This is a genomic window from Bradyrhizobium sp. SOJA106 (assembly GCF_059448745.1).
Window position 1 is genome coordinate 3,361,708 of record NZ_CM182549.1, and the last position, 57,671, is coordinate 3,419,378.

The window sequence follows — 57,671 nt, forward strand, 5'->3', positions numbered from 1 at the left end:
ATTGCGCGGCCATCGCGATGATCCAGAACCCGATCAGAAACCATAGCGATTGGCGTAGAGCACCTTCGGGTTTCATCGTCGCCGCAACCAGACAGGTGACGGCCGCCACCAGGAGATATGCGAAGATGTCGTGCAGGACGAGCTCGGGATCGACGATTTCCGGACGCAGCAACGCAAGGAATGCCCCGAAGCTCTGAATACAGACAAAGCAGGCCCAGAATGCGAGAAGCCAGAGCAGAGCTGTAGCGTTGCAGACTTTCGGAATGCTCAGGAGATGCAGGCATGCGAAACCGAGCCAGAGGACAAGGCAGATCTCACCGATCCCCAGGGGTACGCCAGGCAGGCGCAGCTGCGATGCTGTCCCAAGCACGAGGCCAAGCGCAAGAAGGGCACTGCCAATCATTGTATTCCACTGCTGCTGTAGGCCGCCACCCCTTCGTCATATGAGTGGCTGAGAGAAAGAAGGTGGCTGTAGAGCTCCGCGTAGCGATCGGCCACGACGTTCAGATCAAACTCCCGCCGCACCACGTTGATCGAGCGTTGACCCATGATCTTGGCGCGAGATGAATCCTGGAGCAGATCGAGGATTGCTGCCGCGAGCGCGGGTGGGTCGCGCGGCGGGACAAGGTGGCCGTTCCAATCCTCGACGACGACATCGTCGCAGCCAGGCATGCGGGAGGCGACGATCGGTACGCCGGCCAGCCCAGCTTCCAGTAGAACGCGAGGAATGCCTTCGCGATATTCGGTTGGAAAGGCAAAGAGGTCGGCGAGGCCCAGAAGCGCGGGAATATCGGATCGGGCACCGGTCGCAATCACATATGGTGCATGCCGTTCAATCAGGTCTTGGTCTATCGCGAACGGGCCCTCACTTTCGCGCGGACCGACCAGCAGGAAGCGAGCTTTTGGCCGGACCTGATGAACGATTTTCGCCGCTTCGAGAAGCGTCGCGATGCCCTTCTGTACGGTAAGTCGACTTACGGTAAGGACGATCTCGGCATCGTGAAGCCCGAGTGCGGCCCGCAGCACTGCAGGCGAAGTCATCCGCGCTCGTGCCGTCTCGAAGGCGGCGCTATCGATTCCCGAGCTGCCGATGACCGTTGACAGGCTTTTTCCAAGCAAATGGTATCGCTGGAAGAAGCTCTTGTCGGCCTTGTTCTGGAATACCGTTGCGGCGGTCCAGCAAGCGGCCAGGCGTTGCATGGCAAGATAGAACGGGCGAAAGGCCAGAGCTCTCGGTTGGGTCGAGGAAAAGACCCATCCCATTCCGTTGATCGTGCGCACAACGGGCACGGAGCCACGAAGCGCCAAGGGCGCGAACAGGTTTGGCTTGGTGTCAAACGTCTGGATCACGTCGGGACAAGCGCGCCTTACAACCTGCGCCAGTTGCCCCATCGAAGCGCTGTCGGAAAGACCCACGCCAAATCTGTCGAACTGATATTGATGATAGGAGATGCCATGCTCTGCGAATGCACCTGCTGCACCGGTTCCCGCCGCGCTCACCCGCAGGCCGCGTTTCTGAAGAGCCAGCAGGAAAGGGATTCTCAGGGCGTGATCCTCGCCTCCCACGCAGAGCAAGTGCGGCGCCATATTGGTTCCCTTCGGCTTCACAAGCTCGACAATGTTTTAGTTTGCACGAACAACATCTGCGTCCCGGAAAGGAGGCCGAGAATAGCTTAGGAGGCGTTTGAGGGTTGTCTTCATTCGTTCGAATGAGTGACAGGGATAGCGCTGCGCTCGTGCTCGAGCAGAACGTTCAGAGGGGGAGTGACGCGGGCGCAATAGCTAGCGACCGCGGCACAACATTCGAGGCGATGAGTGCCCGTGCGTGTTCCTGCCTAAGGCAAAACGGCGAGACGCCCCAACAGCGCGATGAGGTCGGCCTGCCGGCGTGTCTGCGTTTTCGCAAACAGAGAGGCAAGCTGCGAGCGCACTGTCGTTCGACTTAGTCGTCGCGTACGAGCAATATCGATCAGGTTGTTGCCTCTCGCCAATTCGATCGCGAGCTGAGTTTCCGCGGCAGTGAATCCGAACAGCCGCTGCAGAGTTCGTGGCGAGGGCTCCGGATGCGCGTCGAGATCCAGCAGGATCAGCGCAATGGTCTCGTCGGACCATGCGTTCGCGACCTGGTTGATCAGGGCGGTGAACCCTTCCTTGGTCGATGTCGCCAGCCAGGATGTCGAGCCTGCTGGAAATTGTGCCCCTGCGCGGTTGACCAGCTCCTTGACAGCGCCATAGAGCGTGTCCTGGGTCGCATTGATACGGGATTCACGCTCCAATATCGCGCGGCCGGCTGGACTGAGTTCGACGACTCGTCCGCGCCTGAGCAAGACCTGTCCGCAACCGATCCGCGCGAGCACTCCGCGCAGGCCGTCTTGTCTTTGGTTGTTGGCTCCAGAATGAACGGACGCAATGGGATTCGTAGAATTGAATATCGCTTCCGATGAATGACTTTGCAACGCAATGGTCCTTGGCAATGCTTGGCTCAAGTTGAACATTTTTATCCCCCCAGCCATGGAGTGAATGTGGCGCAGAGATTCCAAACTCTGCGGAGCGTGTAAACGCTGAATGGGGAGTACCCCACTGCGGCCTGAGAGGCCGACAGCCACCGACGGGCAGGGCATCCACCCTAACCCTGATCAAGTAAGGGGTAACGAGGCAGACATACGCTTCCCGCGTGCAGCCGGGGCGTAATCGCTAGCTACTCCCGAAGGAGGGCGTGGAGCTGACCTATTGAGGTACCCCTTTCGCGGTCAGTTGGAGAGTCTCGCGGCTGGGCGTAATGTGACTTCGATCACGTCACCGGGCTCTACGTCAAAATCCACCGACGCGGGAATCCTGGTCCATTTCTGAGCTTGCCGCCGCACGACGACCACGTCGGGATTGAGTTCACCTGAATTGACCGGGATGGCGCCCGAGCCGCCGATCGGTTGCAGTTTTTGACTGAGGGCCTGCATTCTTACGCGCAGGTCCGCCAATCGAACATTCGAATCTTTCTGCTCCCTGAGCAGGTTGATCGTGCGCTGACTGGTCACGCGTTCGGTCTGGCGCAGGAAGTCCTCGCGTTGGCGCTGGAGCCGCATGAGTTCGACGCTCGTCTGCAGACGCCGGGTCGAGGACAGCAACAACGCGCGCCGGCTTTCGCTGACGCGAGGGCTGGCCAGCAGTCCCGAGCCGAATGCCTTCATGACCCGTTCGAGCTCTTCTTCGTCTGCCTGCACTCCCTTCTCTTCACCTTCCTGCTGCTTCTTGAGGGTCGCGAATTGCGCGTCGGTTTGTTTTACGGCGTCATCGAGGAAGCGTCGTTCCGTGCGGTAGTCGCTTTGGGAGGTCTTCAGAGAATCGCTTTCGGCTTGAACGACCGAACTGATCACGCTCGCAGGCAGCGAAATGTCGTTGGGAGGCGCCGCATCGAATGTATCGCGGCCGTCAAGCTCCGCAACAGTTCGGACGATGTGAAAGTATTCCTTGGTGTATTCGGTGGCGAGAGACTGGTAGTCTCGCACGAGATCCGCGGGGTCGGCGGCGCCGGGTTGCACGCCGCGCGATCGCAGCAGGCTGAAGCCCCCGGCGACTGCCACTGCCTGGCGCACGGTCATCGAAGCCCGATAGGCCTGCTGTCCAGGCGTGAGGACATCGCCGGAAACGTAGACCGGCCGGTATTCCGCTACGGTTACCATGACGTCGCCCGGCTTGACCACGAATGCCTGGTCGCGTCCGTCGGTCAGTCGCTGACGCAGTATTCTTGCTTGCAGCAGCGTCTCGATGCGGCTCTGCATCTGGGCGGGCGTCAAGCCCGCAACTTCAACCGATCCGCCTCCCGGAAGGGGGATGGTTCCGTCCATCTGGATTTGTGTGCGGCTGCGTTGGTCCGCGAGGCCGCCGATCGAAATCTCGATAGTATCGCCGGGTTCGAGCTTATAGGGCGCGGCAACGGACTGCCCGCTTGTCGCGATGAGCAGAATTGCCGCGCACGGACCTAGCAGGAGGCCGGCAGAGCACTTGCTCCGCTTTTTGCACTTCATGGATGAACTCCCAATGCAACCAGCCTTTATTGCTTCGCAACCTGGAGACAGACCCGCGGTCCTTCTCAGACTGCCCTCTTCAGGTCTGCGAGGGCGGTTGGAAGAAAAATCTTGTAGTTTCCGAAGAAGTGTCGCTGCTCTTCGACGTTGTCGAACAGGCCCTGGCTCAAGGCCGCGAGAATTTCGCTGATGCCTTGCTGCACACTGATTTCAGGACTGAAGTTCAACACCCGCCGGATTTTGTCGAAATTCACCCGGTAGTTCCGGGGGTCTGCGCCGCGTTCCTGATAGGTCACTTTCGCTCGCGGGATGTGCCTCATGATCTCTTCGACCACCATCAGCTTGGTAAAGTTGTTCTCCTCGCAGCCGACGTTGAAGACCTCGAAAGCAACTTTGCCGGCGGGCGCGCGCAGGACTTGTTCGATCGCGCGGGCGAAATCACGAACGTGGCAGTATGGGCGCCAGGTCTTTGGGTCGAACACCAGGAGTTCGTTTCCCAAATGGAGTTCGCGTACAAATTCGTTCACCGTGAGATCAAATCGCATTCGCGAGGAAAGACCGAAAGCGGTCGCAAAGCGCAGGACCGTTGGATGAAAGCCGGCCTTTCCCTTGAGGCCCAGAATCTTCTGCTCCATCTCGACCTTGTGCTTGGCGTAGAGGGAAAGCGGCGCGAGCGGGTAATTCTCGTCGACGGCGGTGTCCTCCTCGACAAGGCCATAATTCGAGCAGGTGGACACAAAGACGAGTCGGTCGACAGGGTGATGTTGAACGGCGTCGACGAAGGACCCGACCCCGTTTCGATTGATGGAGTGACTCTCGTCAGGATACTTGCTCGTGATGGGATCGCCGACGAGGCCTGCGAGCAGAACCACATCGTCGACGTTCTTCAAGGCCTGAGCGGCGATGCGCGAATCGCGAATATCCCCGTGTAGGAATTCGTATTGCGGATCGCTCAAATAAGGCCAGACACAGCTCTCGTTCCTGTAGATGAGCTGATCGAGGCAGCGAACGTGCCAACCGCTCCTAAGCAGATGACCGGTGATCACTGAGCCCACGTAACCCGCCCCACCCACGAGCAGCGCAGTTCGCCTTTCATTCGTCATTTGAACACCCATCGGCTTTTGAAACGAGCGTGGCACCGAGAAATCGAGATGTTGGCTCTATGCCACGAGGGTCTGGCCGGTCTCTTCGTACGCAGCGGAGAAGCGGCTCTCCCGTAATGACCCAGGCGGCTTGAAAGACCCACCAGAGATCGGAGATGACGGTTCGATTGGAATAGTATGCCAAGTCGATCTTCGCCTTGGCCGGAAACAAGACCTTCCGATAGAAATCCGCAACGTCGCCATCCTGAGGGAACAGCGTGTTTTCGTGTCGGAACAGAATTTGGCACGGTCCGATAAGGCCTGGCCTGTGCTCGAGGATTCTTTCAAACCCGTTTCTGAAACAATCCGCAAAGACCAGCGTTTCCGGCCTTGGACCGACAATTGACATGTCGCCGCGTAGGATATTCCAGAGCTGCGGTAACTCGTCCAGCTTGAATGCAGCCAGCACTCTGCCGATCGTTGTCATGCGACCGTCGTTCACCACCGTCAGTGGACTTCCGCGGTCATCGCAATCGGCTCGAAACTTCCGGAACTTGTACATGCGGAACGGCGATCCGTTCAGCCCGAGACGCATCTGGGAATACAGGATCGGTCGCCCGCCTTCGGTCCAGATTGCGAGCGCAGTCAGCAAGAAGACCGGCAGCAACAGCACCATCGCCGTTCCGGCACAGAGGACGTCGACAAGGCGCTGCAAGCGCAGTGCCGGAGCCGCCGTCCCCGTATTCGCCAGTTCGCTCATGCCTGTACGACCTCCGCGGGACAGCTGGCACGAAGTCCATCCGCGAGGCTGTCGGCCACCAGATCGACGTCGGCTGGGGTCATTGCAGGATGGAGCGGCAAAGTGAGCTCACGCCCGCAAAAATCCTCGGTGTTGGGCAGGCTGATGCCGGGGCACAGATCCTGATAAAACGTCAGTCGGTGCACCGGCGGATAGTGAATGGTCGTCTGAACGCCGCGTTTGCTCAACTGCTCGATCAGCGGCTGTCGAGCGCTTGCCGCCGGAAGCACGACCGGCAGCAAATGGTGAGACGACACCCACGATGGCTTGAATGGTACGAGGACCGATGGACAGCGCTCGGCAAGACGCCGCCGATAGTGCAACGACAGGCGGCGCCTGGTGTCGTTCCAGCCCGGCAACTTCCGCAGTTGCACCAGACCGACTGCGGCACGCAATTCGTCCATGCGGTAGTTGAACCCAAGAAGTGTCACATCGTATTCGGGGCTGCGGCTGACGAGACGTTGGCGCGTGTTGCTGGTCATCCCGTGCGACCTGGCACGTTTGATCATGTCGTTCAGGATCCGGTGACGTGTTATGATTGCGCCGCCTTCGGCGGTCGTCATGTTCTTGTTGCCGTAGAACGAGAATGCGGCTGCATCGCCAAACGTGCCGACGCCCTTCGCGCCGGGCGCATGTGCGGCGTCCTCGATCAAGAGCAGGCCCTTGTCGCGAACGAAGGCTTGCCACTCCTCACGGTCGGCGAGGTAGCCGGCAAAGTGCATCAGGATCACGGCTTTCGTTCGCGACGTGCATTTTCGCTGCGCATCGGCCACGGACATCAGGGGGACTGCCCCGGACTCGATGTCGACGAACACAGGCCGTGCTCCGACGTAGAGCACGGCATTGGCGGTGGCAACGAACGTGAGAGACGGAACGAGCACCTCGTCGCCCGGCCCGATCCCAAGTGCATGCAAGATCAGGTGAAGCGCGGCCGTGCACGAGCCGACGGCAATTGCTTCATCCGCACCATGCATGGATGCAAACGCTTGCTCGAATTCGCGCACCCGATCACCCATGGTGATCCAGCCGCTATCGATTGCCGCCGCAAGAGCTTCCTTTTCGTCAGGTCCAAGGGTCGGTTCTGATACCAACAGCATGTGTTCCTCTTCCCGTTATTTCCTCGTGCGGGCGACGCCCGCATCACGCAGCCGCGGTTGCGAATGCCGCGGACTGCTCGTCCCACGCAATGTCCTGGGCTTTCAGGAAGTCGTCGACCCGGCCGATGTCGAGCCAAAGGCCAGTGTGCTTGAAGACGTTGACGCGGGCCTCGTCCTCGAGCATCTGGAACATCAAGTCATCGAATCCGAACGGGACGCCCGAGGGTATGCGTTCGAGAACGTCGGGATTCATGCAGTAGATCCCCATGCTGACGAGGTTCGTCAGCTCTGGCTTCTCACGAAACCCGGTCACATGCCCGTCCGTTTCATCAATCACGCCGAAGTCCATCTTCGTGCTTCGAACGGAGGTGGCGATGGTGATGTTGGCGTCGGACCTTCGGTGATTGTGGATGAGCTGGTTCAGGTTCAGGTCAGTCAGTACGTCGCCGTTGAGGACCAGGAACGGCTCGTCGAGCTGTTCTCGGAGCAACGACAATGGACCGATCGTGCCGAGCGGCTCGAGCTCCTGCGTGTAGGTGATCCGCATATTCCACTGGTTGCCGTCGCCACAGACGCTGCGGATCAGATGGCCCAGATAGCCGGTCGTGACGTAAACGTCGGCGATCCCGTTTCGCCTCAGCCATTTGAGAACGAGTTCGAGGACCGGACGCGCGCCGATCGGCATGAGAGGTTTTGGTAGAATGGACGTATGCGGGCGAAGTCGGGTTCCTTTGCCGCCGCACTGAACTACCGCTTTCATCTTCACCTCCCTGTACTCGATACTGTCCAGAATGACTGAGGCATCGTCGCCAGGAAAAGCTAGAAGCAAACCCGTGCCTGCGTCTTCGTGCGTTTGAATGAGAACCTCGCGCTCGTGCTACAAGACGCGGGAAGGTTGTTGGTGCCGCGGCGCGGCCTAGGCGTACCTCTTTTCGACAAAAACGTTTTGTCCTCGCCACGGGCGGACTGCGAGGGATCGTCTCCGAACAACAAAATGGTGCTACGCTCGACGCCTCGGTGGAGGCCGCGTGTCGAGCTGGTATCGAGCCACCGGGTCGCTCGCCTCTTGGATTCGCGGGCTGGTCACGTATCGACGGTGGATTTGATCTTGCCGTCGATGTAGTGGGCCATGCCCTGTATCGTATCGAGGTTCTCAGGCAGGATTTCGCTATCGTCAACGGCGATGCCGAAGGTCGTCTCGATGAACCCGACCACCTCGAGCACGCCCGTCGAGTCGATGATACCCTGGTCCAGCAGGGAAGCATCGTCCTTCAATGCGGCGACGTCGCTGATGTAGAAATTGGCGGTCAGGAAGGCGCGAATTTGCTTCTTTAGGGGTTCCAGTGGCAAGGCAAGTGTCATTACTTCATGCTCCATCTGAAGATCGTGGTTCAGTCGTTTTGCAGACTATCCCGTGATGAGTTCTCTCTTGTTGATCTTGCCTGCGTTCGTCCGCGCCAATTCCGGAACGATAGCGATGTATTTGGGGACCATGAAGCTCTCGAGGCGCTTCTGGCACTCTTGCTTGATCTGCTTCTCGCTCATAGGTAGCCCCCGGTCGACGACCACAAACGCCTTGACGGCGTGGCCGAGCAGTTCGTCGGGAACGCCCACGACCGCTGCCTCCCGTATTCCGGGAATGTCCAGCAGCGCGCTCTCCACCTCCTTGGGCGCGACCTTCTCACCTCGCGATTTGATGATCTCGTCGCTGCGGCTGATGAAGTAAAGATATCCCTCCGCGTCCATTTCGCAGTAATCGCCGGTGTACAGCACCTGCTCGCCGGGGAGCGGTCCAGGTTTGAGCCGCCTCGCGGTCGCCTCGGGCTTCCGCCAGTAGCCTTTCATGACCGTCGCGCCGCGAATGACGAGCTGCCCGGCGACGCCCGGTCCCACTCGCTGGCCGTGCTCGTCGACGATCCACATTTCCGTGTTTGGGATCGCAATTCCGACGCTCGACGGTTTTCGGTCGAGATCTTCGGGCGGAAGATAGGTGCAGCGCTTGCATTCGGTAAGGCCGTACATGGAGTAGATGCGTGCGCCGGAAAACATGTTTCTCAACTGGCGAAGGTGCTGGACCGGTAATGCTGCGCCGGTACTGGTCACGTAACGGATGCTGGAAAGATCGCAGCTCTTCAGCAGGTCGAGCCGGAGCAGAGTCGAGAACATGGTCGGCACGCCGGGAAAACCCGTAACTTTCTCCTCCGCGATACGCCGGAGTACCTCGGCAGGGAAGGCGAACGAACGCTCCAGAACGAGGCGCGCTCCGGAACGCACGGCCATGATCATCTGGTACAGGCCGTAGTCAAAGGCGAGCGGTAGAGCGTTGAGGATGATATCGTCCTCGCGCACATCCAGATATGATGACACGGAGGTACACGCCGTCATCATGTTCCGGTGCGTCAGCATCACACCTTTTGGCTCACCGGTCGATCCCGAGGTGTACACAATAGCGGCCAGATCGATGTCGATGCAGCGGCGCGCCGGAGCTGTGTCGTGCTTGTTGGCTGTGGCGACGCTCCACCGAATGGCATGCGGCAGTGCGTTCAAATCGCTGTCGTCGATCGTGCCGGTCACGATGACGCGGCGCAGGGAGGGACAGCGTCTTGCAGGTTGGTGGAACGTCTCGTAAAGACGCGCTTGCGCAATGAGTGCAGTCGGCTGGCAGTCGTCCAGGAGATAGCAAAGTTTGTCGAGTTTCGTGAGAGGATTGATGAGGCAGACGATTGCATTGGCCTTGAGCACGGCCCAGAAGCTGACCACCGCCTCGACGGTGTTGTCGGCGAAGATGATCACGCGATCGCCGCGCTCTACGCCGGCGCCGACCAGATGGTGTGCGAGCGAATTCGACCAGGCCTCGAGCTGCTCGTAGGTCACCCGCTGAGCGTCGCATACAAGGGCGACCTTGGCGCCGTTGCGGCAGGCCGAGTGGATCAGGTAATCGTGCAGGAGCGGCACAGGATCGTTCATCATGCGTAGGCTCCCGATGCGTGTTGGTGGTCGACGTCAATACGAAGCGCGATATGATCCGTGCGCTCTGGGCGAGCTGTGACGAACTGCTGGAACAGGAGCTGAGTGGACAGCACCCCGACGAGCGCCATGTTGTCGAAGTTGGATAGGTCGGCGTCTCCTGCGTCTGCGTGCGTTCGGCACTTGGTGTGTAGCCGCTCGACCGCAACCGGATCGAAGATGTTGGCCGCGTGGATGCTCCTGCGCGAGAGCGCTTCGTCAACATAGGACGGCGCACCCTTGTCGACGAAGCAGAGCGCATTGGGAGCGCGGTACGGCTGCTTCTTGCGCGTTACGATCTCTGATGGCATCTGCGACTGCGAGACACGTTTCAGGACATGTTTCTCGTCGAGAATGCGAAGCTTACATGCGTCGGGAAGAGCGTTCGCAAGCTCGACGACATCGTTGTCAAGGAATGGAAATCGTCCCTCGACCGAGTGTGCCATGAGCATCCTGTCTCCCTGAGAAGAGAGCAGGTAGCCAGCCAGAAGGGTCTTGGTCTCGAGATATTGATCTTGCGCGAGCGAGGTCCAGCGGACGAAATCCGGTGGCAGACCGTCAAGCAATTCGGTCACCGGATCCGTTCGCGAAGAAACATCGCGCATGTCGTCGGAGAAAAGGCGCTTGATCGCACTTGTGCCGCGCCAACGCGGCTGGTGAGCGAAGCCAGGTGCATCGATCGCGGAGATGCCGTGCCCGAAGAACTTGAGCGCGACGGGCTGCATATGGACCGGCGAGCGCGAGATATACGGATAGAGCCGCTTCAAGAGCGCTGGGCGTCGCGTTGACGACGGCTGGCGGCCCCAGAAGCGGCGGATCTTGCCCTCGCGAAACAGATCGTAGCCGGCGAACATTTCGTCCGCCCCTTCACCGGTCAGCACGACCTTGATGCCGCGCTCGTGTACAAGCTTTGAAAGCAGGAACAGCGGTACTGGAGCGGTCCTCAGGATGGGACGCTCGGTGTGGTAGATCACTTTTGGAAAGGCCTCTGCAATGTCCTGGCGCGAGACCATGAGCTCGTGGTGCTTGCTCGCGATCGCGCGGGCCATCAGGCGCTGGTAGGGCGTCTCGTCATATTCTGCGTCGGTGAAGCGCAGGGAGAACGTCTGAAACTGGCCTTCTGCGAAGCGGCTCCCGAGTGCGGCTACAAGCGAGCTGTCGAGCCCGCCGGAGAGATAGCTTCCCACGGGAACGTCGGCCCGCACCATTCGGAATGCCGTGGCCGTTTCCAGAGCATTGCGCACAGCATCGATCACGTCGTCGTTGACGCCTGAGCTGAAATGTTCGTCGGTACGCGTGGGATAGCGCGGGGTCCAGAATGCGTGATCCTGGACCTTGCCGCGCACGTAACTGCGCACGTGTCCCGGTTCAATCTCACTGATCCCCTGAAACACGGTTTGGGGCGGCACGGTACTCCAGAAGGTGAAGGTTTGGTCGATACCTACCGGGTCCAGCGCCCGAGGGATGGCTGGATTTGCCGCAAAGATGGCCTTGATCTCACTGGCGAAGTATAGCTGGCCTTGATGCTCGCAGATGTAGAGCGGGCAAATTCCGGTCCGGTCGCGTGACAAGACGAGGCGGCGAGCGGATGGGTCCCAGATGGCAACGGCCCATTGCCCGTTCATCCGCTCGAACGCCGCTTCGCCCCAAGCGCAATAGGCCTTCAGGAGCACTTCCGTGTCGCTGCGGGTATGAAAGTGATGGCCAAGCGAGATCAGCTGGGCGCGCAACTCGACATAGTTGAAGATCTCGCCATTGAATACGATCCAAGCGGACCCGCTGGCATCGCTGAGTGGTTGTTGCCCGCCCTTGATATCGATGATCGACAGCCGCGCATGCGCCAGACCCGCGCATTGATCCCGGTACAGGCCCCGCTCGTCGGGACCGCGATGGGGAAGCGTCCCCAGCATGCGCAAGAGCGCTTTCCTCGAAGGACCAGGAGCGTTCGCGTTCAGCGCCACGATTCCCGCGATGCCGCACATGCCGTTTAGTCCTCGATAACTGCATCCATAAGCAGCGGCCGGGCGTGTAGATAGCGCGTTGCCCGGCGCTTCGAAGCGATGTCCTTGAAGACTTTCTGCACTTGCGTTGCGGCGATGCCGACGACATCGGCCACTTCGTCGGCAGAAATGCCGTGGTTGACCGCGTACATGCAAACGTCGGTTAATCTGTACGGCGCCGCAAAGTAGAATTCCTCCTGGCTCTGCGGCATCGAGAAGGTGTCGGATGTTGGCGGGCGCTGCCTGATCTCCTCGTCGATGCCGAGGTATTCGGCCAATTGGTAGACTTGGCTCTTGTAGAGATGCGCAATCGGCATCACGTCGGCATCGCCGTCGCCCTGCTTCACGAAGAAGCCCTGATCATGCTCGAGCCGGTTTGGCGTGCCTATGACCGCGTATTTCAGGCGGTCGGCATGATAGTACTCGGTCATCTTGCGGACGCGTTGCTTGTAGTTGGTCGCGGCGACGATCTGGAGGTAGACCTCGGGCGGAAGACGCACGGTGGAAGTGTTGCCGTTCGGGTCCTGCACGGTCAGACGCGTGAGGTTGATACCATCACGCTCGAGAACGGATCCCAATACCAGCTTGCATTTCCAGTTGGTGCCGTATTCGGGTACGATGGCTTGGATCGCCTCTCGCTGTCGTGCGTAGGCACCCAATGCCTCGAGGGCTGGAGCGATGTCTTCGACGACGGTGGCCAAGCGCAACTGCGTGGCAACGACCCGACCCAGCCTCAGTGAATCGTCGGACGAATCGCGTTCGGGCATGAGCAGCCCCAGGACCTTCGTATTTCCGAATGCGCGGGCGCAGAGCGCGGCCACCACGGAGCTGTCGATGCCGCCGGAAAGCCCGACGATGGCTCCGCGCCGGCCAAGCACGCCAAGAACCCGGTCGCGCAAGAACGCGACGATGCGCGCGACTTCCAATGGTGCGTCAACGACCAGGGCGTCGCTACTGAACGCTGGTTCGGTTCGGCTGTGACTTGCTTGCAGGGACATGAGAACAATCCGCCTCTATGTCAGGCAGCTCGGTTGGTGAGTAGGCTTGCGACAACGCCTTCTGAACGAGATGCAAGTTCATTGTAAGGTACGGAGGCATCACGAGATCGGTATGGGTCCCTGCGGTTGGGACGACGTCGACGTGCGTAAACGCCCGGTCCCATCCCAGCGCTTGCGGCATTTTCTTCCGCTCGCATCGGAACAGGACGGCGGATATCGGCAGCGTCGATTTCGGCTCCGCCAACCAGCGGAAGTAGGCCTTCGCGCGCAAGACCTCCTGCAGCTCCTGCTTGAGCCTGAAGGAGGTAAGGCTGAACTGCCCTTTCGCGCGGCGATCGGTTATCCGGGCGAGGTCGGCTTCACGGCCGATCGCGACGGCTGCCTTGGCAAAGGCGCGACAGACCATGCGCGACGCGGTGACCCGGTTGCTGCGGATACGGTGGACCGTGCGCCTCAACGTCTCCCATGCGGAGCTGCGCTCGCCCATGAGGCTGGTGTCGAGAATTCCAAAGAACGTCACGGACCGGCCAGAGGCAACTAGTCGCGTTGCGACCTCGAAGGCGACCGCTCCCCCCAGCGAGTGGCCGAGAAGTCTAACGGGCCCTCGAGGCTGGACGCGATTGATCTGTTCCAGCGCGGCAGCGGCCATATCGCAAACGCTGTCCTGCCCCTGCAATATCTTTGCGAGTTCTGGGTATCGGATTGGAACGACATGGGCCATCTCGCGGATCGAAGCGGCGAGGGATGCGAGACTAGCACCATAACCAAGCGAGCCGGGCAGCAAGAAAAGCACTGGTTGTGCCGCTGCTGCCGCCTGGAAAGGCGGAAATTCCGGATCCTGGTCCGTATCAATCAATGGCCGTAACGTCATTGGGATGCAACCGACCGAGTATCAAGGGCACAGTATGAAGAGGGGCAAAATCTTCTCATCATTCATTCGCATGAAGCACTTGGTCGCGCCGGGCGATTTGATTGCTTGCGCCGGGCATCTTTCGTCCATGTCGTGCCTCCACAAGCGGACGCGAAGGCCGGGCAGCACTGCCTCGGCCCTCTGGTTCATACAGGTCCATTGACGGGCGCACCCGATGGCCGGGCTCCGCCTGGGCGACTCAGGAGGATCAGCGCCACGGCAATTCCCAGGGCGTAACCGGTAGCTCCTCCTGCAGCCATCGCGAAGATCACCTGCAACGGATCGTGGCCGAGGCGAGCGCCGATCAGGAGCGGCGCAAATACAAACATGGCCCGTACCACGTCGACCGCCAGGCGCAGTTCTTGGCGACGAAAAAGGGTAGGGACTTCCTGAATGGGCGTCGATAGGGCCTGTGCGGCGCACATGAGCGCCAGGGCGGCCATTATTTGGCCTGTGGGCATCCAGGACGGCCCGAGCAGCGGAACGACAAGATGGGGTGAAACGAACCCCAGGCCGAGTACCGGCAGAGCGATGAGGACGGCGGAAACGGCCAGCAGACCGAATGCGGTGCTGAGCAGATGCTGACGATCGAAACCTTTGCTGGCCTCGGCGACGAATACATTGCTGAGCGGCAAGGCAATCAGAGTGACTGGACCAGTCACAAGACGGGCGGCGACGCCAAAATGTCCGGCGAATGCGGTACCGAACAGCGATCCTATGAAGATCGCGGGGAGATTGATGATGGCAAATCCTACGAAGGCGGAGGGCAGCTCGAACAGAGGAAACTTGTACTCTCGCCGCGCCGTCGCCGCGACCGATTGCCACGAGGCTTGCTTGATGTGGCGGATGTCTCCCCATTTCAGGAGCCGGATGCAGAGAAATGCGATCAGCACGACCTGGCTCAGGATGTGAGCTCGGACCATTGCATCGTCGCCGATGCCGGCGAGGCCAAAGCCCACCTGGAGCAGCGCCATCGTCGCCGGCAGGATCAGGCGGCCCATGCCGAAGTCGCGTATGTGATTGAAGCGCAAGCACCAGCAGTTCATTGCGTCGGCAACGCCGACCGCCGCCATCCCGATCGGCACGAGGCAGGCAAGATGTTGCAGTGAAGGCGGCAAGATGGGCGCGAGAAGGTATCCGGCGGTAAGTACGACCAAGCTGGTACCGCAGACCGCGAGGAGCACGAGCTTGAGCGCGACCAGAGCCCCGGCCCTGTCCTCGACGACGTACAGGGAGGTGCTGAAGCGAAGCCCGGCTGTTGCACCGAGGATGTTCACGATCGAGAGATAGATCGTGAAGATTCCAAAATCCTCCGGCGAGTACAGCCGCGTGAGGATGGGAATGGCCGCGACGAGCGTAAGCTGGCCGGTGAGCGCGAGGGCAGATACGCCGGCCGCCATACGAACAAGGGCTCCTGTCCGCGTCGGAGCCGGAGCCGTTTTGGCGGCCATGAGACGCTTCCTCGGTTCAGAATCCATTTCTAAAACGCAAGATGATAACTGCAGCGATCTAATCTGGATGGATGGTAGAGCCGAGCGCGGCGGGCGCCATCATTCGTTCGCATGACGGTCACGAGCGGTCGCGAGAAAGCTTGCACACCAGCTTGTGCTTTGCCGAACAATCGATGGTCGATCCTGATTGGCGTCTGGTCAAGAAAGGCCGGAGCGAGCGCACGCGACGAGGCGAATGAGCTGGCAGAGTCTCACGCAAGCCGCGCGGACGGCAGACGGCCCTCCGAAGGCCGCGGGGATGACTGTGCCAGCCGAAGGCCGGTTCGCGCGAGCAGATCCGGCAGGGCAGGTGGTCTGACGGCGATCAGGTTATCATCGTCCGGACCCGGGATCTCGGGAAATGCCCGCTCGAGTTGTCCCGCCCTGAGATGAAAGAGCTCAAATCCGTGATCGAGGAGGCGGTCATACAGCTCCGCACGTGAGGTGCCGGCTCTTCGAAGGTTGAGCTCAGAGTCCTCAATGTAGAGACAACGACAATTGGAGACGGTCTTCGCGGCACCCTTGAGAAGATCAACTTCGAACCCTTCGACGTCGACCTTCAGAAGATCCACTGGTCGGTCTCCAACAATCGAGTCCAGAGGGCGAACTGGAACCCGGAGCGTTGCGCCGCTGGTTGGGGGTGTCACGGATGCGAAGTTCATGTCATCGCTCCGAAAGTCCGTGAAGACGAGCTCGCCGTTCCTGCTGCCGATTGCCGTGTTGTGGACCTCGACCGTGAATCCGTTCAGGCGCACGTTGCCCTGCAGGTACTTGCAGATGCGCGGATGCGCTTCGATTGCGATCACTCGTCCGGATCCCGTGACTCGCATGGCGGCGGCGAGGCTCAACTGTCCTACGTTCGCACCGACATCGACGAAGGTTTCTCCCGGTTGCAGGTAGGTTCCCACAAAGTCGGCGTCATCGGCCCGAAAATCGCGCCTCCGCCAGAGCCCGGCAGACATGGAGCTCGGATAGAACCGCATTCTATATCCGGCGGGAAAGCTGAACGTGATGAACCGGCACAACCCGCTCACCCACAGTGCGCGCGATAGCAGGAAGCGGAACTTATCAGGCTCCTCCCGGATTCGCGCGAGCAGTTGGTGCAATCTGTGCAAAGGACTGTACACCCATGTTTTGTGATTAGCTCGTCGCAGAGCGTAGGCTGATTGAAGCGGCGAGCCATCCTTCGTTTGCACGATAGAAATCATGCACGATGAGAATCGATCGGTTCCACTGCTTCCAAACGTCGCGCCTCGGGATGATCAGCGTCATGCGAACGCAGGATGACCGGGCCTACCGAGCTGCCTAGCGTAGGCGCGTCGCGCCACCCGGCACGTTCGGACCGCTTCGCAAGGTCAAAGGGGCATCGCTCCTGGCTCGTCCGGGCCGGACACCTTGATCAAGTGAGCCTGAAGGAAAAGGCGATGAATCCGTTGCAAATCGGCGGGACCGACAGCATTCGGGGTGCGGACGTTCGTCCGTTCATTTCAGTCGCGATTCCGACCTTTCGCCGGCCGGATTTGATTCGCCGCGCGATCGAGAGCGTACTGCAGCAGGCGTACTCCGATTGGGAAATGGTGGTCAGTGACGACGAAGGGCCGGAGGGCTCGACTTGGAGTATTGTATCCGAGTACGCGCGGAACGATCCGCGTATTCGGATTGTCGAGAACCACGGAGAGCCGGGCCAGGTCGAGAATACCAACAATGCGATGGTCGCCTGCCGTGGCAACTGGATCAAATTGTTGCACGACGATGACTGGCTCACGCCAGGTTCACTTGAGACCTTCGCGCAGATGGCAGGTATGTACCCTACCGCGGCCTTCATGACCTCCACGTCTCATCTCATCCAGGACACCGGAATAAGGTATCGGCGAGGAGGGCGTGTCACGGTGTATTCGAGCCAGCAGTGCCTGACTGACCTCTATTTGGTCGGCAAGACCCGGGCGCTGGGGATCGTTCCGTCGACCTTGCTGATCAATAGCGAGGTCATCCGGGCCGGCTGTCGGATGCGAAATTACAAGTCGATCAGGTGGGGGGTCGACCAGTTGTTCTTCGTCGATCTCGCCTGCTTCGGCGACATGGTGGCGATCGACGATGGCTTGATCTTCTATGACATGTCATCTCACGATAGCATTACGGCCTCCAAGTCGTTCTCCCAGATTGATCAGGAGACACTTGATCTGAAGCATCTGACCTGGAGCCTTATCCAGGACAAGCAAGGACTCCCAGGTCCCGAAACGGTCGCACGTGCATTGCGGGTTGCAAGATTGCGTGGACGATTTCGCTATCAGTCCTGGTGGGCAACGACCAAGGACGCGCTCCAGATCTTGCGGCCCTCGGTTATCAATGCGGCCAACAAAGCTCTCCGGGCCCGAACGCATACGCCGGCGGACAGCCCGTTGGTTCGTGTGGGGCACGCCTGAGAGGAGCCGCCGAGGCCATCATCGAGACAGGGCACTGGTCTGATCGGGTTGATCGAGACGTGTTACAAAGTCGAATACAGGGCCACCCGGGACCCCCCAATTGCTCGACCAGATGATTTGCGATCCATCCGGCGAGGGCGAGGCATGGGTCTCGCTCCAGTAGTCGTACGGGACGTTGCGCGTGTGTGCAATACGCCGAAATTCGCCGCTGCCGTCAATTCGCAGAGCGATGACTTCCCGAGCAAACGGGGCAAAGGATGGAAGCTGGGCAATCTCGGATGGATCGCCGCCATAGCTCAAGATCACCCAGCCGGGCCGGTCGATCGCGCGCGTGGACGCATGTGAGGCTTCGCCGCGCGGAGCGAGGGCGGTAACCTTACCGTCATCCAGCCGGCGCTTGATCACCTGATATATGTCGGGATCCGATTTGCTGATTCCGACGTAGACCTCGCGTCCGTCCGCATCAACGGCCATGTCGCCGTGGCTCGGCCGATGATGTTCGGTCCAACTCTGGACCAGGTCTCCGGCGACGGTGAAGATGAATGCCTCATCCTTTCCGTCGACCCATCGGCTGCATCTGATATAGTTGCCCAGGGTCGATATCTCGCAGACGCCGTCTCGACCGGGCAGTTTTCCCACTTCGATGTCCGGAAACTTCTGTCGGGTCGCGAGATCAAAGGCGAACGCTACCACCATACCGTCTGCACGCGTGCCTCGCACGGCGATGCGCCTTCCATCCCGGGAGGGATTGCCCTTGCCTGGTCCGAACTGAAGGCCGCGATAGCCCTCGGCCGTCAACATGATTTCCTCGGCATTGGTTCGCGGCTGCCAGAGCGAGATCTTGCGCCCAATCACGCATATCATGCGCTCGGGGTCCCGCGGGTGCCATTCGCACTCGTCCTCTCGCTGCCGACGAAACAAGGGAACGAATGTCTTCCCGTCAAGAAAGCAGAGTCCGTTGCAGCCGTTGGCGATCAAAACCAGGGTCTGGTCGGCGTTCCACGCCTGCGCACTCGAATAGCGGTGGGTGCAATAGGCTCGTTGACAGGCCAAACCTGCGCCCAGAGGGCCCGGAGTTGTTATCCGGATGATCGTGGCGCCGGTGTCAGGGTCGGTGACCGGAACGAGATAGTCGGGCAGGTTCAGGCTGCTGGCCACAGCAAGCTTTGCTCGTGTCAGCGTCTGTGCGGCGGCGAAGCTTGCCAACGCGAGCACGATCAAAGCGCCGCCGGCCACTCCAATGCGTGCGCAGAGAGAGGGAGACATCGTATCATGCTCCACGATAACCAGGGGGCTCGGGCGCTTCGAGTTGGCAGACGCCGACGTTCGAGTGCCTTCAGATCATGACGATCTTGCAGCGACCACGGATGTCGGTGACGATTTCACCCATTACGCGTAGCCCCGCATCATCTAAACGCAGGACATGCTCGCGGACCGCTGCTGATCTTCGCGCAATCTCGAAGTCATTTCGCTGCGCAGTCATCTGGCGCGCGTCTCAAGCGATCGATGCGCTGGAACTGCCGGCCCGGTTTAGTGGATGTCGGAGATGTCGACCTCCTGATGGCCGCCCCCGTTTGGGACCTGGCTGGGGGCTCCGGCCCGATCGATTGACAGCGCCAGGGCGTGCCCATTGGAAGGCCGGACCAGTGGTCCGTTGTTCATTCCCCAAATCGCGGCCTGAGTTCTATTCTGGACCCGTATCTTGCGCAGGATCGCCTTGACGTGAACCTTCACCGTCGCTTCGGCAATATCGATCTTTCGCGCAATGCATTTGTTTGAATTGCCCTCAACCAAGAAGGAGAGGATTGCCTGCTCGCGCGGTGACAGATGGGGGGCAATCGGTGCTTCCGAAGGAACGAGGACGCTCGATCGCTCTTCGCTCGCCGGCAGCTGAGCCTTGCGGTTAGGCTCGAGATCAAGCACGAACGACAGAAACGCGGGCGGAAATACCGTTTCGCCCATTGTCACGAGTTCGATCGACTTGGTGAAGGTGTCGCATGAATTGACGTCAGCAAAGTAGCCGCTGGCGCCCGCCTTATAGGCCGAAATCAACTCTTCCGGCCGGTAGTGGTCCGAAACGATCGCCACGCGAGCGTCTGGATAATGCTCCCTTACAAATCCGATGTGCTTCAGGGCGAGATCGAACTCGTCGGTGTCGTGGACAATCACAAACAGAAGCTGGTGTGCTTGGAGTGTGCTTGGCAATTCGTCGGTACTCAAGACCGACATTAGGATGTGGAAATCTGCGGCATGCAGGATTCGGGAAATACCCTCTCGCAGTAGAATGTGTCGTCCAATCAAAACGACTTTGCAGGATTGTCGCCTCCTCATATCACCCTCCACGTCAACGCAACGATACAACTTGAACGAACAAGGATTGGGAAAAGACAGAGTTGAAAAAGCTTCGACTGCGTGTAAGCCTCCCGATTTCGTTTCGATAACATTTGCTGAAGGTTAGATTTGAATCTTCGTTTTTGCCTATATACCTTTGGTTATAGGGCTGGCGGCGTCGATGTGGTCGGATGACGTGGCCCTTGCCGCTGCCGGAGATGGCGTGGGACCCCGCGTTCAACCTCGAATGTGCGTTTACGATGCAGTGCAACACACCGTCATTTTAGCTTCGCAAACGGATAGACGACCTGCGTCCATTTTGAGTATTAACCACCGGAGTCCTACGGGACTCGATGCAGCAAACTTGCTGTATACTGCAGCTTCTGACTCGTGCGATATCTGCTTTATGGTTTACGCGCTTAGCTCTAACGACTGACACTTCGGAATATTGATGAGGTTTTTGCTGTTCAAGCAATATTGGAGCGTCAGGGGCGGGGGCCCGTAGCTTCAATCACAAAGAGGGGGCGGCTGGCCAGGGAGCGCCCGATGCGTCGTGCGACTGTGGTGATTGCAGACCGACATCCGGTGGTCTTGCACGGTCTTGCAAATCTACTCGGCTCAGAACCCGATTTCGAGGTCATTGCGTCCTGCGGCGACGCCGGGAATTGCATTGCGGCAGTTCTGGACCTTGCTCCCGACATTGCGATCATCGATGCGGCAATGCCGGAGTTGATCGCGCTGCTGAACGAGTCGCTCGACCGTTCGGAAAACCGATCGACCCGTCTGGTGTTCTTCGCAGCCAGCGAGGATTGCGATCTCGTCTCGCCGGGGCTGCCTACGGGGCACAGTGTCCTTCCAAAGGAGATGGCGGGCCAGGCGCTCGTGCAGTGCTTGCGTGAGATTGTCCATGGCGCGACTGTCGTTTCGGGAGCGCCTACAGATCAGGTCCCCCTTCAGGAGCAGGGCGCAAATCCGGAAAATGCACTCGCTGTGCTCACTGAACGGGAACGGCAAATCATCCGCCTTGTCTCTCGCGGTCTCTCCAACAAGGAGATTGGGCGCCGGCTCAACATTGCTGATGGCACCATCAAGGTGCACCTGCACAAGATTTTCCAAAAGCTCGAGGTCGGCAATCGCACGGCGCTGGCTGCGCTCGCCATCTCGCAGGACGACGGCACCAACTCGATGCAGGACCGGCAGCGTAGATAGGATCGATCCCGCTGACCGGAGAGCGCGCTACGGTATCACCCCGCGATGATTGTAGCGCGTCAGGTGGGAGCGTTCTCCAAGCGTAGCCGAAGAATCCTCTCCCGCGCCTGCAACGAAAGAGGGCCGCTCACTCTGCCACAGAGAACTGAAGGACGAATAGCGACCGGCCGCCGAGAGCGGGGCTGTCGCTGACCTCCACCTGCCAGAAGACATGAGGCAAGAGCCGTTCCGTCAAGTCATGCTTGAGGATCTCGCCGCTCAGTTCGATCGCTGCGGTACGCGCGGCGACAATGTCAGGGAGATCCAGCCCGACGTCGTCGAGAACTGAATTCCCATCGTGGATATGGAAGAAATATCGCGGCATTGATGTCTCCGGATCACCCGAACCATTCCGATGACTGCAGCGAGCCCCACGCGTCACTATTGGGTCATCGTACCACAATGAACAGATGGCAAGTCGTTATTGTAGGAGAATGCATCATCATTGATGGGTACCCCGCCGTTGACCCGATTGATCACGAATCCAAGGTGAATGGTCGCTTGTTTGTCGTTACGATCGTAGTGCGTCGACGGAGCCCACTTCGGCGCAGCGTTGCGGCCCCGGCTCCTGCGAATCCTAGCCCCCCGCCGGGGCCGCGATCTTTTGGCGAGCTATGGCTGATCGTTCCGTCGCCGACCATCACGCAAATCGTGCGACCTCAAATCGTGCGGTCTGATGCTCTTTCGGTCAGGCGACATATAGGGCAGTGATGGTGGCGATCGACGCATGTAGATCGGGATCCGTTATATTCCATAATGCTCGCGGTACCAGCGGACGAAGTGACGAACGCCCGTTTCGATCGCCGTGCATGGAAAAAAGCCGGCATCCTGCATCAGGTCGCTCACGTCGGCAAAAGTCTCCGGAACATCTCCCGGCTGCATCGCCAGCATCTCCTTGCGGGCCGTTCGTCCGAGCTCCGTCTCGAGCAGGCGGACCACGTGCATCAAGGGTTCCGGGCGGTGATTGCCGACATTGTAGAGTTTGGCCGGTGCAGTCGTCGCACCGGCGCTGTCTTCTGGGGCGCGGTCGATCAGCCGCGAGACAACGCGAGTGACGTCATCGATATAGGTGAAGTCGCGCTGCATCCTGCCGTGGTTGAAGAGCTTGATTGGCGTGCCTTTCATGATCGCATCAGCGAACAGGAATATTGCCATGTCGGGCCGGCCCCACGGACCGTAGATCGTAAAGAACCGCAAGCCGGTCACGGGAAGGCGATAGAGATGGCTGTAAGAGTGAGCCATCAACTCATTTGCCTTCTTTGTCGCGGCATAGAGACTAATGGGGGAATCGGTTCTATGCACAGTCGAGAACGGCAACTCCGTATTGGCGCCATAGACGGACGACGATGATGCGTAGATCAAATGTTCGCAGCCGTGGCGCCTGCATCCCTCGAGGACGTTCAAGAAGCCCACCATGTTGGCGTCGACATAGGCGTGCGGCTGATCGATTGAATGCCGAACACCGGCCTGAGCGGCAAGATGTATGACTCTCGGAAAGCGATGTCTTGCAAACAGGTCCGCCATAGTCGATCGATCCCCAAGGTCGATCTGCATGAAGGAAAACCTTGGATCGCGGCGCAAAATGTCGAGACGAGCGCGCTTCAGGGAGGGATCGTAATAGGGATTAATATTGTCCAATCCGACGACCCGGCGCCCCTCTTCGAGCAGCCGGCGGGCAACATGAAAGCCTATGAATCCCGCCGCTCCCGTTACCAGAACATCATCTGCATCTGATTCTGAGCGTGCTGACATTTTCTAGTCTCGATTTCGACGGCCGAGCGGCCGTGATTTGGCACTGCAAGTGAGCTCTGTGGTCGCCGCCTCTCCATCGCTCAAATGAGCGCTACCGATCACTGCGACCGATCCGAGTTGCCGATGGCCCACTCGAACGGTCGATTGCCGCACGTCCTCACCGCTTCATCCGGTGCCGAGGAGCCAAAGGGGGTAGAGCGTCCTACCAAACCCGTCATCATCCATTTGCATGACGATGAAGTCCTGCAAACCTGCAGAGTTGCTCGATATGGCAGCCGGCCGGGGGCGTGTGCGCGAGTGGACCTGGCATCGGTAAGATGAGCGCGAGCGTCGTGGTTAACGAAGATGTCAATGAAGACAGTCGATGTCGAAGCACTTGGGGCCAGGGTTTCAAGTATTGGCTTTGGCTGTGCGTCGCTCGGGGGCCGCGTCGGTACACGCGTGGGGGTTGAAGCGCTGGAGCGCGCCTACGACGCGGGAATAACCTGGTACGACGTCGCGCCGTCCTACGGGGACGGGATGGCAGAATCGATTTGCGGCCAGTTCGCATCCAACAAGCGCGGCAGCATCCATATCTGCACGAAGGTTGGTATGCGCCCGGGCGCGACTTCCGCCACCGTGCGCTTCCTGAAGCCGATAGCGCGCGCCTCCCTTGCGCTATTTCCCGGAATTCAGCCGCGCCTCTCGGCGATCAAGCCGAAGCCGTTCAAAGTACCGCTGTCAGCCGAGTTGATCAGGACGAGCATGGAGGACAGCCTGAGGCGTCTTCGGACGGATTATGTAGACGTGCTTGCTCTCCACCGTCCTACTCGGGAAGAGGCCGTCCGTGAAGACATCGTCCGAGCGGTTGAGCGCGTGGTCCAGGATGGTAAGGCCCGCGCAATCGCGATTGCAGGCAACAATGAAATTGGAGTGGAGGGCATCGATGAATCATCGCCATATCGGCTGTTGCAGATCGCAAACAACCCGCTCGAGCCGAACCTGCAGAGGTCACAGAACTCTGGGCGGAGAATGACTTTTGTGACGTATGGATCATTTGCGAGCGTTGCTCCGCTGATCGCGAAGGTAATTGCAGCGCAGCACGTGTTGAATGACCTTCATGACGCGGGATATCGAGGCGACCCTACCGCAGTTGTCACGGCATTCGTGGTGGACTATGCGCTTGCGACAAATTCGGCCGGAGTCACACTGTTCTCAATGCTCCGGAAGGACCACCTTACGTTCAATCTGCTGCGTCTGGCGCAGTCGCCGAAGCTTCATGTGTTGAACCGTATCGCCACCGAGCTCTCGAGTGGACCGAGGCAAGCCGATCGACTCGTCGGTGCCTCGAATTGAAGGAATGGGAGTGGTCTCCGGAACGTGAGCATGAGGTCTACTCCGTCATGATCATACAATCGACGGCTGCGTCTGCTAAAATTGGCACCTACGATGCTTCGAACGGTTTTACAACGATTGTCGAGAAGCTCGTGGGGGCTCACGGCGTGAGGCGGTAACCTTGGTCTGCGGTACGTGGATCTGGTAATCGCTTGGAGACAGATGATGTGCGGAATTGTTGGCGTTGTCGGACAGGGCCCGGCGTCTGCTGTTCTATTGGATGCGCTGAAACGGCTTGAATATCGTGGATATGACTCCGCGGGTATTGCGACACTGGAAAACGGCTCGTTGACCCGGCGTCGTGCAGTCGGAAAGCTCGCGAATCTCAACAGTCTGCTCGCCTCGCAGCCGCTCTCGGGCCGAATTGGAATCGGTCACACGCGTTGGGCAACGCATGGCCGTCCAGATGAGAACAATGCGCATCCTCACATGGTCGATGGGGTTGCGATTGTGCACAATGGGATCATCGAGAATCATCGAGAGCTGCGCGAGCACCTCCAGGCAACCGGCGCCTACCTCACGACCGAGACTGATTCCGAGGTGGTTGCGCATCTCGTCAGTCGCGAACGAAAGAACGGGTGCGAGCCGGCCGCGGCGGTACGCAGGGTGCTCCCGCGCCTGAAAGGAACGTTCGCGCTCGTGTTCCTGTTCGAGGGGCACGAGAACCTCCTGATAGGGGCCCGAAAGGGCTCCCCCCTTGCGGTCGGTTACGGACGGGGCGAAATGTACCTCGGCTCGGATGCGATCGCCCTCGCACCTCTGACGGATATCGTGGCCTATCTCGAGGACGGCGATGTTGCCATCGTTACGCGAGAACAAATCGAGTTCTTGGACGTAAATGGCGCGCCTCTACGTCGTGAATCGACCAAGATCGCCAGCTCGGCTGTCGTTGTTCGAAAGGGCGGTCATCGCCACTTCATGGCCAAGGAGATCCACGAGCAACCGAAGGTAGTCGCGCATACGCTCGCGCAGTATATCCAGCGCAACGGTTCAATCAGGCTGCCGGCAGGCTTGGACGCAGAATTCAGGAAGATCGATCGCGTCTCGATTGTTGCGTGCGGGACCGCGTTCTACGCCGGTTTGATTGCTAAGTACTGGTTTGAGCGCTACGCCCAGCTCCCGGTCGAGATCGATGTTGCATCGGAGTTCCGCTATCGGGATGTTCCCCTTGGCGCGGGCAATCTGGCGATCTTTGTGTCGCAGTCAGGCGAGACGGCGGATACACTCGCTTCGTTGGAGTTCGCCAAGAACCGTGGTCAGCGTGTTGTCTCCGTCGTCAACGTGCAAAGCTCCACCATGGCCCGTGCGAGCCATGTGGTGCTGCCGACGCTGGCGGGTCCCGAGATCGGCGTCGCCTCCACAAAGGCTTTCACCTGCCAGCTGGCGACGTTGATCTGCATTGCAATAGCGGCCGGGCGCAGTCGCGGCGTGCTTTCAGCCGAAGACGAGAGCTCACTGGTTCGAGGCCTTGCCAAGGCCCCAAGCTATATGGCCTGTGCGCTCGAACTTGAGCCGAAAGTCCGCGAGATCGCGAGCAAAGTCTGTACGGCGAGCGACGCCCTGTTCATTGGCCGTGGCACCAATTATCCGCTGGCCCTGGAAGGGGCCCTCAAGCTCAAAGAGGTAACCTACATACACGCTGAGGGATATGCGGCGGGCGAGCTCAAACATGGACCAATCGCGCTAATAGATCAGGACCTGCCTGTTATGGTCATAGCACCGAGTGACGCGACGTTTGAGAAGACCATCTCGAACATGCAGGAGGTCATCGCCCGTGGAGGTCGCGTCGTCCTGTTGACCGATCAGAGAGGCGCTTCACTCGGCGCATCCGGTGCGTGCGCGACGTTGAGCTTGCCCGGAATGCCCGAGGTCGTGGCGCCTCTCGCTTTTGCGATACCGTTACAGCTCCTGGCCTATCACAGCGCCGCAGCTCTGGGGACCGACGTAGACCAGCCGCGCAATCTCGCAAAGTCCGTGACTGTCGAATAAGCCGTCAGGCGCGCAGTCTCTGCGTACATGTCAGGACCATATCCGATGACGCTGGTGTGACAGGCGGGCGCTCCGGACTGGGTGCCTCTTTAGAGCAATCCCTGTCCTCGGCCGTTCTGGGTAAGATCCTCCGGCCTTCGGACTGAAGCTCAGCGCCGAAGTCCGCAGAGCAGGCGGCCTCGCCATCTTGTAAGAGCGTTGGCGGGGCCGCTGCTGCTCAGAGACGCAGCTGGGACCGGCAGCGGTTCGCGTTGGCGCAGCAGAACGATCTGCTGAACTGCAGAAAGAGTTTTTGTGTGTGCGATCCATTCGGATCGATCAATCCGGCATTGCGCGGGAGCGTTGGTGATCCGCCAGGGGAGTAGCCCTTTCGCGTGTTGGAACACGGAGCGGCTTGGAGATAGGCTCAGATCAAGCCTGTCCAGTCCACGGGCTTACTCAGCGCGTGTGTCCGCTTTCGCGAGGAATCATGTCTGTTTCGACAAGAATGGTCGGCGCCGACATTCGACGGGGCGATATGGTCAAAATCGTCAACGGCGAGCTGTTTCCGGCGCTCCTGTACGAGCCATACGACGGAAGCGCCGGCGAAGACATTCCCGAGGGCTCTCGTGCCTATTGTCGCAACGATGACAGAATCTGGCGAGCGATGCCGCCGGGCTTTCGCCCCTCCTAGAGCCCATCTAGGCGCGCTACTGGACGTTAACTGACGCGCTTCGACGCTTGCTGTGACGGCGAGGAAAGCGAACGCGTCGGCCGATATGGGCTGTGAGGGTTTACATCCAGCTCGACGGTTTCGACGCAGCCCTGGGGCTGGGTATGCCTGGAGCCGGTTCGCCAAGGCCCATCGCGAAGTTGAGCCGCGCTGACCTTTGCAAGCCATAGACAGCGCCACTCGCCTTGCGGCGGGAGGCCCGATTTGCTTTGACCGCCGAACTGATAGGTGAGCGCCTTCTCCTGCCGTTGCGAATGGCCGAGGATGATGGGACAGAGTTCACGGGGATAGCCGTCATAGACGCAGAAGAGCGGCTTACGCTTGCGCATGGCTTGCTCGAACAACCGGTAATTGGAACTCGGCATCGGTCTCTCCTTTACACAATCCCGCTTTAGAAGCTCGCGGCCATGGCCGCGAGGCGCCGATGGGCCCTCTCACGGGCAGCATCGATCGGCTGCTGCGATCCGGTGGTTGGACCGATCAGCAAGAAGCGGACATCGCGGATTCCAACAAAGCGCAGGATTTCCCGCAGGTAGGGCGTTGCCATGTCGATGCGGCCGCGGTTCATACCCGTGGCAAAATCGCTGCCGCTGGCAATAATCACCAGCGTCGGCCGGTCCTGCAGCAGCGGGAGATATCCCTGGGACGGATCGAACCGAAAGGTGAGTCCGGGCTGGACGATGATGTCGAACCACTGCTTCAGCTTGTAGGGAAGGCCGAAGTTCCACATCGGGGTCGAGATCAGCACGCGATCGGCGAGGGAAAAGCGCAGCGCCATGCGCTCGGCTTCGGCGAAGCTGTCGCGTTGGGCGTCGGTCAAGCCCTGAGCTTTCATGCGCGCGTACTTGGCCTCGACGATCGGACCGGAGAATTCCGGCATGCGCTCGCGCCAGATGTCCACGACATCAATGTCCCAATCCGGCCGGGCCTGGCGGAAGCCGTCGAGAAAAACGCGCGCGCCGGCCGTCGAGACGGATTCGGCGCGGGGCGAGCAGGACAGGTGCAGGAGCTTTGCCACAGCTCATCCCAGCGCTCTGATGACGGTGTCGGCCCTGGTCACGACCGCGACGTTCTGCATGGCAAAATTGATCGAGGCATTGTGCCAGTCGGCATTCATGGTCGAGCAGCAATCCTCGGGCACGATCATGAAATAGCCCTTGTCCGCGCCGGTCCGCGCCGTGTGCTCGACCGACATGTTGGTCCAAGCGCCGGTGTTGATGATCATGTCGCGGCCGGTGGCCTTCAGGATGGTCTCCAGCCGCGTGCCTTCCCAGGCGCTCATCCGCATCTTTTCGACCACGAAATCGCCGGGCCGCGGCTCAAGGCCTGAGACGGGCGCGGCGCCCCAGCTTCCGCGCACCATCGCCTTGCTGTCGACCAACCCCTCGAACAAGGGTGCGTTCAGCGTGACGCCGGGCGCGCCGGGCTCGACCACGAACCAGACATGGATGATGGCGACGCCGCGGGAGCGCGCGGCCTCGGCGAGGCGGCGTACATTCTCCACCACATGCTGTTGTTTTGCGTGCCCCGGCGCGCCCGATTCGGCGAAAGCGCCGCCGTCCATGATAACGTCGTTCTGGAGGTCCTGGATGATCATGGCGCAGCGCTGCGGATCGAGTCGCATCTCGCCCTCTGTGAGCACAGGCGAAGCCGGTGACGAGCTCGGGCCCGCGCCGCCGCCGGCGCGACGGCCGCTCATATAGGGCTCGTGACGCGGGCCGACCCGGGTCGGGATCGCATATACCGAATGGGTCGAGGTGAGGTAGAGCGTGCGGAAATCCAGCCCGCCCCAGGCGAGGTTTGCGACCAGCTCCGGCACGCGGACCTTGCCCATCAGCTCGCCGCGCGGCGAATAGACCCAGACCCCGCCGGGGGCGGTGACCCAGACATTGCCGTGCTGGTCGCACTTCATGCCGTCGGGCAGGCCCGGCTCGAGCTCGGACTTGATGCCGCTCGCGAACACCCGTGCGTTCGACAGCGTGCCGTCGGCATTGACGTCGAACACGCGGATCAAGGCCTGCACGGTGTCGTTGACATAGAGCAGCTTCTCGTCGGGCGAGAAGCACAGCCCGTTCGGCTGGTCGAACAGGTTGCGTTCCACCATGAGCTTCGGCTCGCCGCCCGGCACGACGCGATAGACGCCCTGGAAGCCGAGCTGCCGCGGCCGCTCGACGCCATAGACCGGCATGCGGCCGTACCAGGGATCGGAGAAATAGATCGCGCCCGAGGAGTGCACGCAGACGTCGTTCGGGCTGTTGAGCTCCTGGCCGCCGAAATGCGAAGCCAGCACCTCGCGCCGCCCGTCCGGACGTTCGCGGACCAGCGACGAGGTCGTGTGCTCGCAGACGATCAAATTGAGCTCGGCGTCATAGGTCATGCCGTTGCACTTGTTCGAAGGGCGCTTGACCTCGATGACGCCGCGCCGCGGATCCCAGCGCCGGCGCACGTCGGCGGGCATGTCCGAGAACAGCAGGTAATGATCGACCGGATGCCAGATCGGCCCTTCCGTGAAGTCGAAGCCGGTGCCGATCTGTGCGACCGGCGCATAGGGATCGATCAGGTTCTCGAACTCGCTTCGCAGGGTGACATGCGTCATCGGTCGATCCTCGGGCGCATGATCCGGAAAAGTGTGGAGCGGTTTTCCGAAAAGATCATGCGCAAAAAAGCTCACGCAGGGAACCAGTTGCGCTGGGGGAGGGACTGTACAATTGGACCAGGAACCTGGTCGTGCAGGCGCCCCACGACATTGCCGCCTTCGATCTTGGCTGGCCGGTCGTGGACCGGCAGCAAGTAGCGCGAATTGCTCAGCAGCTTTTTGATGGCCGCCTTCTCCGCGCGCTTGCTGGTGCCGTGGTTGCCCGTGGTGCGCGGCTCCCAGTCGTGGATTTCGTGGAAGGGCGTCACGATCTGGTCGTTGAAGTCGTAAATCACGTCACCGCAGATAGTCGCAATGCCGTCGGCGGTGTGGACGATGATGTTCATCGATCCCTCGGTGTGGGCATTGGCGGCATCGCAATAGACGCCGGGCATCAACTCGATCGGACCGGTGATCTCCAAGTCGAGGAAGCGCAGCGCGCTCTTGGTGTGCAGGCGGTCGATCAGGTGCTTGATGTCGGGCGCGGGATATTGCGGATGCATGAGGCCAGAGACGGAATATTCGAGCTCCTTGCGATTGACGACCACGGTCGTGTTCATCGGGAACAGATCGTCCTTGCCGGCATGGTCGATGTGCAGATGGGTGTGGCAGACGAAGCGGACGTCGCCCATGCGCACGCCGTGGCGTGCGAGCTGGTTCTCGATCATGTGCTCATGGTACTGGAGACCCCGCATGCCGAGCGTTTCCATGATCTGGTTGGAGCGATAACCGGTGTCGACCACGACCGGGTAGGGGCCGCCGAGGATCAGGAAGCCGAGCGTGAGGACGCGGCGGGTGCGGCCGCAGTCGCGGCCGAGCACAAGGAAGCTCGATTCCAACTCGATATCGCCATAGTCCAGGATCTTGATCTCCAGCGCCATACGTTGCCCTCCTGTCTCGTTTATCGTGCGTCAAAGCCGGTAGACGCGCGCAGCCGTCGTCCGGAAGATCGCGTCCTGCTGCTCGGCGCTGAATGGCGCGGCGGCCGTGCGAAAGGCGCCGACGAGCTCGCGATAGCTGGTCCACAATTTCTCGATCGGGAAATTTGATCCAAACAAGCAGCGCTCGGCGCCGAAGATCGCGACAGTATCGGTGAGCACGGCCTCAATATGCGCGGGATCGTTGCGATGGATGAAGGTGCCAAGCCCGGACAGCTTCGAGACCACGTTCGGGCATGTGGCGAGTCGGGCCATTCCGGCGCGCCAGGCCGCGCGTCCCGCCGGCGAGAGATCCTCCAGCATGCCGGCATGCTGCAGTATGAACGTCACCTTGCGACAGGACTCCGCGAGCTGCGCGGCATCTGGCATCTGCGACGTGAAGACCTGCAAGTCGAAGCTCCAGCCGTAGTCCGCGAGATGCGCGACGTTGCGGCGGATCGCGGGATTGGCGCAGAGATCCGGACGAGCCGCGAAGCGGTACAGCGGGTTCTCATGCCAGTGCAACTGCATGCGCACGCCGCGCAGCAGCGGATAGCGTTTGAGACGATCAAGCTGCGGGCGCACGTCGTCGACCGCGAAATTGGCATAGGCGACGATGGCATGCGGCCAGCCGTGCTCTTGGGCGGTCCGCTGCACCCAGGCAGCTTCCTTCTCGAAATGCTCGGGCGCCCAATTGGTCTGCACATAGACCGAGCGCGTGACGCCGGAGCCCTTGAGATCGTCGAGATATTCCTCGATCGGGTAATCGCGCCGGATCGGCTCGTACGGTCCGAAAATGCGCGGCTGCATGGGGCCGCTCAGCCAGGGCAGGTCGGCCTGCCGCCAGATGTGATGATGCCCGTCGACAATGTCGTTCACGCAGCACTCCTTCGTCCTAATGCCAGTACATGGGCGACGATCGAGGCGCTCGACCCGCCATCCACGAGATCGTCGACAAAGCGTTCGATCGCGACGAGCGCTTCGGTCTGCGGGCGAAAGCCTGGTCCTGTTGCGAGCGGGGTCAGCCAGCTCAGGCGCCAGGCCCGGCGTGATAGTTTCGCCACGGCGTCACGAAGCGCATCGGGTTTGCCGCGCTCGAGCCCGTCCGAGACGATGACCGCGGCCGCGCCGCGGGCATAGCTGCCGAATCGCGGCACCGCCAGGAATGCTTGCAGCGCATCGCCGATGCGGGTGCCGCCGTCCCAGTCACTGACGAGATGCGCCGCGGCGTTCAGCGCCTGTTCGCGGCGCTTCAGCCACAGCGCGCGGGTGACACGGGTCAGGCGAGTGCCGAAGGTGAAGACCTCGACATTCGGCGCTGCCTGCACCAGTGCATGGGCGAGCTTCATGTTCTCCTCGGTGCGGCTCTTCATCGAGCCGGAGACGTCGATCAGCAGCAGGATCTTGCGGGGACGCTGGCGCCGCTTCAGGTGGCCGAGCCGCAAAATCTCACCATCGCTGCGGACGCTATCGCGCAGGGTGCGGCGGAGATCGGCGAAGGGGCCGCGGCGGGCCCGCATGCGGCGGTGGCCGCGCCGCTGCGGCAGGCGCCGCGGCGCCTCGCGTGCAAGGCGGCGGAGCGGATCGGAGGTGGAGAGCTGGGCAAAGCGGCGCTCGACCAGCGCCTCGGTGCGGGTCGCGGTCAGGCCTGATTCATTGGCCTCATCTGAGAGCAGGGGCTCCTCGTCGCCGCGGCCTTCCTCCTGGAGACGAACGGTCTCGTCGTCCTCGCCCTTGTCGCCGCGCTCAATGGCCTTGCTGCCGCGAAAATGCAGGTCGAACAGCCGGTCGAAGGTGGCGCGGCGCTCGGGCCGCGGGGCGAGGGTGGCGAGCGCCGCCTGCCTGATATCCCGGAGGCCGCGCGGACCCAGCAGTTCGATCGCGGCCAGGAATGCGGTGGTCTGTTCCGGCGCAACAGCAAAGCCGTTGGCGCGCAGCAGCGCGACGAAGGAAATGAAGATGCGGGCAGCGCGCGGGAGCTGCAGCTCGGTGCTCATGCGGTCGCCTCCGCGAGCATGGCATCGAGCCTGGGCGCGATGAAGTGCAGGTCCTCCTCGTCCTTTAGCGCCACGCCGATCGAGCGCTTGAAGGCGTCGGGCCAGCGCGCGCCGCCTTTGTTAAGCAGCGTCGCGGCCTCGGCCCAATCGACAGCCTCGGCAATTCCGGGCGCCTTGCTCAGCGGTTCTCGCCGCAGTCTCTCGACAGCGGCGACGACGGCTCGGGCTGTGGTTTCGGCAACGCTGGACGCGCGCATCATGATGATCCGTGCCTCCCGCTCGGCCGTGGGATAGTCGATCCAGTGATAGACGCAGCGGCGCCGCAGGGCTTCGTGCAAATCGCGCGTCCGGTTCGAGGTGAGCACGACGACCGGCCGCTCTGCCGCGCGGACCGTGCCGCGTTCGGGAATGGAGATCTGAAAGTCGGAAAGGAATTCCAGCAGGAATGCCTCGAACTCCTGGTCGGCACGGTCGATCTCGTCGATCAGCAGCACCGTGGCATCAGGGGCGCGCAGCGCCGCGAGCATGGGCCGCTCGATCAGGAAGGTCGCGCCGTAGATGTCGATGCTATCATCGCCGGCCTGGCGGATCGCGAGCATCTGGCGCGGGTAGTTCCACTCGTAGAGCGCGGCCGATGCGTCGATGCCCTCGTAGCATTGCAGACGGATCAATTGCCGGCCGAGCACGGCGGCGATGGCCTTCGCCGCTTCGGTCTTGCCGACGCCGGGCGCGCCTTCCAGGAGCAACGGCTTGCCGAGGGCAAGGCCGAGATAGGCTGCGGTCGCGAGCCCTTCATCGGCGAGGTAATAGGCCGCCCGCAGCGCCTTCTCCAGCGCCTCGGGGCTGTCGATGCCGACGATGTTGCTGCGGACGGCCACGGACCCAGCCTCAACGCCGCGCCTGCGGCCGTGCGCCGCCCTGGGCTTTGATCGCCCGCAGCACCTTTTCCGGTGTGATCGGCAGATCGTCGATCCGCACGCCGACGGCGTTGAAGATCGCGTTCGCCACCGCCGGCAGCACCGGGTTGGCGCACATCTCCCCCGGACCCTTAGCGCCGAACGGACCATCAGGGGCGGGACGCTCCAGCACGGCAATATCATGCGGGCAGATATCACCGGGACCGGGCATCAGATATTCGACGAAGTCGCGGGGCCCGTGAACGGGGTCGGGATAATAGGGCTCGGGCGTCTCGTACAGCGCGTGACTGACACCCATCCAGGCGCCACCAACCAGCTGCTGCTCCACCAGGCGCGGGTTCAGGGCGCGGCCGAGCTCATAGGCCGAGTCCATGCGGACCATCGCAACCTCGCCGGTCTCGTCGTCGACCTCGACTTCGGCGACGAGGCAGGCGTGGGCGTAGCAGGTCGCCGGCGACATCTCGCCGGTTTCGGGATCGACGTCGGACAGTGGCACGAGAAAGATGCCGCGACCGGAGATCGTCTTGCCCTGCTTGAACTGCGCCGCGATCGCGACGTCCTTGGTCGAGATCGATCGGTGCGGCGCACCCTTGACTTGGATGTTGCCGCGGCCGTCAGTTTCGAGATCGGCGGCATTGACCTCAAGCTCCTCGGCGGCCGCCTCCATCATCACGCCGCGCGCCTCGCGGGCGGCAGCCATCACCGCGTTGCCGACACGGTGGGTGCCGCGCGAGGCGAACGAGCCCATGCAGTGCGGGCCGGTGTCGGAATCGGCCGTGTCGACATAGACGTCCTCGACCGGTACGCCCAGCGTCTCCGCGCAGATCTGCCGCGTCACCGATTTCATGCCCTGGCCGAGATCGATCGACGACAGTGCCACCGTGAACTTGCCGCTCGGGTTGGAATGCACGAGCGCCTGGCTCGGATCGCCGCCGAGATTCATGCCGATGGGATAGTTGATCGACGCCATGCCGCGTCCGCGATGCCGGGTCATCTCAGCGCCTCCTGGTGCCGAAGACGGAGGAGAACCGCGTTGCGCCGTGCGATGGCGCCGCTGGCCGTGGCGAAGGCGGCGGCGGAGCCGGTGATGGGGGCTCGCGCGGCGGTTCGCGGCTGACGGTAGGCGGAAGCCGGTCGTAGCTGGTGCGCTGCTGGACCGGAGCGGCCGGGCGTGCACGCGAAGAATCCGTCGGCGTTGGTGGGATCACGGCGCGGCTTCCGCCGCCATCTTTGCGCGAGGAGGCCCGCTTGAATTCTTCGCGGATCGGCCATTTGGCCTTTTCGGCGGCCACCTGCACGCATTCGATCAGCGCGGTGTTCTTGGCCTCGCGCCGGTGTGCCTTCATGTCGCCGTCGCGGTAGGCGTTGAGGATGCGGAACTCCATCGGGTCCATGCCGACAAGGTTTGCCAGCTTGTCCATCTGGCACTCGATGGCGAAATCCATCGCGGTCACGCCGAAGCCGCGCATGGCGGTCGCCGGCGTCCGGTTTGTGAAGACGCAATAGACGTCGCCATAGACGTTCGGGATGGTATAGGGGCCCGGCAGATGCGCGGCGCATTTGACGGCTGCGTAGCTGGACAGCCGCGTATAGGCCCCACTGTCGAAATAGGCGCGGATCTTGCGCGCGACAATGCGGCCATCGCTCATCACGCCGTCCTTGATGTAGATGCGCTCGGCGCCGCGCGGCGGGCCGTACTGCATCTCCTCCTCGCGGCCGAACACATAGCGGACGGGGCGTCCCGTCAGCATGGCGCCGAGGATCGCGAGCGGCTCGGTCAAGGTGTCCACCTTGCCGCCAAAGCCGCCGCCGACGGTTCCTCCGATGAAGTGGAATGTGTTGGAGGGAACGTCCAAAATCTTGGCGCAGGTGTCGACCGAGAAGAACAGCGCCTGGGTCGAGGTGTAGACGACATAGCGGCCGTTGGTATCGGGCGCTGCGATCGCGCCATTGGTCTCGGTCGGCGCATGCTCGATCGGTGACATCTGGTAGCGCTGTTCCAGCACGTGGTCGGCGGTTGCAAGCGCCGCATCGGCGTCGCCAAAGCGCAGGCGCTGGTGGTCGTAGACATCGTGATAGGTAAATGTGTTCTTGGGATAGGTCTCGTTGACCACGGGCGCACCGGGTTTCAGCGCATCCTCGACGTCGAACACGGTCGGCAGCGGCTCGTAGTCGATCCTGACCTTGGCGACCGCCTCGAAGGCCTCGCGCTCACTGTCGGCGACAATGGCGAGTATCGGCTCGCCCTTGTAGCGGACCTTGTCGGTGGCAAGCGACGGCTCGTCGTCCTTGCCGAAGTTGATCAGGCTCAGCAGCGTGTTGAGGTTGCGCGGAACGTCGGCGCCGCGAATGATCCGACGCACGCCCGCCGAGCGCTCCGCCTCCGTGGTGTCGATACGGCGCAGCCTTGCATGCGCATGTGTCGAGCGCACGACCTTCAGGTGCAGCATGCCTTGCAGCTTGTGGTCATTGAAATAGCTGGACGTACCCGTGACATGGCCGAGCATGTCCTGGCGCTGGGTGCCCTTGCCGATCTCTTTCAAATTATCGTCGCGTTCGTCCGCAAAAATGTCCTTGCGCAGTTCCAGCATGGTCGCGTTCCCTTACGCGCTGACCCGGCCGCTCGCGGCGGCGAGTATGGCATTGATAATAGGCTCATAGCCGGTGCAGCGGCAGATATTGCCCGAGATCGCCTCGACGACCTCGTCGCGGCTCGGCGACGGGTTGCGGTCGAGCAGCGCCTTGGCAGCCATCAGCATGCCCGGCGTGCAATAACCGCACTGGGCGGCAAAATGGTCGGCAAAGGCGCGCTGCAGCGGATGCAGGTTCGGGCCCTGCTTCATGCCGTCGAGCGTCTCGACCGAGCGGCCTGCGACCGTCTCCGCGAGTGTCAGGCAGGAGAGGTGCAGTTCGCCGTCGACCAGCACACTGCAGGTGCCGCAGCCGCCCTGACCGCAGCCGAATTTCGGCGTCATGTCGCCGATCAATTCGCGCAGTGCCACCAGCAGATTGGTGCCGCCGTCGACGAAGATCGCGACGTCGCGGCCGTTGTGACGAAATTGCAGGGGGATTTTCGTCATGACGATCTATTCCTGTCCGGACAGCAGACGCCGCAGATGCACGCCGACGATCTCGCGGCGGTACCAGGCGCTGCCGAGCGCGTTGTCGGATGGGGATGTTCCTTCGCTCGCGGCGGATGCCGCAGCCGCGAGGGTCGCGGCATCCAGCGTTCGGCCCTCCAGCGCGCGCTCGGCGGCGCGGGCGCGGATCTGCGTCGGCGCCATCGAGCCCAGGGCGATACGCGCGCCCGCAATCCGGCCGCCGGAGATCGGCAGATGCGCCGCGAGCGTGATCACCGCGCCGCCCTTCGGCTTGATGCGCGCGATCTTGCGATAGCGGAAGGCCTCACTGCTGGCCGGCCTGGTGCAGGAGACCGAGAGAACCAGCGTGCCGGTTTGCCGGTCCCGCGCCTGCAGAAACTCCTCGATCGGGATGTCGCGTGAGCCGAAGCCGCCTTGCACCGCGACGATGGCGTCGAGCGCGAGCAGCGCCACGGTGAAATCGCCGTAGGGGCTCGGCGCAAACAGATTTCCGCCGATGGTTCCCATATTGCGCACGGCGGGGCCGCCGATCGAGCGGGCGGGGGCGTGCAGAAAGGCGAGGTCGCGTTCGGCGAGCACACGCGCGAAGGTGACACCGGCGCCCAGCGTCACGCGCGGGCCGGAAGCATCGATCCGGCTCAGCGCCTGGTCGCTGGCGCGGACGATCGTCGAGATCGAGACGTCACCCTCGTTCAGCGCGCGCATCACCAGCGTGCCGCCGCCGAGATAACGCGCGCTGCGGTCCGAGGACAGGACGCCGGCCGCTTCGCTCGCATTCGCAAAGGTCTTTACCGTCACGGCCATGGCTCAAGCAGTCTCCTTCATGTGCCGGCGGACCGCCTCGAATCCGACCTGATAAATGTCTTCGGCAATCATGTGGGTGATGCGGTCGCGATCCCCCGGCTTGGTGGTGAACCGAGACTCCCAATGCCAGAAGGTGCGGTCGCCGTCGGTCACCGGCAGCAATCGCACATGGGCGACGTAGTTGAACATCGGGATGGGCGTATCGAGCAGGCAGTAGCTGAAGGTCTGTTCGAGGTCGGACAGCGCCAGCAATTGCTCGCGCAGCTCGGAGCCGTCCTTGAGCTTGAACCGCCTGACGCAGCCGATCTTGTCGGCGGACTGCGCGCGTTCGATCGAGGAGGTCGCGACCGCCGGATGCCAGCGGTCGTGTCCGTTGAAGTCGCGCAGTACGTCCCACACCGCGTCGGTCGGTGCGTTCAGGATCGTGCTCTTGACAACATGCGGCACGGCTAGCCTCCAAACACGCGCTTCAGCGCGTCGAAGCCGCCCTGGAACACGCCGCCGCCGATATTATTGACGAGCTCGGTCTCCCGATCCGGCGCGCAGTCGAACTCGGCGGTCCATTCCATGAAGGTCTGGTCGCCGTCGGTGACCGGCGTGAGCCGTAGGGTCGCGACGTAGTTCTCGACGCCCATCGGCGATTCCAGGATTGAATAGGTGCAGAACATGTCGTAGTCGGAGAGGCCGAGCAGCTTCTCGCGGATGCGGTCGCCGTTGCGCAGGCGGAAATCCCTGACGCAGCCGATCTTGTCGGAGGGCTCGCCGCCCTCGATGCGGCTTTCGGCGATGGCCGGGTGCCAGTTCGGCAGGCCGTTGAAGTCGCGCACGCGCGCCCAGACACGATCGTTGCGCGCATTGACGACGGTGGAGACGTAGACGCGGGCCATGACGCGACCTCAGCTCTTCTTCCGCGGACCACGCTCGCCCGGCGGCTCACCGCTGCCTTCCGCGGCGGGCGGGGAGGCTGCCGGCTTGTCACCGCCACCGCCGCCCTTGCGTGCGGAATCCTTGATGCCCTGCATGTCGCGAGCCTCGCGGATCAGGCCGGGCATCTTTGCGAGGCTGCCGCCTTCGACGCCGATGTCGGACAGGATGGAGTCGATCAGCGGCGCCTGGACCCGGTAGCGCAGGGCAGAGTCGATCACCTCGTCGGTGGCGCTCCGGCCGCCGTTACCGCTGCCATGTCCGTTGCCGTTGAGGCCGTCGACCTGGAGGATGCGGATACCCTCGATCTTCTCCATCGGTTTGACGCTCTCACGCACGATGCCCTCGATGCGGTCGAGCAGCTTGCGGCGGAACAGCGAGTAGCGGGCCTGATCCGTCAGCACGTTCTCGGCCTCGTTAAGCATCCGCTGCGCCTCGGCCTCGACTGCGGCACGCACACGCTCGGCTTCAGCTGCGATCCGGGTCTCCTCGGCCTGCTTCTCGGCGAGCAGAACTTCGACGGTTTTGCGGCGCTTGGCGATCTCGCTCTCGCGCGCTGTGACGACACGCTCGGCCGCCTCGGTCGCCCGCATCCGGGCCTCCTCGGCCGCGGCGCGCGCCGCCGACTCTTCCAGCGACTTCTGATGGATGGCGATCGCCTTCTCCATCAGGACCGTCTCGACGTCCTTCTCGCGATTGACCTCGAGCTTGCGCAATTCGCGTTCGCGGCCGATCCGGGCCTCGTCGAGCCCGCGGTCGGACGCGATGCGGGCACGCTCGACTTCCTCGCGGGCGGCGATTTCGGCCTCCTGGAGCGACTGGACGCGGGCGACCTCGAGCTGCTCGATCGCACGCCGGCGCTCGATGCGTGCAGCTTCCAGCGCCTGCTCGCGCGAGACGTCCGTCGTCTCGACCTCCTTGCGTGCGACGATCTCGGCCTGCCGGACCTGGCGGTCGGCATCGATCCGCTCGGACTTCTTGGTCGATAGCGCGATGACGCGGTCCTCGTCCGCAATCTCGACAGCCTTCTTCTGCTCGATGTTGAGCACCTCGCGCTTCTTGGAGGAGTTGATGCGCTCGGCCTCGAGCGCCAGATCTACCGTGATGCGCTGGCGCTCGATGGCATCGCGCCGCTTCAGCTCGGCCGCCTCCAAGATGCCGCTCCGCTCGATCTCGAGCGCCTTGGTCTCCCGGTCGGCCTGGATGCGCTCGGCCGCGACCGCCTTCTCCTGGGCGATCCTGGCCGCTTCGATCGCCTCGCGCGAGGCGATGTCGGCTTCCTCGACGGCACGGTTGCGGGCGATCTCGAGCGAACGCACACGCTCCTCCTGCGCAATACGGGAAGCTTCCGTCGCTTCGCGGGCCGCAATGCCGGCGACATCCAGCGTCTGGTTGCGTTCAATCTCCAGCTGCCGGGTACTCTGTTCGGCGGCGATGCGCTCGGCGGCCAGCGTCCGCTCGCGGGCGATGCGGGCGGCCTCCACAGCGCGCTGTGCCTCGATCTCGGCTTCCTGGATGGTGCGCACCTGCCGGATCTCCAGCGCGCGGGTGCGCTCGTCCGAGGAGATGCGCTCGACATTGACGGTCAAGGTCTGGGCGATGCGGGCCTTCTCGGTCGCCTCGCGGGCGGTGATCTCGGCCTCGTCCACGGCGCGGGTGCGCTCGATCTCGCGGCGGCGGGTCTCTTCTTCGTTGGCGATGCGGGCATCGGTAACGACGCGATCCTGCTGGATACGGGCCTTCTCGATGGCTTCGCGGGCGGCGATCTCGGCTTCTTCGACCGTGCGCATCCGCTCGATCTCGCGCTGGCGGACCTCACGCTCGGAGGCGATGCGGGTCGTATCGATCGAGCGCTGGTTGGCAATCCGGGTCTTCTCGATCTCCTCACGCGCCAGCAGCTCCTTCTCCTCGATCGTCCGCGTCCGCTCGATCTCTTTCTGGCGAGTCTCGCGCTCGGATGCTATGCGCGCCTCCGCGATCGCCTGGTCGTTGGCGATGCGGGCGCGCTCGATGGCCTCACGGGCGGAAATCTGCGCCTGTTCGGCCTCGGTCTCGCGCAGCGCGCGCTCGCGGGCAACCTCCGTACGCTGAAGCGCGCGGCGCATTTCGATGTCGCGCTCCTGTTCCAGACGCGCGGTCTCGCTCTCGCGCTCGATCTCCAGCGCCTGCCGTTCGGCCTCCAGGTTGCGGGAGCGGATCTTGATCATCGAGTCCTGCTCGATGTCGTTGCGCAGCTTGCGCTTGGCCTCGATGTCCTCCATGAGGCGCGTCAGGCCTTCGGCGTCGAACCGGTTTGACGGGTTGAAGAACTCGAGGTCGGTCTGGTCGAGATCTGTGATCGCGACTGATTCCAGCTCGAGGCCGTTCTGCGCGAGCGCCTCGGCCGCATTGGTCTTGACCCGCGCGACATAGTCGCCGCGCCGCTCGTGCATCTCCTCCATCGTCATTTCGGAGGCGACTGAACGGATCGCTGAAATGAACTTGCCGGCGAGAAGGGCGCGTAGCTGCTCCGGTTCCATGGTACGGCGGCCGAGCGTGGCTGCGGCAATCGAGACGGCCTCCCGCGTCGGCTGCACGCGGACATAGAAGTCCGCCTCGATGTCGACGCGCATGCGGTCGCGGGTGATCACGGCATCCTGGCGCGAACGCACGATGCCCATCGGCAGCACGTTCATGTTGACCGGCGTGTAGTCGTGGATGAACGGCAGCACGAAGGCGCCGCCATTGATCACCACGCGCTCGCCAAGGAAGCCGGTCCGGACGAACGAGGTCTCCTTGGAGGAGCGGTGGTAGAGCCAGTTCACGATGTAGACGCCGACCACGATCACGATGATCGCGACGATCAGCCAGAGGATCAATTCACCGACCAGCATCCCTGACATCTTTCCCTCCCTCGAACCTTCCGGCGTTACCGCGCGCCGATCGCCTTGAATTGACGTACCTGCTCCGTCAGCGCCCGCTCCACGGGCAGCCGCTCCATAGAGGAGGCGCCGTAGAAGCCGTGGCAATGGCGGGTGTTCTTCATGATGAAATCGGCGTCGGTGGGATCGGCAATCGGGCCGCCATGGGCCAGCACCAGGATGTCCGGATTGATACTGAGCGCGGCGGCCGCCCAGGTGTCGATCCGCGCGGGGCAGTCCTTCAGCTTTGTCGCAGTCTGCGCGCCGATCGTGCCGCCGGTCGTCAAGCCCATGTGGCAGACAATGATGTCGGCGCCGGCGATCGCCATCGCGGCGGCCTCCTTCTCGCTGAACACGTAAGGAGTCGTCAGCATGTCCTTGTCGTGCGCCTTGGCGATCATGTCGATTTCGAGCGCATAGGACAAGCCGGTCTCTTCGAGATTGGCACGAAAGGTGCCGTCGATCAGCCCGACGGTCGGGAAGTTCTGGACACCGGCGAAACCAAGCGCCTTCAGCTGATCGAGGAACACGTCCATGTCGCGGAACGGATCGGTGCCGTTGACGCCTGCAAGCACCGGCGTGTGGCTGACCACCGGGAGCACCTCGCTCGCCATCTCCAGCACGATGGCGTTGGCATCGCCGTACGCCATCAAGCCCGCGAGCGAGCCGCGGCCCGCCATGCGGTAGCGGCCGGAATTGTAGATGACGATGAGATCGACGCCACCTGCTTCCTCGCATTTGGCCGACAGCCCGGTGCCGGCGCCGCCGCCGACGATCGGCTCGCCGCGCCTCGCCATGTCACGCAACTTCTTCAGGAGGGCAGCGCGTTCAAACCTGGCCATCGGTCACCTCGCTAGTCTCCGCCGTGCGCCGGTGCGGCCGAACAGCGTTCGGAACGCGCTGACGATGGCGGCGGCGAAGTCGGGATCGTTGATGTTCTTAGGCATGCGAATGAGCTGGCGGTTGCCGGTCCGGCGCACATCGCGCTCCAGCGCGCGGAACAGCGCGGCGTCGGCGTCGGGATCCCAGAACGGTTGCCCTCGCGCATCGAGCGCGGAGACGCCGCCCTCCGGCAGGAAGAAGCGCACGGGGCCGTCCATCTGATTGAGCCGCTCGGCGATCCAGCGGCCCATGCGCTCGTTCTCCTCCGCCGTCGTCCGCATCAAGGTGACCTGCGGATTGTGGACGTGAAACTTGCGGCCGTGATAGCGCTCAGGAATGGTGTCGGGCGCTCCGAAATTGACCATATCGAGCGCGCCGACGGAACCGACATAGGGTAACCGGCTGCGGATGATCGCCCCAAGGCGATCCTCGGTCGCCGGAAAGACGCCGCCCATCAACAGGTCGCAGATCTCGGTCGTGGTGAGGTCGATCACGCCGGCGAGCTGGCCGGACTCGACGAGCTTTTCCATGGAACGGCCGCCAACGCCGGTGGCGTGGAAGACCAGGCATTCGAAATCGTCGCGCAGCTCGGCCGCGATCTTCTGCACCGCCGGCGTGGTGACGCCGAACATGGTGATGCCGACCGAGGGCAGGCCGCCATCGCCGCGCGTCGTCGCGGCGCGCGCATCATCGAGGCGTGCCTTGACCATCCCGGCGAGCGCATTGGCGCCATTGGCGAGCACAGCGCGCGAGATCGCGTTCAGCCCCTGCACGTCGGTGACCGAGTACATCATCGTGATGTCGGCGGGGCCGACATAGGGCCCGACGTCGCCGGATGCGATGGAGGAGATGATCAGTTTTGGCACGCCGACGGGCAGGGCGCGCATGCCCGGCGCAACCAGCGACGCCGCGCCTGAGCCGCCGGCCGAGATCACGCCAGCAACATTGCCCTGGCGCCGCAGCCAGTTGGCGAACGCATCGGCCATCGCGGCCACGGCCGCGCCGCGGTCGGCGCCGAACACGGCCGTACCACCGCGGCCGTGGTTCAGCGCGATCTCCTGCGCGGAGACATCGCAGCTGGAATGCTTGCCGCTGGTCGAGACGTCGACCAGCCGGGTGCGAAGCCCCGTCGCTGCGACGATGTCACGGATGAAGCGCAGCTCCTGGCCCTTGGTATCGAGCGTCCCGACGACCAGGACGACGGGCGGGCCCGCGGTCTGCGCCGCCACCGGCTCGCGCCCGCGCCGCATCGTGTTCTCCAGTCGCGTGACCTCTGTCGACCGTGAGCGGGCCGCCGCCTCGATGCGAGCGATCGGCACCGGCTGCGACCATCGCGTCGGTGGCACCGGGTTGGAGATGTAGATGCGGATCGGCCCGCCCGGGCGCGGCGCAGGCACCGGCTTTGGTTCGGAGCCTGAGGCGGAGGGGCCATCGATATCAGGCTCGAGCTCGGCATGAAGCCCGACGCCGAGCAGGCGCTGCTGCAGCTCGCGATCGGCGGCGAGGCGCGCGGGGTCGATGATGCGATTGATCCGGCCGTTGACCATGATCGCGACGTTGCGCGAGATCGCCGTGGCAACGCCGATATTCTGCTCGATCACGAGCACGGACATGTCGCCGTCCTCACCGAGCCGCAGCAGCATCTCCTCGACCTGTGCGACGATGACGGGCGCCAGTCCCTCGGTCGGCTCGTCCATGATCAACAGATGCGGATTGGTGAGCAGCGCGCGCGAGATCGCCAGCATCTGCTGCTCGCCGCCGGAGAGCTGACCGCCGCCATGGTCCTTCCGTTCGGCGAGCCGCGGAAAGGTGTCGTAGATGCGCTCGACGGTCCAGGCGCCGGAGCGCAGCCCGCCGGCGAGCCGCAAATGCTCGTCGACGCTGAGTGAGCGCCAGAGACGGCGTCCTTGCGGCACATAACCGACGCCGAGCCGGGCGATCTGGGCCGGCGGCGTTCGCGTGACGTCCTCGCCGCGGACCCGGATCGAGCCGGCGCTCACGCCGACGAGGCCCATGATCGCCTTGCACAGCGTGGTCTTGCCCATGCCGTTGCGGCCGACGACCGAGAACACGCCGCTCTCCAGCGTGAGATCGACGCCTTGCAGCGCATGCGAGTGGCCGTAGTAGACGTCGAGGCCGCGGACCTCGAGCGCAGGGGAAGAGCGGCGAGCCTCATTCATGGCCGCCTCCGAGATAGAGTTCCTGCACCTCGGGATCGGACTGGATCTCCTGCGGCAGGCCTTCCTTGAAGACGCGGCCGTTGTGCATCATCGTGACGCTCTCGACGACGCGTAGCGCCACGTCCATGTCGTGCTCGATGATGATGTAGCCGATATGAGTCGGCAGCGAGGTCAGGATCTCGATCAGCTCGGCCCGTTCGGTCGGCGACAGGCCTGCGGCCGGCTCGTCGAACAGGACGAAACGCGGCGCGCCGGCGAGCGCGAGCGCGATCTCGAGCTGGCGCTGCTGGCCATGTGCGAGCTCTGCGACGCGCTGGTCCTTCACGGCGGACAGATGCACGGCCTGGACGAGGTTGTCGGCGGCATGCATCAGGGTGTCGTTCTGCCCGGGGCGCAGAAACGAGAAGCGTCCGCGCGAGACGCCGCGGCAGGCGAGATAGACGTTGTCCTGCACGGTGAGGCCGGGGAACAGCGCCGAGATCTGGTAGGTCCGGCGCAGCCCGCGGCGGATGCGTTCATAGGGTGGGAAATGCGTGACGTCCTCGCCGAAGAAGCGGATGGTGCCGGAGGAGGGCGGGAAGTCGCCGGTGATGCAGTTGAACAGCGTGGTCTTGCCGGCGCCGTTGGAGCCGAGCACGGCACGCCGCTCGCCCGGCCGGACTGTGATGGTGACGTCGGTCAGCGCGGCGAGCGCGCCGAACAGCCGCGTCACGCCGCGCAGCTCCAGCGCGGCGCCGGCGCCGACGGCGGAAAGGCGATGAGCGACGCTATCCATGGCCGCGCCCTCCGCCTGGCCGGTCCGCGCGAGGACGTAGACTCTGACGCCAGCGCTGCCACAGGCCGATGACGCCGTCCGAGGACCAGAACACGATGGCGAGGAAGCCGAGCCCGATCAGCAGGCGGAAGCGGTTGCCGTCGAGCCCGAGCCGGACCAGAAAGTCGAGCGCGAAGGTGCGCAGCAGCACGAAAATCAGCGCACCGATGAAGGGGCCGATCGGGCGGGTGATGCCGCCGACGACCGCAATGATCAGCACATCGATGCAGGCGCCGACGCTGACGGAGCCCGGCGAGACCTGGCGGTAGTTCCAGACCTGGAGGACGCCGGCGAGCGCGGCGACGAAGGACGCAAAGGCATAGGCGGCGACGCGATGTGCATTGACGTTGAAGCCGAGCGCGGCCATGCGCCGCGGATTGTCGCGCACGCCCTGAAGCGCGAGGCCGAAGGGGGCGCGCGAGAGATATTCGACCGCGAAGTAGCAGAGCGCAGCGACCGCGAGCACGACATAGTAGAAGGGAATGTCGGCGCGCCAGTTCACGCCCCAGAAGTGCGGCGTGGCCACGTTGTTGATGCCGGTATGGCCGTTGAAGATCGCCCAGTTCTGGTTGGTGAAATAGTAGAAGGCGGCGCCAATGGCGAGCGTGATCATGATGGTGTAGATGCCTTCGGTGCGCACCGCGAGCGCACCGCCGAGCGTGCCGAAGGCGGTCGCCAGTGCCAGCGCCATCGGCACTGCGAGCCACCACGGCCAGCCCAGGCTGATATTGGCGTTGCCGCTGAGGCCGAACACGGCGACCATGTAGGCCGAGAAGCCGGCGATGGTGAGCTGCATCAGGCTGACCATTCCGCCATAACCGGCGAGGAACATCAGGCTCAGCGCCATGGTGCCGAGCATCAGCGTGGTCGCGAAGATCTCGATCAGGAAGAAGCCATTGGCAATCAGCGGCATGATGAGAAGAATGCCCGCAACGATCCAGGCGGCGGGATTGTCGATCTCCGGCCATGTCCGCGCGGGGTGCTCCGCTCCAGCAGCGGGACGAACGGCAACGCGGGCGTCGTGCGCGAGCGACATGTCAGCGCCTCGCCAACAAGCCTTGTGGCCGGATCGCCAGCACCAGCACCATGATCAGGAAGGTCACGACGATGGCGTAGGTCGGGATGTAGACCGAGCCGAGCTGCTCGGCGAGGCCGATGATCAGCGCGCCGAGCGCCGCACCGGGGATCGAGCCCATGCCGCCGACGATCACCACCACGAGCGAGGCGAGCAGGAAACGAATGTCCTCGCCCGGTGACAACGACTGGAAAGTGCCGCCGACCACGCCGGCCATACCGGCCAGCCCCGCGCCGAACGCGAACACCAGCACGAAGATAAGCTGGATGCGCACGCCCGTCGCAGCCAGGATGTCGCGATCGTCGACGCCGGCGCGGATGATCATGCCGATCCGGGTGCGGTTGAGCGCGAGCCACATGGCAATGCCAATGACCACGGACGCGGCGAAGATCACGAGCCGGACCATCGGATATCTGAGATAGACCGGCTCGCCCGAAGACTTCACTGCTGTGATCAGCGGCAGGTCCACGGGTCCGATCAGCCAAGTCGGGGTCTGAATCTGGTAAAAATCGCCGCCGCAGGCCCAGAGCATGAGATCGGCAAACACGATCGATAGCCCGATCGTCACCATGGTTTGCCTGAGATCTTGACCCTCCATGCGGCGGAACACGATCACCTGCAGCAGCACGCCGACCAGGGCAGTCAGGACGAAGGCGACGATGAAGCTGAGCAGCCAGGAGCCGGTCGATATGCTGATGGCGTAGCCGACATAGCCGCCGAACAGATAGAGCGAGCCGTGCGCGAGATTGACGTTGCGCATCAGGCCGAAGATCAGCGTGAAGCCGCTGGCGACGAGGAAATAGAGGCCTCCAAGCGTGATGCCGTTGAACACGGCGTTGAGGAAGACGCGCTTGCGGCCGATCGCCTCTTCGAGACCCGGCGGCCAGACCGCGAAGATGAGCCAGAGCACGACGGCAATGGCGATGATCGTGGTCAGCGCCCAGGCGGGATGGCGTTCGATGAAACGGCTCATCTGCGCCGTCCGCTTGTCCGGGCGACACGCCGAAAGTTCATAGAATGCAGGTCGGACAGCCCTACAGCGGCTGCAGGCCTTGCCATGGACGTGCGCTCCCGTCGGTCGCGATCATCTCGGGATCGCGTTGCCCGCATCCTAATCGGGCGGCGAGGGCGACATTTGATCGTGAGTATCTTTTCGTGCAGCGGTCAGGCGCGCAAAACCTTGGCTGCGCGGCGATAATCGGTCGGGGCCATCCCGACATTGGCGGCGAAGAAGCGGGTGAAACCACTCTGCGAGGAGAAGCCGAGATCGAAGCCGATGTCGGCGATCGGCGTCTCGCTGGCCACCAGCGCTTCGAGCGCCTGTTCCATGATCAGCGTGTTGAGGTAGAGGTTCGGCGTGACGCCGGTCTGGACACGGAACAATCGGTAGAAGTGCGGCCGCGACAGGCCGGACTCGCGGGCAATCGTATCGAGCTCGATCTCGGCGCCGGGGCTTTCCGACATTATCTTGATGCATTTGCGCACGCGGAAATCGGTGACGGAGCCGCTTGCGCGCGGATCGCGTGCGATCTCGGCCTGCTGCCAGCTTTCGTCGTAGCAGATGTCGATCAGCCGCCTCAGCTCGGAATCGAGGCTGGAGAGGGATGGTGCGCCGCACACCAGCGCGGCGGTCCGCCTGATGTGCTTGTCAAGTGCGGGCGTGCGCCGGAACTGGGTGCGGCCGAACCGCAGACGGTCGGTGCCCGAGGCATCGGGCGCAAACCACTCGGCGTTGACGTAGAGCACGAAGAAGATGGCGCCGCCATCGAGATCGGCTGGCAGGAAGTTGTGCGGCTCCCAGGGATTGACGGCGACCACGGAGGTCTCGGTGAGATCATAATGTCCGTCGGACACGTCGATGCATGCCGGCATGCCGCCGACATGGAAGATCAGATGACCTTCACGATGGGCGTGGATATTGAAAGGGCGGTTCAACTGATAAACCGTCGCCCGGCCAAACCGGCCGTGGAAGACGGCGAGCGCACGGCTCATGCCTTCCCCTCCCGAATATTCTTCTTTTCGGTCAGCGTTCAACAACGCCGCCGAGATTGCAAGAGCGGAGAGCGGCCGCGTCAGCTAGTCGCTCCCCGGTTGCGTCTTGACGCTATGATGCGTCAGTATTTCTTACATTCCGGTACGGTGCGGCTCGGCAGGCCGATCTTCGAGAACACGGCCGGATCATAGCCGAGCGTCTGGTTCACGTTCGGGATCACCTTGACGACTTTGCTGAACAGCGCGCCCTTGCCGTCGTCGACGACTTCGGTGACGAAGTTGGTGCCGATCGCCTGGCGGTTGGAGTCGAGCTTGATCTTGCCGTTCGGCGCGTCAAGCTCGATCTTCGCCAGCGCGGCTTTGAATTTCGATTGATTGTCACTGAGATCGCCGTTGACCTCACGCAGCGCGAGGATCAAGGCCATCGTCGAGCCATAGTAATTGGTGGCCAGCAACGAGGGGCTCGGGAAGCGCTTGTTAGGCGGGAACGCGTCCTGATAGGCCTTCACGAACTTCTGCCAGCCCGGATCCTCCCAGGTGTCGGCCTGGCCGCTCGCCGCGATGGTGCCGATCAGGGCGTTCTTGGCATTCCCCTTTGACGACAGAATCGTCTGGTCAATCATGATGGAACCGCCCATCAGGTGCGCCTTGCCGCCGGCCTGCTGATACTGGTTGAGGAAGTTGACGGCATCAGCGCCGCCGAGGCCAAGATAGATGGCATCGACGTCGTCGGGCAGGGCAGCGATGACCGAGCCAAAGTCCTTGGTGCCGAGTGGAACCCATTGCCGGTTGGTCACCTGTCCGCCCATGCCGCAGAATTCGAGCACCAGCCCGAACACCTGGGTGTAGATGAAGGAATAGTCCTCGCCGACGGTCGCGATCTTGCGATACTTCTTCTCGTCATAGGCGTATTTGCCGAGGCCCACCTGCCACTGCGCGCCGTCCATGTTGTAACGGAAGAAGTTGGGGGCAGGATCGACATAGGTGGTTTCCTGCGCGCCCGAAGCCGCATTGATGAAGGTCAGCTCGGGATGGGTCTTGGCGAAGTTCTTCACCGCGATGCCCTCGTCACCGGAGAGCGGCGAGAGCAGGATTTGCACTTTGTCCTGCTCGATCAGCTTGCGGACTGCGCGCACCGCGGAGTCCGGCGTTGCGTCGGTCGAGGCGACGATGAATTCGAGCTCCTTGTCGCCGATCTTCTTGCCCAACACGTTGAGTGCCGTCTGATGCCCGCGCATGCCGTCCTCGCCGAGCACCGTGTAGGTGCCTTCGAGAGTCGCGGTGACGCCCACCTTGATCTTTTCCTGGGCGATCGCCGCGCCCGAAAGAAACAGGCTGCTCAGCGCGAGCAGTCCAACACTGCATTTCGACATTGTGCTCCTCCCTGTGTCGTCGACTTGCTGCCGCGCCGAACCGGCGCGGCGCCCGTGGCTCTCGAGCGGCCTGCGGCTTTGGAAGGAAGCTAGCCGAAGTCGAATGCGGGTGCCTGCGTGGAGGTCTCGTCCGGCTTGACGGGCAGTCTCATTTTTGAATGTTGCGGCGCAGATGGTTTCGCGGTGCAACAGGCGCCCGTGCGTGCCGGAACAAAACAAATCGGGGCTGACCCGAACACGTCGTGCGAGCAGGTTAGTCCGGTGGTTCTCGTCTCCTGGTCACGCCGTTCTATTTCAAATCTTTGGCTTTGACCGCGATCGCGGCCGCCGCGGTACGATTCTCGACGCCGAGCTTGGAGTAGATTTGCTCGAGATGCTTGTCGACAGTTCGCGGGCTCAAACCCAGGATTTGCGCTATGTCCCGGTTGGTCTTTCCCTTGGACAACCAGGACAGCACTTCCCCTTCGCGCGTAGTAAGGCCTAGCTCTCTTGAAAACTCCACCGGCGTATCGGCGCCGGCATCCTTGGCAAGGCGAAGCAGGAATTCGTTGGGACCGAGCTTGCCCATATATTGCAGCCGCAATTGCTCGCTGCCGCGGAGGGCAGGCATGGTCGTGGTCTTCGCGGCAGACTTGCCCTTCTCAACCTGCTCGAGCCATTGCGGCATCGGGTCGGGCAGCACGAACTCGTCGAGGGTGTCGTCGGCGAGCGTATCCGCAAGAAGCCTTTGGGCCTGCGGTGTCGCCCATAACAACTTGCCCTTGCTGTTGACCGCGAGCAGATAGCGGCCGGAGACATCGAGGGCGGCACGCGCGCTCTGAGTCATCCGGGCATTGGCGAGGTGGACGCGGATCCGCGCCAGCATCTCCTCGATCACGATCGGCTTCGTCACATAGTCGACCCCGCCCGCTTCCAGCCCGCGCACGATGTGCTCGGTCTCGGCAAGGCCCGTCATGAAGATGATCGGCACGCCGTCGAGGCCGGCATCGCGCTTCAGCCGCCTGCAGGTCTCAAACCCGTCCATGCCGGGCATCACCGCATCGAGCAGCACGATGTCGGGCGTGATCTGATCGACGATCCGCATCGCGGATACGCCATCGAGCGCGACCATCACGGTCATGCCGGCGCCGTCGAGCGCGTCGGTCAGGAGCCGCAGCGTCTCGGGAGAGTCGTCGACGACGAGGGCGACGTCGCGTTTTCTGGGGTCAGTGATCATAGCTGTGCAAAGTGTTCAGCGTCGCCATGTATTGGTCGAGGTCGAAGCGGTCGAGCAGTGCTCGGATGTGGGTGACGAAGTCGGCGTGCTCCGGCAACTCGGCGCAGATTTCGTCGAGCTTGAGCTGGATCGCCCGGACGTAGCCGAGCCGGCCGAGGTCAATCAGCTCCTCGACATATTTTAGGGGAGGCCGGGAGCCGCTCTCCGGCTTCCACAGCGGCACCGGCACCTGGTCGGCCTCGTACTGCCATTCGAGCTTGAGCAATTGGCGGATGGTTTCCAGCAGCCTCGGGATGTCGATCGGCTTCATCAGATAGCCGTCATGGAACGGCTGTGCCAGCGGCGCGCCATGCGCTTCGAGCGCGCTGGCCGAAACCATCAGGATGCGCGCGGTGTGATGGCCGTCGGCACGCAAGGTTTCTGCCACCGTCCAACCGTCCATGCCGGCCATGGAGATGTCGAGCAGGAACAGATCGGGCCGGCAGTGCTGCGCCAGAGCCAGGCAGCCGGGACCATCGGGAGCGCTGAGCAGGATGAAGCCGAGCGGCGCCAGCACCTCGCGCAGCAGATCGCGATGGGTCGGATCGTCGTCGGTGATCAAAATGGTCTTGCGCGGGCCGAGATAGCCGTAGATCGGTGCCTCCACCGGTGCATCGCGCCGGGGATTGGTGACCTCGGAGAGCAGGAGTTTCACGCGGAAGGTCGCGCCGGCGCCGACGGTGCTCGTCACCTTGATGTCGCCGCCCATCACGCCCGCGAGCAGCCGGCTGATGGTGAGGCCAAGGCCTGTACCGGTCTGCGGTTGAGCGACGCCGAGCGCGCCGCGTTCGAAGGGTGCGAAGATGCGCTCGAGATCGTCGGGCTGGATGCCGGGGCCGGTATCGACGACCTCGAACTCGGCAACCGGGCTGCGATAATGCACCACGAACTTGACGCTGCCAGTCTGCGTGAACTTGATCGCGTTCGACAGCAGGTTGATCAGGATCTGCCGCAGCCGCTTCTCATCCGCATAGACCACGACCGGCAGCACCGCCGGCCGCTTGAACACGAAGTCGATGCCTTTGGCGGCAGCCTGCAGGCGGAACATGCCGACGAGCTGATCGAGGAAATCGTTGAGGCGAACCTCGTCGCGGGAGAGATAGAGCCGTCCGGCCTCGATCTTGGAAATGTCGAGAATGCCATCGATCAGTCCCGACAGATGATCCGCGCTGCGACGGACCACGCGCACCTGATCGCGCGGTCGCGCCTGCAAACTGTTGTCCTGCTCGAGCAGCTGCGCATAGCCGGAGATCGCGTTCAGCGGCGAGCGGAGCTCGTGGCTCAGTCCAACGACATAGCGGCTCTTGGCGAGGTTGGCGGACTCCGCGACCTCCTTGGCGCGCTGCAACTCGGCGTCGGTGCGCTTGTGCGCATCGATCTCCTGGATCAGGAGCGTGGTCTGCCGCCGCGTCTCTTGCTCCGCCGCGCGACGGCTCTGCTGTGCCAGCACGAACAGCCAGGCGACAACACCAATGATGATGATCAGTGCGAAGAACACCTTCCATAGCACGTCGGCCAGCAGCGCATCGGCATGCACGGTCGCCGAAGTCTGCAGGTAAATCAGTCCGAGAACGAGACCGACGAGACCGGCTGAGACCGCGAACACGCCGATATACTGGCCGAACTGCGAGTTGATCCGGCTAAAGATGGCCTCGGGCAACATCCTGCCGAGCGCCTCTGACACCTGCGCGCCGGCCCGTGCATGCGGCTTGCAGAGATCATGGCAACGAGCGTCGAGCGAACAGCACAACGAGCAGATTGGTCCGGCATAGGCAGGGCAGGAAGCCATATCCTCGGGCTCGAACGAATGCTCGCAGATGCAGCACTGGATCGCCTCGACGTTCTGCCAGCTCCGCTTCGGCTTCCGGGCTATGTAGTACTTGCCGTCAGTGACACACGCGATCAGCGGCGCGGCGATGAAGGCCGCGGCGAGCGCGACGAAGGCCGACAGCGCCTTCGCGGTCGGGCCGAACAGGCCATAGAACGCGCTAATCGAGACGATGGTCGCGATCGTCATCGCGCCGACACCGACCGGGTTGATGTCGTAGAGATGGGCTCGCTTGAACTCGATCTGCGGCGGGCGGAGGCCGAGCGGCTTGTTGATGACGAGATCGGCGACCAGAGCGCCGACCCATGCGATCGCGACGTTGGAGTAGAGCGCCAGCGTCTGCTCCAACGCCTTGTAGACACCGATTTCCATCAGGAGCAGCGCCACCACAACGTTGAACACCAGCCAGACCACGCGGCCGGGATGGCTGTGCGTCAACCGCGAGAAGAAGTTCGACCAGGCGATCGAGCCGGCATAGGCGTTGGTGACGTTGATCTTGACCTGCGACAGGATCACGAACGTCCCGGTGAGCGCCAGCGCCAGGTCCGGCTGCGAGAACACATAGCGAAAAGCTTCGAGATACATGCTGGCTGGCTCGGCGGCCTGCTCGAGTGCGACGCCATGGCTCAGCGCGAAATAGGCGAGGAATGATCCGACCGACAGTTTCAGTGCACCGAAAATGATCCAGCCCGGACCGGCGCTGAGCAGGGCGATCCACCACGAGGTCTTGGAGGTGCGGCGGTCACGCGGCAGAAAGCGCAGGAAGTCGACCTGCTCGCCGATCTGCGCCACCAGCGAAAACACCACCGAGGCCGCGGCGCCGAACAGCAGCAGATCGAGATGTCCGTTCGGATCGCCATGCTCGCCGGCGAATTTCTGCCACTCCGTGAACGAATGCGGATTGGCCCAGGCGATCGCCAGGAAGGGAAGAAGATGAAGGATGACCCATAGCGGCTGCGTCCATAGCTGGAAGCGGCTGATCAGGGTGATGCCGTAGGTCACCAGCGGGATGATGACGATGGCGCTGATGAGATAGCCGAGCGGTCGCGGAATGCCGAAGCACATCTCCAGCGCCGCAGCCAGGATGACCGCCTCGAACGCGAAGAAGATAAAGGTGAAGGAGGCGTAAATCAGCGAGGTGATCGTCGAGCCGATATAGCCGAAACCGGCGCCGCGGGTCAGCAGGTCGATATCGATGCCGCATTTGGCAGCATAATAGGCAATCGGCAGTCCGCACAGAAAGATGATGACGCTGACGACCAGGATCGCTGCGGTCGCATTGCTGGCGCCGTAATTCAGCGTGATGGTGCCGCCGATGGCTTCAAGCGCGAGAAAGGAGATTGCGCCGAGCGCGGTGTTGGCGACGCGGGCGGCGGACCAGCGCCGCGCGCTCTTGGCGGTGAAGCGCAGCGCGTAGTCTTCCAGCGTCTGGTTGGCAACCCATTGGTTGTACTGGCGCCTGACGCGGTCTATTCGCTGCCGCCCTACCACTTAACCCCACTCCCGATACGGACCCGGAGCCCACGCAAATCCCATACCAAAAGCCTACGTCGGCATTTTGCGGTGCAGTATACGCGATCTTGCGTATGCTTGCGCTGCACAAATTCGAGCCATCCTCACGCCACCAATCGCATGTCCTCGAACAAACAGTGGGGTGCTCATGTCAGACGACGCGAATAATAAAGGCTTGTTGTCGCCAATTCGGCGCAAACTATTGATGGGAATTGCTGCTGTCCCGGCCATCACGATGCTGCCGAAGACGACCTTCGCGCAGGCGCCGGCAACCTCGGCAGTCAACACCACAGGTCTTGCGGTAACCGATACCGAAGTCACCGTCGGCATCCTGCACTCGGCCACTGGTACGATGGCGATCTCGGAAACCGGCTCGATTGAAGCCGAGAAGCTCGCGATCGAGCAGATCAACGCTGCCGGCGGCGTGCTCGGCCGCAAGATCAAGATCATCCAGGAAGACGGCGCCAGCGACTGGCCGACCTTCGCGGAGAAGGCCAAGAAGCTCCTCGTCAACGACAAGGTCGCGGCCATCATGGGCTGCTGGACCTCGGCCTCACGCAAGGCGGTGCTGCCGGTCGTCGAGCAGTATAACGGCATGCTGTACTACCCGACGTTCTACGAAGGCCTCGAGCAGTCCAAGAACGTGATCTACACCGGCCAGGAAGCCACCCAGCAGATCCTCGCCGGCCTGAATTGGATTGCCAAGGAGAAGGGCGCCAAGTCGTTCTTCTTCATCGGCTCGGATTATATCTGGCCGCGCACCTCGAACAAGATCGCGCGCAAGCATGTCGAGAACGTGCTCAAGGGCAAGGTCGTGGGCGAGGAGTACTACGCGCTCGGCAGCACCCAGTTCAATTCGGTGATTAACAAGATCAAGCTGACCAAGCCGGACGTGATCTTCACCGACGTGGTCGGCGGCTCGAACGTCGCCTTCTACAAGCAGCTCAAGGCTGCCGGCATCGATCTCTCCAAGCAGGCGCTGCTGACGATCTCGGTGACCGAGGACGAGATCGACGGCATCGGCGGCGAGAACATCGCGGGTGCCTACGCCTGCATGAAGTACTTCCAGTCGCTCGACAATGCCAACAACAAGGCCTTCGTCGCCGCCTTCAAGAAAATCTGGGGCGAGAAGACCGTGATTGGTGACGTGACGCAGGCAGCCTATCTCGGCCCGTGGCTCTGGAAATTGACGGTCGAAAAAGCCGGCAGCTTCGACGTGGACAAGATCGCGGCCGCCTCGCCGGGCGTGGAATTCAAGGGCGCGCCCGAGGGCTATGTGCGCATCCACGAGAACCATCATCTCTGGTCGAAAACCCGGGTCGGCCGCGCCAAGCTCGATGGTCAGTTCGAGCTGATCTACGAGACCGCCGATCTGGTCGAGCCGGATCCGTTCCCGAAGGGCTACCAGTAAGCGCGCAACCCTTCCGCGATCTTTCCCCCAGCAAGAACTCCCTGGCGCGGACCGTCAATCCGCGTCTCACGACCCCGCGTCGCGATTTCAATCGCGACGCGGACCCTGTGCCCTTGGACGCGAGACGCTGTCCTCGACGGAGAAACCAGATGTTCGGCGACTATTCGATTGGCGACCTCGGCTCAATCTTCGTCATGCAGGGCTTTGCCGGGCTGATCCTGTTTTCCGTCTATGTGCTGATGGCGCTGGGGCTCGCGATCATCTTCGGCCAGATGGGCGTCATCAACATGGCCCATGGCGAGTTCATGATCCTGGGCGCCTACGTCACCTGGATGACGTCGAATTTCTTCCAGTCCTATCTTCCAAGCCTGTTCAGCGGCTACTTCTTCCTTGCGATGATATTGGCCTTCCTGGCCTCCGGCGCGCTCGGGATGCTGGTCGAATGGGTGCTGATTCGGCACCTCTACAAGCGTCCCCTCGACACGCTACTTGCGACCTGGGGCCTCAGTCTCATGTTGCAGCAGGCCTATCGCTCGATCTTCGGCGCGCGCGAAGTCGGCGTCGAGCTGCCGCAGTGGATGCTCGGTTCGCTCCATGTCACGGACTCCATCGAAGTTCCGATCAACGGCGTCTTCGTGATGGGCCTGACGGTGCTGATCACCATCGGCGTCGCCTACATCATGTTCCGCTCGCGCTGGGGCCGCCAGGTCCGGGCCGTGGTGCAGAACCGCATCATGGCCGGGGCGGTCGGCATCAATACCGCCAAGGTCGACCGCTACACCTTCGCACTGGGCTGCGGCATCGCCGGCGTCGCAGGCTCGGCCTTCACCATGATTGGCTCGACCGGGCCGACATCCGGCCAGCTCTACATCGTCGACACCTTCCTGGTCGTCGTGTTCGGCGGCGCCGCCAGCCTGCTCGGCACTATCGCCTCGGCCTTCTCGATCTCACAGACCCAGTCGACGCTCGAATTCTTCATGTCGGGCTCGATGGCGAAGGTGCTGACGCTGCTCGCGGTGGTCGGAATTCTGATGCTGCGGCCGCAGGGGCTGTTCGCCCTCAAGGTCCGAAAATAACGAAACTGCAGGGGCTCAATCCATGAACGACAGTCGTTTCGCCACGCGTTCGGAGTTGATCGGCATCCTGGTGCTCGCCGCCCTGCTGGTGGTGGTCCTGCCGCTCTGCCTTGACGTCTTCCGCCTCAACCTGGTCGCGAAATATCTCACCTACGCCTTCGTCGCGCTGGGGCTGGTGATCTGCTGGGGCTATGGTGGCATCCTGAGCCTGGGGCAGGGCGTGTTCTTCGGTCTCGGCGGCTACTGCATGGCGATGTTCCTCAAGCTCGAGGCGTCGAGTGTCGAGAACACCAAGATCCAGTCGACGCCGGGTATTCCTGATTTCATGGACTGGAATCAGATCACCGCGCTGCCGTTCTTCTGGAAGCCGTTCCACAGCCTGACCTTCACCATCGCCGCCGTCATCCTGGTGCCGGGCATCTTCGCTCTGATCATCGGTGCTGCGATGTTCAAGCGCCGCGTCGGCGGCACCTACTTCGCGATCATTACGCAGGCGGTCGCTGCGATCCTGACCATCCTGATCGTGGGACAGCAGGGCTACACCGGCGGCATCAACGGCATGACGGACCTCCGCACGCTGAAGGGGTGGGACATCCGTCCCGACCACGCCAAGATCGTGCTCTACTTCTTCGAGGTCGGCCTGCTGTTCGCCTGCATATTCATCGCGCAGTTCGTCCGGCACTCCAAGCTCGGCCGTATTCTGGTGGCAATGCGCGATCAGGAGGACCGTGTCAGGTTCTCCGGCTACAGCGTCGCCAATTTCAAGATCTTCGCCTTCTGCATCGCCGCCATCTTTGCCGCGATCGGCGGCGCGATGTTCGCGCTCAATGTCGGCTTCATGTCGC

At 62.4% G+C, this 57,671-nt stretch carries 50 protein-coding genes (2 of these 50 only partly in view); 8 read left to right on the forward strand and 42 right to left on the reverse strand.

The genetic code is table 11. The features are described 5' to 3' along the window. From AC5V87_RS15015 to AC5V87_RS15085, 15 genes are all read right to left on the reverse strand, one after another. Positions 1-403, reverse strand: the 5' portion of a protein-coding gene (locus tag AC5V87_RS15015; protein WP_456839349.1) for an O-antigen ligase family protein. 854 nt of this gene lie to the left of the window's left edge; 403 of the gene's 1,257 nt are visible here — the first part of the coding sequence; the start codon lies at positions 401-403; its stop codon lies off the left edge, out of view. After that, a complete protein-coding gene (locus tag AC5V87_RS15020) occupies positions 400-1,587 on the reverse strand; it encodes a glycosyltransferase (RefSeq protein WP_456839348.1) in 1,188 nt (395 codons plus the stop codon). Before AC5V87_RS15020 ends, AC5V87_RS15015 begins: the two co-directional genes overlap by 4 nt. Before the next feature lie 248 nt (positions 1,588-1,835). Then, a complete protein-coding gene (locus AC5V87_RS15025) occupies positions 1,836-2,495 on the reverse strand; it encodes a helix-turn-helix transcriptional regulator (RefSeq protein WP_495371447.1) in 660 nt (219 codons plus the stop codon). 255 nt (positions 2,496-2,750) lie between these two features. Then, positions 2,751-4,022 carry a polysaccharide biosynthesis/export family protein gene (locus AC5V87_RS15030; RefSeq protein WP_456839346.1) on the reverse strand — a complete coding sequence of 424 codons (1,272 nt, stop codon included), beginning with the start codon at positions 4,020-4,022 and terminating at the stop codon, positions 2,751-2,753. A 65-nt stretch (positions 4,023-4,087) separates the two neighbouring features. Further along, a complete protein-coding gene (locus AC5V87_RS15035; protein ID WP_456839345.1) occupies positions 4,088-5,125 on the reverse strand; it encodes an NAD-dependent epimerase/dehydratase family protein in 1,038 nt (345 codons plus the stop codon). Continuing rightward, complete coding sequence (locus AC5V87_RS15040) at positions 5,115-5,864, reverse strand: sugar transferase (RefSeq protein ID WP_456839344.1); 750 nt, start codon at positions 5,862-5,864, stop codon at positions 5,115-5,117. Before AC5V87_RS15040 ends, AC5V87_RS15035 begins: the two co-directional genes overlap by 11 nt. After that, a complete protein-coding gene (locus tag AC5V87_RS15045) occupies positions 5,861-7,000 on the reverse strand; it encodes a DegT/DnrJ/EryC1/StrS family aminotransferase (RefSeq protein ID WP_495371448.1) in 1,140 nt (379 codons plus the stop codon). Before AC5V87_RS15045 ends, AC5V87_RS15040 begins: the two co-directional genes overlap by 4 nt. 43 nt (positions 7,001-7,043) lie before the next feature. Then, positions 7,044-7,760, reverse strand: coding sequence for a nucleotidyltransferase family protein (locus tag AC5V87_RS15050; RefSeq protein ID WP_456843382.1), 717 nt, complete (start codon positions 7,758-7,760; stop codon positions 7,044-7,046). Between the two features lie 323 nt (positions 7,761-8,083). Further along, the gene (locus AC5V87_RS15055) at positions 8,084-8,362 is read right to left on the reverse strand and encodes an acyl carrier protein (protein ID WP_456839342.1); all 279 of its coding nucleotides are present in this window, start codon (positions 8,360-8,362) and stop codon (positions 8,084-8,086) included. 45 nt (positions 8,363-8,407) lie between these two features. After that, a complete protein-coding gene (locus AC5V87_RS15060; protein ID WP_456839341.1) occupies positions 8,408-9,970 on the reverse strand; it encodes a class I adenylate-forming enzyme family protein in 1,563 nt (520 codons plus the stop codon). Further along, positions 9,967-11,988 carry an asparagine synthase (glutamine-hydrolyzing) gene (gene asnB / locus AC5V87_RS15065; protein ID WP_495371449.1) on the reverse strand — a complete coding sequence of 674 codons (2,022 nt, stop codon included), beginning with the start codon at positions 11,986-11,988 and terminating at the stop codon, positions 9,967-9,969. Before asnB ends, AC5V87_RS15060 begins: the two co-directional genes overlap by 4 nt. A gap of 5 nt (positions 11,989-11,993) precedes the next feature. Then, positions 11,994-13,004, reverse strand: a complete 1,011-nt coding sequence (gene nadE, locus AC5V87_RS15070; protein ID WP_456839339.1) for an NAD(+) synthase — start codon at positions 13,002-13,004, stop codon at positions 11,994-11,996. Further along, positions 12,958-13,860, reverse strand: coding sequence for a thioesterase domain-containing protein (locus tag AC5V87_RS15075; protein WP_456839338.1), 903 nt, complete (start codon positions 13,858-13,860; stop codon positions 12,958-12,960). Before AC5V87_RS15075 ends, nadE begins: the two co-directional genes overlap by 47 nt. A gap of 200 nt (positions 13,861-14,060) precedes the next feature. Beyond that, entirely contained in the window at positions 14,061-15,365 is a 1,305-nt protein-coding gene (locus AC5V87_RS15080; protein ID WP_495371450.1) for a lipopolysaccharide biosynthesis protein, read from the reverse strand. Between the two features lie 251 nt (positions 15,366-15,616). After that, entirely contained in the window at positions 15,617-16,387 is a 771-nt protein-coding gene (locus tag AC5V87_RS15085; RefSeq protein ID WP_495371451.1) for an FkbM family methyltransferase, read from the reverse strand. 300 nt (positions 16,388-16,687) lie between these two features. On the opposite strand from AC5V87_RS15085, the gene AC5V87_RS15090 reads away from it, so the two are divergent. Further along, positions 16,688-17,827, forward strand: coding sequence for a glycosyltransferase family 2 protein (locus tag AC5V87_RS15090; RefSeq protein WP_495371452.1), 1,140 nt, complete (start codon positions 16,688-16,690; stop codon positions 17,825-17,827). An 18-nt stretch (positions 17,828-17,845) separates the two neighbouring features. Here the strand turns inward: AC5V87_RS15090 and AC5V87_RS15095 are convergent, their stop codons facing one another. Together AC5V87_RS15095 and AC5V87_RS15100 are read right to left on the reverse strand one after the other, a co-directional pair. Continuing rightward, a complete protein-coding gene (locus tag AC5V87_RS15095; protein WP_456839334.1) occupies positions 17,846-19,093 on the reverse strand; it encodes a YncE family protein in 1,248 nt (415 codons plus the stop codon). 264 nt (positions 19,094-19,357) lie between these two features. Then, a complete protein-coding gene (locus tag AC5V87_RS15100; protein WP_456839333.1) occupies positions 19,358-20,047 on the reverse strand; it encodes a LuxR C-terminal-related transcriptional regulator in 690 nt (229 codons plus the stop codon). A 657-nt stretch (positions 20,048-20,704) separates the two neighbouring features. Between AC5V87_RS15100 and AC5V87_RS15105 the strand changes: the two genes are divergently transcribed. Further along, positions 20,705-21,367, forward strand: a complete 663-nt coding sequence (locus tag AC5V87_RS15105) for a LuxR C-terminal-related transcriptional regulator (RefSeq protein ID WP_495371453.1) — start codon at positions 20,705-20,707, stop codon at positions 21,365-21,367. Positions 21,368-21,494: 127 nt separating this feature from the next. Here AC5V87_RS15105 and AC5V87_RS15110 read toward each other — a convergent pair whose 3' ends face one another. Together AC5V87_RS15110 and AC5V87_RS15115 are read right to left on the reverse strand one after the other, a co-directional pair. Continuing rightward, positions 21,495-21,731, reverse strand: a complete 237-nt coding sequence (locus AC5V87_RS15110; protein ID WP_456839331.1) for a DUF6894 family protein — start codon at positions 21,729-21,731, stop codon at positions 21,495-21,497. A 419-nt stretch (positions 21,732-22,150) separates the two neighbouring features. Next, positions 22,151-23,158 carry an NAD-dependent epimerase gene (locus AC5V87_RS15115; RefSeq protein ID WP_495371454.1) on the reverse strand — a complete coding sequence of 336 codons (1,008 nt, stop codon included), beginning with the start codon at positions 23,156-23,158 and terminating at the stop codon, positions 22,151-22,153. Between the two features lie 351 nt (positions 23,159-23,509). On the opposite strand from AC5V87_RS15115, the gene AC5V87_RS15120 reads away from it, so the two are divergent. The 3 genes from AC5V87_RS15120 (at position 23,510) to AC5V87_RS15130 (ending at position 27,194) form a co-directional block, all read left to right on the forward strand. Continuing rightward, positions 23,510-24,493, forward strand: a complete 984-nt coding sequence (locus AC5V87_RS15120; protein WP_495371455.1) for an aldo/keto reductase — start codon at positions 23,510-23,512, stop codon at positions 24,491-24,493. A 204-nt stretch (positions 24,494-24,697) separates the two neighbouring features. Further along, complete coding sequence (gene glmS, locus AC5V87_RS15125; RefSeq protein ID WP_495371456.1) at positions 24,698-26,521, forward strand: glutamine--fructose-6-phosphate transaminase (isomerizing); 1,824 nt, start codon at positions 24,698-24,700, stop codon at positions 26,519-26,521. A gap of 469 nt (positions 26,522-26,990) precedes the next feature. Further along, positions 26,991-27,194: a hypothetical protein gene (locus tag AC5V87_RS15130; RefSeq protein ID WP_456839327.1), complete on the forward strand. Its 204-nt coding sequence runs from the start codon at positions 26,991-26,993 to the stop codon at positions 27,192-27,194. Positions 27,195-27,220: 26 nt separating this feature from the next. Here AC5V87_RS15130 and AC5V87_RS15135 read toward each other — a convergent pair whose 3' ends face one another. The 23 genes from AC5V87_RS15135 to AC5V87_RS15245 form a co-directional block, all read right to left on the reverse strand. After that, positions 27,221-27,598 carry a hypothetical protein gene (locus AC5V87_RS15135; RefSeq protein ID WP_456839326.1) on the reverse strand — a complete coding sequence of 126 codons (378 nt, stop codon included), beginning with the start codon at positions 27,596-27,598 and terminating at the stop codon, positions 27,221-27,223. Between the two features lie 26 nt (positions 27,599-27,624). Beyond that, positions 27,625-28,251 carry an FMN-dependent NADH-azoreductase gene (locus AC5V87_RS15140; RefSeq protein WP_495371457.1) on the reverse strand — a complete coding sequence of 209 codons (627 nt, stop codon included), beginning with the start codon at positions 28,249-28,251 and terminating at the stop codon, positions 27,625-27,627. Between the two features lie 3 nt (positions 28,252-28,254). After that, complete coding sequence (locus AC5V87_RS15145; protein WP_495371458.1) at positions 28,255-29,829, reverse strand: isochorismatase family protein; 1,575 nt, start codon at positions 29,827-29,829, stop codon at positions 28,255-28,257. Positions 29,830-29,900: 71 nt separating this feature from the next. After that, complete coding sequence (locus AC5V87_RS15150) at positions 29,901-30,749, reverse strand: MBL fold metallo-hydrolase (protein ID WP_063694536.1); 849 nt, start codon at positions 30,747-30,749, stop codon at positions 29,901-29,903. Between the two features lie 30 nt (positions 30,750-30,779). Continuing rightward, positions 30,780-31,664: an amidohydrolase family protein gene (locus tag AC5V87_RS15155; RefSeq protein ID WP_495371459.1), complete on the reverse strand. Its 885-nt coding sequence runs from the start codon at positions 31,662-31,664 to the stop codon at positions 30,780-30,782. Further along, positions 31,661-32,782 (reverse strand): vWA domain-containing protein, encoded by a 1,122-nt coding sequence (locus AC5V87_RS15160; RefSeq protein WP_495371460.1) that lies wholly within the window; start codon positions 32,780-32,782, stop codon positions 31,661-31,663. Before AC5V87_RS15160 ends, AC5V87_RS15155 begins: the two co-directional genes overlap by 4 nt. Further along, positions 32,779-33,660, reverse strand: coding sequence for an AAA family ATPase (locus AC5V87_RS15165; RefSeq protein ID WP_456839321.1), 882 nt, complete (start codon positions 33,658-33,660; stop codon positions 32,779-32,781). Before AC5V87_RS15165 ends, AC5V87_RS15160 begins: the two co-directional genes overlap by 4 nt. 10 nt (positions 33,661-33,670) lie before the next feature. Beyond that, on the reverse strand, positions 33,671-34,693 hold the full coding sequence (locus AC5V87_RS15170; protein WP_495371461.1) for a xanthine dehydrogenase family protein molybdopterin-binding subunit: 1,023 nt from the start codon (positions 34,691-34,693) through the stop codon (positions 33,671-33,673). Position 34,694: 1 nt separating this feature from the next. Further along, positions 34,695-36,290: a xanthine dehydrogenase family protein molybdopterin-binding subunit gene (locus AC5V87_RS15175; RefSeq protein ID WP_495371462.1), complete on the reverse strand. Its 1,596-nt coding sequence runs from the start codon at positions 36,288-36,290 to the stop codon at positions 34,695-34,697. A gap of 12 nt (positions 36,291-36,302) precedes the next feature. Further along, entirely contained in the window at positions 36,303-36,779 is a 477-nt protein-coding gene (locus AC5V87_RS15180) for a (2Fe-2S)-binding protein (protein WP_456839319.1), read from the reverse strand. A 6-nt stretch (positions 36,780-36,785) separates the two neighbouring features. After that, on the reverse strand, positions 36,786-37,604 hold the full coding sequence (locus AC5V87_RS15185; protein ID WP_495371463.1) for an FAD binding domain-containing protein: 819 nt from the start codon (positions 37,602-37,604) through the stop codon (positions 36,786-36,788). A gap of 3 nt (positions 37,605-37,607) precedes the next feature. Next, entirely contained in the window at positions 37,608-38,051 is a 444-nt protein-coding gene (locus AC5V87_RS15190) for an SRPBCC family protein (protein WP_456839317.1), read from the reverse strand. Positions 38,052-38,053: 2 nt separating this feature from the next. Further along, positions 38,054-38,491, reverse strand: coding sequence for an SRPBCC family protein (locus tag AC5V87_RS15195; RefSeq protein WP_456839316.1), 438 nt, complete (start codon positions 38,489-38,491; stop codon positions 38,054-38,056). 9 nt (positions 38,492-38,500) lie between these two features. Then, the gene (locus tag AC5V87_RS15200) at positions 38,501-41,410 is read right to left on the reverse strand and encodes a flotillin family protein (protein ID WP_456839315.1); all 2,910 of its coding nucleotides are present in this window, start codon (positions 41,408-41,410) and stop codon (positions 38,501-38,503) included. A 26-nt stretch (positions 41,411-41,436) separates the two neighbouring features. Beyond that, positions 41,437-42,270 (reverse strand): phosphoenolpyruvate hydrolase family protein, encoded by an 834-nt coding sequence (locus AC5V87_RS15205; protein WP_456839314.1) that lies wholly within the window; start codon positions 42,268-42,270, stop codon positions 41,437-41,439. Positions 42,271-42,273: 3 nt separating this feature from the next. Further along, entirely contained in the window at positions 42,274-44,490 is a 2,217-nt protein-coding gene (locus AC5V87_RS15210; RefSeq protein WP_495371464.1) for a Tm-1-like ATP-binding domain-containing protein, read from the reverse strand. After that, a complete protein-coding gene (locus AC5V87_RS15215) occupies positions 44,483-45,265 on the reverse strand; it encodes an ABC transporter ATP-binding protein (RefSeq protein WP_456839312.1) in 783 nt (260 codons plus the stop codon). Before AC5V87_RS15215 ends, AC5V87_RS15210 begins: the two co-directional genes overlap by 8 nt. Further along, entirely contained in the window at positions 45,258-46,340 is a 1,083-nt protein-coding gene (locus tag AC5V87_RS15220; RefSeq protein ID WP_495371465.1) for a branched-chain amino acid ABC transporter permease, read from the reverse strand. The genes AC5V87_RS15215 and AC5V87_RS15220 overlap by 8 nt, the downstream gene beginning before the upstream one ends. 1 nt (position 46,341) lies before the next feature. After that, positions 46,342-47,352, reverse strand: a complete 1,011-nt coding sequence (locus AC5V87_RS15225) for a branched-chain amino acid ABC transporter permease (protein ID WP_495371466.1) — start codon at positions 47,350-47,352, stop codon at positions 46,342-46,344. Positions 47,353-47,543: 191 nt separating this feature from the next. Beyond that, positions 47,544-48,371, reverse strand: coding sequence for a helix-turn-helix transcriptional regulator (locus tag AC5V87_RS15230; protein WP_456839309.1), 828 nt, complete (start codon positions 48,369-48,371; stop codon positions 47,544-47,546). A 122-nt stretch (positions 48,372-48,493) separates the two neighbouring features. After that, the gene (locus AC5V87_RS15235; protein WP_456839308.1) at positions 48,494-49,744 is read right to left on the reverse strand and encodes an ABC transporter substrate-binding protein; all 1,251 of its coding nucleotides are present in this window, start codon (positions 49,742-49,744) and stop codon (positions 48,494-48,496) included. A gap of 289 nt (positions 49,745-50,033) precedes the next feature. Then, complete coding sequence (locus AC5V87_RS15240; protein ID WP_456839307.1) at positions 50,034-50,960, reverse strand: response regulator; 927 nt, start codon at positions 50,958-50,960, stop codon at positions 50,034-50,036. After that, the gene (locus tag AC5V87_RS15245) at positions 50,950-54,318 is read right to left on the reverse strand and encodes a hybrid sensor histidine kinase/response regulator (RefSeq protein ID WP_456839306.1); all 3,369 of its coding nucleotides are present in this window, start codon (positions 54,316-54,318) and stop codon (positions 50,950-50,952) included. Before AC5V87_RS15245 ends, AC5V87_RS15240 begins: the two co-directional genes overlap by 11 nt. A 169-nt stretch (positions 54,319-54,487) precedes the next feature. Here AC5V87_RS15245 and urtA point away from each other — a divergent pair, with 169 nt between their 5' ends. From urtA to urtC, 3 genes are all read left to right on the forward strand, one after another. Beyond that, positions 54,488-55,750 carry an urea ABC transporter substrate-binding protein gene (urtA, locus tag AC5V87_RS15250; protein WP_495371467.1) on the forward strand — a complete coding sequence of 421 codons (1,263 nt, stop codon included), beginning with the start codon at positions 54,488-54,490 and terminating at the stop codon, positions 55,748-55,750. Positions 55,751-55,899: 149 nt separating this feature from the next. Next, positions 55,900-56,826, forward strand: coding sequence for an urea ABC transporter permease subunit UrtB (gene urtB / locus AC5V87_RS15255; RefSeq protein WP_027557089.1), 927 nt, complete (start codon positions 55,900-55,902; stop codon positions 56,824-56,826). Positions 56,827-56,848: 22 nt separating this feature from the next. After that, a protein-coding gene (urtC, locus tag AC5V87_RS15260) for an urea ABC transporter permease subunit UrtC (protein ID WP_495371468.1) crosses the window boundary here: on the forward strand, positions 56,849-57,671 show its 5' portion. It continues 317 nt past the right edge of the window; the window shows 823 of its 1,140 coding nt (coding positions 1-823); the start codon lies at positions 56,849-56,851; the stop codon falls past the right edge of the window.

Bases quoted from the DNA above. Each gene is read 5' to 3' on its own strand.
- AC5V87_RS15020 (WP_456839348.1), bottom strand. From the start codon at position 1,587: ATGGCGCCGCACTTGCTCTGCGTGGGAGGCGAGGATCACGCCCTGAGA.
- AC5V87_RS15025 (WP_495371447.1), bottom strand. From the start codon at position 2,495: ATGTTCAACTTGAGCCAAGCATTGCCAAGGACCATTGCGTTGCAAAGT.
- AC5V87_RS15030 (WP_456839346.1), bottom strand. From the start codon at position 4,022: ATGAAGTGCAAAAAGCGGAGCAAGTGCTCTGCCGGCCTCCTGCTAGGT.
- AC5V87_RS15035 (WP_456839345.1), bottom strand. From the start codon at position 5,125: ATGACGAATGAAAGGCGAACTGCGCTGCTCGTGGGTGGGGCGGGTTAC.
- AC5V87_RS15040 (WP_456839344.1), bottom strand. From the start codon at position 5,864: ATGAGCGAACTGGCGAATACGGGGACGGCGGCTCCGGCACTGCGCTTG.
- AC5V87_RS15045 (WP_495371448.1), bottom strand. From the start codon at position 7,000: ATGCTGTTGGTATCAGAACCGACCCTTGGACCTGACGAAAAGGAAGCT.
- AC5V87_RS15050 (WP_456843382.1), bottom strand. From the start codon at position 7,760: ATGAAAGCGGTAGTTCAGTGCGGCGGCAAAGGAACCCGACTTCGCCCG.
- AC5V87_RS15055 (WP_456839342.1), bottom strand. From the start codon at position 8,362: ATGACACTTGCCTTGCCACTGGAACCCCTAAAGAAGCAAATTCGCGCC.
- AC5V87_RS15060 (WP_456839341.1), bottom strand. From the start codon at position 9,970: ATGATGAACGATCCTGTGCCGCTCCTGCACGATTACCTGATCCACTCG.
- asnB (WP_495371449.1), bottom strand. From the start codon at position 11,988: ATGTGCGGCATCGCGGGAATCGTGGCGCTGAACGCGAACGCTCCTGGT.
- nadE (WP_456839339.1), bottom strand. From the start codon at position 13,004: ATGTCCCTGCAAGCAAGTCACAGCCGAACCGAACCAGCGTTCAGTAGC.
- AC5V87_RS15080 (WP_495371450.1), bottom strand. From the start codon at position 15,365: ATGGCCGCCAAAACGGCTCCGGCTCCGACGCGGACAGGAGCCCTTGTT.
- AC5V87_RS15085 (WP_495371451.1), bottom strand. From the start codon at position 16,387: ATGCGGTTCTATCCGAGCTCCATGTCTGCCGGGCTCTGGCGGAGGCGC.
- AC5V87_RS15090 (WP_495371452.1), top strand. From the start codon at position 16,688: ATGACCGGGCCTACCGAGCTGCCTAGCGTAGGCGCGTCGCGCCACCCG.
- AC5V87_RS15095 (WP_456839334.1), bottom strand. From the start codon at position 19,093: ATGTCTCCCTCTCTCTGCGCACGCATTGGAGTGGCCGGCGGCGCTTTG.
- AC5V87_RS15105 (WP_495371453.1), top strand. From the start codon at position 20,705: ATGCGTCGTGCGACTGTGGTGATTGCAGACCGACATCCGGTGGTCTTG.
- AC5V87_RS15110 (WP_456839331.1), bottom strand. From the start codon at position 21,731: ATGCCGCGATATTTCTTCCATATCCACGATGGGAATTCAGTTCTCGAC.
- AC5V87_RS15115 (WP_495371454.1), bottom strand. From the start codon at position 23,158: ATGTCAGCACGCTCAGAATCAGATGCAGATGATGTTCTGGTAACGGGA.
- AC5V87_RS15120 (WP_495371455.1), top strand. From the start codon at position 23,510: ATGAAGACAGTCGATGTCGAAGCACTTGGGGCCAGGGTTTCAAGTATT.
- glmS (WP_495371456.1), top strand. From the start codon at position 24,698: ATGTGCGGAATTGTTGGCGTTGTCGGACAGGGCCCGGCGTCTGCTGTT.
- AC5V87_RS15130 (WP_456839327.1), top strand. From the start codon at position 26,991: ATGTCTGTTTCGACAAGAATGGTCGGCGCCGACATTCGACGGGGCGAT.
- AC5V87_RS15135 (WP_456839326.1), bottom strand. From the start codon at position 27,598: ATGCCGAGTTCCAATTACCGGTTGTTCGAGCAAGCCATGCGCAAGCGT.
- AC5V87_RS15145 (WP_495371458.1), bottom strand. From the start codon at position 29,829: ATGACGCATGTCACCCTGCGAAGCGAGTTCGAGAACCTGATCGATCCC.
- AC5V87_RS15150 (WP_063694536.1), bottom strand. From the start codon at position 30,749: ATGGCGCTGGAGATCAAGATCCTGGACTATGGCGATATCGAGTTGGAA.
- AC5V87_RS15160 (WP_495371460.1), bottom strand. From the start codon at position 32,782: ATGAGCACCGAGCTGCAGCTCCCGCGCGCTGCCCGCATCTTCATTTCC.
- AC5V87_RS15170 (WP_495371461.1), bottom strand. From the start codon at position 34,693: ATGACCCGGCATCGCGGACGCGGCATGGCGTCGATCAACTATCCCATC.
- AC5V87_RS15175 (WP_495371462.1), bottom strand. From the start codon at position 36,290: ATGCTGGAACTGCGCAAGGACATTTTTGCGGACGAACGCGACGATAAT.
- AC5V87_RS15180 (WP_456839319.1), bottom strand. From the start codon at position 36,779: ATGACGAAAATCCCCCTGCAATTTCGTCACAACGGCCGCGACGTCGCG.
- AC5V87_RS15185 (WP_495371463.1), bottom strand. From the start codon at position 37,604: ATGGCCGTGACGGTAAAGACCTTTGCGAATGCGAGCGAAGCGGCCGGC.
- AC5V87_RS15195 (WP_456839316.1), bottom strand. From the start codon at position 38,491: ATGGCCCGCGTCTACGTCTCCACCGTCGTCAATGCGCGCAACGATCGT.
- AC5V87_RS15200 (WP_456839315.1), bottom strand. From the start codon at position 41,410: ATGTCAGGGATGCTGGTCGGTGAATTGATCCTCTGGCTGATCGTCGCG.
- AC5V87_RS15205 (WP_456839314.1), bottom strand. From the start codon at position 42,270: ATGGCCAGGTTTGAACGCGCTGCCCTCCTGAAGAAGTTGCGTGACATG.
- AC5V87_RS15210 (WP_495371464.1), bottom strand. From the start codon at position 44,490: ATGAATGAGGCTCGCCGCTCTTCCCCTGCGCTCGAGGTCCGCGGCCTC.
- AC5V87_RS15215 (WP_456839312.1), bottom strand. From the start codon at position 45,265: ATGGATAGCGTCGCTCATCGCCTTTCCGCCGTCGGCGCCGGCGCCGCG.
- AC5V87_RS15220 (WP_495371465.1), bottom strand. From the start codon at position 46,340: ATGTCGCTCGCGCACGACGCCCGCGTTGCCGTTCGTCCCGCTGCTGGA.
- AC5V87_RS15225 (WP_495371466.1), bottom strand. From the start codon at position 47,352: ATGAGCCGTTTCATCGAACGCCATCCCGCCTGGGCGCTGACCACGATC.
- AC5V87_RS15230 (WP_456839309.1), bottom strand. From the start codon at position 48,371: ATGAGCCGTGCGCTCGCCGTCTTCCACGGCCGGTTTGGCCGGGCGACG.
- AC5V87_RS15235 (WP_456839308.1), bottom strand. From the start codon at position 49,744: ATGTCGAAATGCAGTGTTGGACTGCTCGCGCTGAGCAGCCTGTTTCTT.
- AC5V87_RS15240 (WP_456839307.1), bottom strand. From the start codon at position 50,960: ATGATCACTGACCCCAGAAAACGCGACGTCGCCCTCGTCGTCGACGAC.
- urtA (WP_495371467.1), top strand. From the start codon at position 54,488: ATGTCAGACGACGCGAATAATAAAGGCTTGTTGTCGCCAATTCGGCGC.
- urtB (WP_027557089.1), top strand. From the start codon at position 55,900: ATGTTCGGCGACTATTCGATTGGCGACCTCGGCTCAATCTTCGTCATG.